The sequence below is a fragment of the Mesorhizobium sp. genome (genome assembly GCF_004962245.1).
Taxonomy (GTDB): Bacteria; Pseudomonadota; Alphaproteobacteria; order Rhizobiales; family Rhizobiaceae; genus Mesorhizobium.
Window position 1 is genome coordinate 1 of the sequence record NZ_SUHQ01000039.1, and the last position, 50,933, is coordinate 50,933.

General features: G+C 63.7%; 48 protein-coding genes and 3 pseudogenes. 31 read left to right on the forward strand and 20 right to left on the reverse strand.

The window, feature by feature from the left end; translation table 11 throughout:
* Positions 1-133: 133 nt before the first annotated feature.
* Both E5X88_RS29740 and E5X88_RS29745 read left to right on the forward strand, forming a co-directional pair.
* The gene (locus E5X88_RS29740) at positions 134-1,384 is read left to right on the forward strand and encodes an aconitase X (RefSeq protein WP_292167527.1); all 1,251 of its coding nucleotides are present in this window, start codon (positions 134-136) and stop codon (positions 1,382-1,384) included.
* On the forward strand, positions 1,381-1,803 hold the full coding sequence (locus tag E5X88_RS29745) for a DUF126 domain-containing protein (protein ID WP_292167529.1): 423 nt from the start codon (positions 1,381-1,383) through the stop codon (positions 1,801-1,803). The genes E5X88_RS29740 and E5X88_RS29745 overlap by 4 nt, the downstream gene beginning before the upstream one ends.
* Here the strand turns inward: E5X88_RS29745 and E5X88_RS29750 are convergent.
* Together E5X88_RS29750 and E5X88_RS29755 are read right to left on the reverse strand one after the other, a co-directional pair.
* On the reverse strand, positions 1,800-2,885 hold the full coding sequence (locus tag E5X88_RS29750; RefSeq protein WP_292167531.1) for a siderophore-interacting protein: 1,086 nt from the start codon (positions 2,883-2,885) through the stop codon (positions 1,800-1,802). The two genes, E5X88_RS29745 and E5X88_RS29750, sit on opposite strands and share 4 nt — an antisense overlap.
* A 2-nt stretch (positions 2,886-2,887) precedes the next feature.
* Positions 2,888-5,020 (reverse strand): TonB-dependent hemoglobin/transferrin/lactoferrin family receptor, encoded by a 2,133-nt coding sequence (locus tag E5X88_RS29755; RefSeq protein WP_292167533.1) that lies wholly within the window; start codon positions 5,018-5,020, stop codon positions 2,888-2,890.
* Between the two features lie 186 nt (positions 5,021-5,206).
* Between E5X88_RS29755 and E5X88_RS29760 the strand changes: the two genes are divergently transcribed.
* The 7 genes and pseudogenes from E5X88_RS29760 to E5X88_RS29795 all read left to right on the forward strand — a co-directional run bounded on the left by E5X88_RS29760 (position 5,207) and on the right by E5X88_RS29795 (position 11,997).
* On the forward strand, positions 5,207-6,157 hold the full coding sequence (locus E5X88_RS29760) for an ABC transporter substrate-binding protein (RefSeq protein ID WP_292167534.1): 951 nt from the start codon (positions 5,207-5,209) through the stop codon (positions 6,155-6,157).
* 400 nt (positions 6,158-6,557) lie between these two features.
* Positions 6,558-7,145, forward strand: a complete 588-nt coding sequence (locus E5X88_RS29765) for a thioredoxin family protein (protein ID WP_292167535.1) — start codon at positions 6,558-6,560, stop codon at positions 7,143-7,145.
* 43 nt (positions 7,146-7,188) lie between these two features.
* Complete coding sequence (locus tag E5X88_RS29770; protein WP_292167538.1) at positions 7,189-8,823, forward strand: FAD-binding protein; 1,635 nt, start codon at positions 7,189-7,191, stop codon at positions 8,821-8,823.
* Positions 8,820-9,146, forward strand: coding sequence for a ferredoxin family protein (locus tag E5X88_RS29775; RefSeq protein WP_292167541.1), 327 nt, complete (start codon positions 8,820-8,822; stop codon positions 9,144-9,146). The genes E5X88_RS29770 and E5X88_RS29775 overlap by 4 nt, the downstream gene beginning before the upstream one ends.
* A gap of 17 nt (positions 9,147-9,163) precedes the next feature.
* Positions 9,164-9,993 (forward strand): annotated as a pseudogene (locus E5X88_RS33770) (ABC transporter ATP-binding protein).
* Between the two features lie 11 nt (positions 9,994-10,004).
* A pseudogene (locus E5X88_RS29790) lies at positions 10,005-10,910 on the forward strand (ABC transporter permease).
* Positions 10,911-10,962: 52 nt separating this feature from the next.
* On the forward strand, positions 10,963-11,997 hold the full coding sequence (locus tag E5X88_RS29795) for an aliphatic sulfonate ABC transporter substrate-binding protein (protein WP_292167545.1): 1,035 nt from the start codon (positions 10,963-10,965) through the stop codon (positions 11,995-11,997).
* 62 nt (positions 11,998-12,059) lie between these two features.
* On the opposite strand, the gene E5X88_RS29800 is transcribed toward E5X88_RS29795, so the two are convergent.
* The gene (locus E5X88_RS29800; protein WP_292167547.1) at positions 12,060-13,091 is read right to left on the reverse strand and encodes a LacI family DNA-binding transcriptional regulator; all 1,032 of its coding nucleotides are present in this window, start codon (positions 13,089-13,091) and stop codon (positions 12,060-12,062) included.
* Between the two features lie 600 nt (positions 13,092-13,691).
* Here E5X88_RS29800 and E5X88_RS29805 point away from each other — a divergent pair.
* The 16 genes and pseudogenes from E5X88_RS29805 to purU all read left to right on the forward strand — a co-directional run.
* Positions 13,692-13,970, forward strand: a pseudogene (locus tag E5X88_RS29805) (sugar ABC transporter substrate-binding protein); the annotation flags it as partial.
* 110 nt (positions 13,971-14,080) lie between these two features.
* Positions 14,081-15,070 carry an extracellular solute-binding protein gene (locus E5X88_RS29810; protein WP_292167549.1) on the forward strand — a complete coding sequence of 330 codons (990 nt, stop codon included), beginning with the start codon at positions 14,081-14,083 and terminating at the stop codon, positions 15,068-15,070.
* 78 nt (positions 15,071-15,148) lie between these two features.
* A complete protein-coding gene (locus tag E5X88_RS29815; RefSeq protein WP_292167550.1) occupies positions 15,149-16,009 on the forward strand; it encodes a carbohydrate ABC transporter permease in 861 nt (286 codons plus the stop codon).
* Positions 16,006-16,965 (forward strand): carbohydrate ABC transporter permease, encoded by a 960-nt coding sequence (locus E5X88_RS29820; protein WP_292167551.1) that lies wholly within the window; start codon positions 16,006-16,008, stop codon positions 16,963-16,965. The genes E5X88_RS29815 and E5X88_RS29820 overlap by 4 nt, the downstream gene beginning before the upstream one ends.
* Positions 16,962-18,053: an ABC transporter ATP-binding protein gene (locus tag E5X88_RS29825; RefSeq protein WP_292167554.1), complete on the forward strand. Its 1,092-nt coding sequence runs from the start codon at positions 16,962-16,964 to the stop codon at positions 18,051-18,053. Before E5X88_RS29820 ends, E5X88_RS29825 begins: the two co-directional genes overlap by 4 nt.
* 3 nt (positions 18,054-18,056) lie before the next feature.
* Complete coding sequence (locus tag E5X88_RS29830) at positions 18,057-19,133, forward strand: ABC transporter ATP-binding protein (protein ID WP_292167557.1); 1,077 nt, start codon at positions 18,057-18,059, stop codon at positions 19,131-19,133.
* 35 nt (positions 19,134-19,168) lie between these two features.
* Positions 19,169-20,257, forward strand: coding sequence for a Gfo/Idh/MocA family oxidoreductase (locus E5X88_RS29835; protein ID WP_292167559.1), 1,089 nt, complete (start codon positions 19,169-19,171; stop codon positions 20,255-20,257).
* A 42-nt stretch (positions 20,258-20,299) separates the two neighbouring features.
* Positions 20,300-21,214, forward strand: coding sequence for a sugar phosphate isomerase/epimerase (locus E5X88_RS29840; protein ID WP_292167561.1), 915 nt, complete (start codon positions 20,300-20,302; stop codon positions 21,212-21,214).
* A 40-nt stretch (positions 21,215-21,254) separates the two neighbouring features.
* Positions 21,255-22,196 (forward strand): substrate-binding domain-containing protein, encoded by a 942-nt coding sequence (locus E5X88_RS29845; RefSeq protein ID WP_292167563.1) that lies wholly within the window; start codon positions 21,255-21,257, stop codon positions 22,194-22,196.
* Positions 22,197-22,281: 85 nt separating this feature from the next.
* Positions 22,282-23,262 (forward strand): ABC transporter permease, encoded by a 981-nt coding sequence (locus tag E5X88_RS29850; RefSeq protein WP_292167618.1) that lies wholly within the window; start codon positions 22,282-22,284, stop codon positions 23,260-23,262.
* Complete coding sequence (locus E5X88_RS29855; protein ID WP_292167620.1) at positions 23,259-24,041, forward strand: ATP-binding cassette domain-containing protein; 783 nt, start codon at positions 23,259-23,261, stop codon at positions 24,039-24,041. Before E5X88_RS29850 ends, E5X88_RS29855 begins: the two co-directional genes overlap by 4 nt.
* Before the next feature lie 16 nt (positions 24,042-24,057).
* Positions 24,058-25,239 carry an aldose 1-epimerase family protein gene (locus tag E5X88_RS29860; protein ID WP_292167565.1) on the forward strand — a complete coding sequence of 394 codons (1,182 nt, stop codon included), beginning with the start codon at positions 24,058-24,060 and terminating at the stop codon, positions 25,237-25,239.
* Positions 25,240-25,330: 91 nt separating this feature from the next.
* Entirely contained in the window at positions 25,331-26,419 is a 1,089-nt protein-coding gene (locus E5X88_RS29865) for a fatty acid desaturase family protein (protein ID WP_292167567.1), read from the forward strand.
* A gap of 53 nt (positions 26,420-26,472) precedes the next feature.
* Positions 26,473-26,787 carry a MocE family 2Fe-2S type ferredoxin gene (locus E5X88_RS29870; RefSeq protein WP_292167569.1) on the forward strand — a complete coding sequence of 105 codons (315 nt, stop codon included), beginning with the start codon at positions 26,473-26,475 and terminating at the stop codon, positions 26,785-26,787.
* Between the two features lie 37 nt (positions 26,788-26,824).
* Entirely contained in the window at positions 26,825-27,625 is an 801-nt protein-coding gene (locus tag E5X88_RS29875; protein WP_292167571.1) for a 3-methyl-2-oxobutanoate hydroxymethyltransferase, read from the forward strand.
* Entirely contained in the window at positions 27,622-28,503 is an 882-nt protein-coding gene (gene purU / locus E5X88_RS29880; RefSeq protein WP_292167573.1) for a formyltetrahydrofolate deformylase, read from the forward strand. Before E5X88_RS29875 ends, purU begins: the two co-directional genes overlap by 4 nt.
* Before the next feature lie 17 nt (positions 28,504-28,520).
* Here the strand turns inward: purU and hutH are convergent, their stop codons facing one another.
* A complete protein-coding gene (gene hutH, locus E5X88_RS29885) occupies positions 28,521-30,002 on the reverse strand; it encodes a histidine ammonia-lyase (RefSeq protein ID WP_292167575.1) in 1,482 nt (493 codons plus the stop codon).
* The gene (locus E5X88_RS29890; protein WP_292167577.1) at positions 29,999-31,000 is read right to left on the reverse strand and encodes an ornithine cyclodeaminase family protein; all 1,002 of its coding nucleotides are present in this window, start codon (positions 30,998-31,000) and stop codon (positions 29,999-30,001) included. Before E5X88_RS29890 ends, hutH begins: the two co-directional genes overlap by 4 nt.
* Positions 31,001-31,203: 203 nt before the next feature.
* Between E5X88_RS29890 and E5X88_RS29895 the strand changes: the two genes are divergently transcribed.
* Complete coding sequence (locus tag E5X88_RS29895) at positions 31,204-32,637, forward strand: DHA2 family efflux MFS transporter permease subunit (RefSeq protein WP_292167579.1); 1,434 nt, start codon at positions 31,204-31,206, stop codon at positions 32,635-32,637.
* A gap of 126 nt (positions 32,638-32,763) precedes the next feature.
* Entirely contained in the window at positions 32,764-33,171 is a 408-nt protein-coding gene (locus E5X88_RS29900) for a carboxymuconolactone decarboxylase family protein (RefSeq protein WP_292167581.1), read from the forward strand.
* A 32-nt stretch (positions 33,172-33,203) separates the two neighbouring features.
* On the opposite strand, the gene E5X88_RS29905 is transcribed toward E5X88_RS29900, so the two are convergent.
* The 14 genes from E5X88_RS29905 to E5X88_RS29970 form a co-directional block, all read right to left on the reverse strand.
* Complete coding sequence (locus tag E5X88_RS29905; protein ID WP_292167583.1) at positions 33,204-34,487, reverse strand: type II toxin-antitoxin system HipA family toxin; 1,284 nt, start codon at positions 34,485-34,487, stop codon at positions 33,204-33,206.
* A complete protein-coding gene (locus E5X88_RS29910) occupies positions 34,487-34,831 on the reverse strand; it encodes a helix-turn-helix transcriptional regulator (protein ID WP_292167587.1) in 345 nt (114 codons plus the stop codon). Before E5X88_RS29910 ends, E5X88_RS29905 begins: the two co-directional genes overlap by 1 nt.
* Before the next feature lie 177 nt (positions 34,832-35,008).
* Entirely contained in the window at positions 35,009-35,896 is an 888-nt protein-coding gene (locus E5X88_RS29915) for an amidohydrolase (RefSeq protein WP_292167623.1), read from the reverse strand.
* Complete coding sequence (locus tag E5X88_RS29920) at positions 35,896-36,972, reverse strand: VWA domain-containing protein (protein ID WP_366664785.1); 1,077 nt, start codon at positions 36,970-36,972, stop codon at positions 35,896-35,898. The genes E5X88_RS29915 and E5X88_RS29920 overlap by 1 nt, the downstream gene beginning before the upstream one ends.
* Before the next feature lie 53 nt (positions 36,973-37,025).
* Positions 37,026-37,907 (reverse strand): MoxR family ATPase, encoded by an 882-nt coding sequence (locus E5X88_RS29925; protein WP_292167591.1) that lies wholly within the window; start codon positions 37,905-37,907, stop codon positions 37,026-37,028.
* A 9-nt stretch (positions 37,908-37,916) separates the two neighbouring features.
* The gene (locus E5X88_RS29930) at positions 37,917-38,927 is read right to left on the reverse strand and encodes a molybdopterin cofactor-binding domain-containing protein (RefSeq protein WP_292167593.1); all 1,011 of its coding nucleotides are present in this window, start codon (positions 38,925-38,927) and stop codon (positions 37,917-37,919) included.
* A 1-nt stretch (position 38,928) separates the two neighbouring features.
* Complete coding sequence (locus E5X88_RS29935; RefSeq protein WP_292167594.1) at positions 38,929-40,296, reverse strand: xanthine dehydrogenase family protein molybdopterin-binding subunit; 1,368 nt, start codon at positions 40,294-40,296, stop codon at positions 38,929-38,931.
* Positions 40,297-40,309: 13 nt separating this feature from the next.
* On the reverse strand, positions 40,310-40,792 hold the full coding sequence (locus E5X88_RS29940; RefSeq protein WP_292167596.1) for a (2Fe-2S)-binding protein: 483 nt from the start codon (positions 40,790-40,792) through the stop codon (positions 40,310-40,312).
* Between the two features lie 54 nt (positions 40,793-40,846).
* On the reverse strand, positions 40,847-41,641 hold the full coding sequence (locus tag E5X88_RS29945) for an FAD binding domain-containing protein (protein WP_292167597.1): 795 nt from the start codon (positions 41,639-41,641) through the stop codon (positions 40,847-40,849).
* 16 nt (positions 41,642-41,657) lie between these two features.
* On the reverse strand, positions 41,658-42,101 hold the full coding sequence (locus E5X88_RS29950; RefSeq protein ID WP_292167599.1) for an SRPBCC family protein: 444 nt from the start codon (positions 42,099-42,101) through the stop codon (positions 41,658-41,660).
* Between the two features lie 143 nt (positions 42,102-42,244).
* Complete coding sequence (locus E5X88_RS29955) at positions 42,245-43,072, reverse strand: AraC family transcriptional regulator (RefSeq protein WP_292167602.1); 828 nt, start codon at positions 43,070-43,072, stop codon at positions 42,245-42,247.
* 173 nt (positions 43,073-43,245) lie between these two features.
* Positions 43,246-44,013: an SDR family oxidoreductase gene (locus tag E5X88_RS29960; RefSeq protein ID WP_292167604.1), complete on the reverse strand. Its 768-nt coding sequence runs from the start codon at positions 44,011-44,013 to the stop codon at positions 43,246-43,248.
* Positions 44,014-44,122: 109 nt separating this feature from the next.
* Positions 44,123-45,121 carry an ABC transporter permease gene (locus tag E5X88_RS29965; RefSeq protein WP_292167606.1) on the reverse strand — a complete coding sequence of 333 codons (999 nt, stop codon included), beginning with the start codon at positions 45,119-45,121 and terminating at the stop codon, positions 44,123-44,125.
* Between the two features lie 40 nt (positions 45,122-45,161).
* Positions 45,162-45,902, reverse strand: a complete 741-nt coding sequence (locus E5X88_RS29970) for an ATP-binding cassette domain-containing protein (RefSeq protein ID WP_145719553.1) — start codon at positions 45,900-45,902, stop codon at positions 45,162-45,164.
* Positions 45,903-46,333: 431 nt separating this feature from the next.
* Here E5X88_RS29970 and E5X88_RS29975 point away from each other — a divergent pair, with 431 nt between their 5' ends.
* Both E5X88_RS29975 and E5X88_RS29980 read left to right on the forward strand, forming a co-directional pair.
* Complete coding sequence (locus E5X88_RS29975) at positions 46,334-47,323, forward strand: sugar-binding protein (RefSeq protein ID WP_292167608.1); 990 nt, start codon at positions 46,334-46,336, stop codon at positions 47,321-47,323.
* A 135-nt stretch (positions 47,324-47,458) separates the two neighbouring features.
* Positions 47,459-48,238: a FadR/GntR family transcriptional regulator gene (locus E5X88_RS29980; protein WP_292167611.1), complete on the forward strand. Its 780-nt coding sequence runs from the start codon at positions 47,459-47,461 to the stop codon at positions 48,236-48,238.
* Positions 48,239-48,257: 19 nt separating this feature from the next.
* Here the strand turns inward: E5X88_RS29980 and E5X88_RS29985 are convergent, their stop codons facing one another.
* Complete coding sequence (locus E5X88_RS29985; RefSeq protein ID WP_292167613.1) at positions 48,258-49,184, reverse strand: NAD(P)-dependent oxidoreductase; 927 nt, start codon at positions 49,182-49,184, stop codon at positions 48,258-48,260.
* 153 nt (positions 49,185-49,337) lie between these two features.
* On the opposite strand from E5X88_RS29985, the gene E5X88_RS29990 reads away from it, so the two are divergent.
* Together E5X88_RS29990 and E5X88_RS29995 are read left to right on the forward strand one after the other, a co-directional pair.
* The gene (locus tag E5X88_RS29990; RefSeq protein WP_292167615.1) at positions 49,338-50,234 is read left to right on the forward strand and encodes an NAD(P)-dependent oxidoreductase; all 897 of its coding nucleotides are present in this window, start codon (positions 49,338-49,340) and stop codon (positions 50,232-50,234) included.
* 101 nt (positions 50,235-50,335) lie between these two features.
* On the forward strand, positions 50,336-50,933 hold a 598-nt coding region (locus E5X88_RS29995; RefSeq protein ID WP_292167617.1), incomplete at its 3' end, for a FadR/GntR family transcriptional regulator.

The window sequence follows — 50,933 nt, forward strand, 5'->3', positions numbered from 1 at the left end:
CCTCAGCTTTCTCGGTCGGGGCCGAATGGACAACCTCCTGAAGGCTCACAGCTAGATCAGGCCGTTGGACTTGCCAGCCGGCCCGCAATCGGGGAGAGCATGATCGGGCATAGTGCGGGAAGCGGAATACCCGATGACGCTTGAACTGAATGCGGGCGACCAATCGATGCTGCAAGGCGCGCACGGCCCGGCCGCTGCTGCCGCCATGAAGATTCTGGTCGCGTTTTCCAATGCGGTCGGGGCGCGCAAGCTGCTGGACATTGCCGGCGCCCATATCGATGGCTGCCTCTATCACGGCAAGGCCGGCCTCGATTTCGTCGAGAGGCTGGTCGGGGGCGGCGGTCGCGTCCTTGTGCCGACAACGCTGAACGTCGGCTCGTTCGATCTCATCCATCCCGGCATGGTGAAGATGCCGGCCGCGGAAGAAGTGCCGGCGCGGCGGTTGATGAAGGCGCATATCGAGCTCGGCTGCCAGGCGACCTTCACCTGCGCACCCTATCAGACGCGGTTCCGGCCGGCTTTCGGCGAGCAGATTGCCTGGGGCGAGTCCAACGCCATAGTCTTTGCCAATTCGGTGATCGGGGCGCGGACCAACCGCTATGGTGATTTCATCGACCTGTGCTGCGCCATGACCGGGCGCGCGCCGGCCTGGGGGTTGCATCTGAGCGAGAACCGGCGTGGCCGGATCCTGTTCGAGCTGACTGACGCTGCTTTCGAGCCGACCGACGCCCTATTCGTCGGCGTCGGACTGATCGTCGGGCAGGCGAGTGGCGACTGCGTTCCGGTGATATCAGGCCTGCCGCAGCCGCGCGACGAGGACCAGTTGAAGGCGCTGGGCGCGGCGGCGGCAACGACGGGCGCCGTGGCGCTGTTCCATGCGGTCGGCATCACGCCGGAAGCAAAGACGCTCGACGAGGCGTTTCACGGCATGGCGCCGGACGAGACGATCCGGATCTCTCGCGCCGACATCAACCATGCACTGGCCAAGCTGTCGAGTGTCCCCGATGGCGCGCCGCTTGTAGCCGTCTCGCTGGGCACACCGCATTTTTCTCACGACGAGTGGATGCGCCTGCTGCCGATGCTGCGCCATATCGCGCCGGGCAGGGGCGTCCCCATCTACGTCAATACCGGACGTGCCACGCTGACACGATTGCAGGACGAGGGCGCACTGGCCGGCATGGAGGCGTTCGGCCTGATTCCGGTCGCCGACACCTGCACCTATGTCACCGCCATCCTCGAGCGCCTCGACGGCGTGGTGATGACCAATTCCGGCAAATGGGCGCATTACGCGCCTGGCAACATCGGCGTGTCCGTCGCCTTCGCCGACATGAGGGATTGCATCCGTTCGGCGGCCGTGGGCCATGTCGTGCGGAGCGTGTCATGACGACGCCTATCGAACGCACCGGCATTTTCCAGCTGGCCGGCTCGGCACAAGGCTCGGCACTGGTGTTTTTGCAAGCGCTCAGCTTCTGGGGCGGCATCGACTCCGAAACGGGCGATATCATCGACCATTCGCATCCTGGCTTTGGCGAAAACGTCGCCGGCAAGATCTTGGTGATGCCGAGCGGGCGAGGCTCGTCGTCCTCGTCCTCGGTTCTGGCCGAGGCGATCCGCAGGGGCACCGCGCCGGCCGGTATCCTCCTGGAGCGGCCGGATCCGATCCTTGCTGTCGGCGCGATCGTCGCAGAGTTCCTCTACGATATCAGCATGCCGCTGGTTGTCTGCGATATATCCGGCATTGTCTCCGGCGACAGGGTCGCGATCGGCCTCGGAGAGGATGCCCGGGCGATCATCAGGATCTAACCCGCCATCAGTCCTGCTACGTCACGCCGCCAATAGGCCGCAGCCAGCGTATGGTCGCGGCCGAGCCCCAGCGTGCCGCGCCAGTGCTCGCGAACGATTTTCGCCGCGGCCGCTTCGGCGGCGAACCAGCCGAAGGCCGAATCGTTTTGTGGCCACGCCACCGCGCGGACGGCATCGGCGAGCCGCTGGTCTTCGCCCGCCGGCACGCCGTTTCTCAAAAACCAGTGCATCTCGATGCCGGTGGCGTTGTCTATGGGTTGCCTTTCAGCCTCGTCGGCGACCTCGATGAAAGCCATGCCGCTTGTCTCGGCGGGCAAAGTCTCCAGCATCCGCGCCAGCGCCGGCAGGCCGGTTTCGTCGGCACCCATCAGATACCATGATGCCTGCCGCACCGGGCGGCCGACCGGACCGATGATGCCGACCTTCATGCCGGATGCCGCTTGTATGGCCCAGGCGGCGCCGACGCTCTCGCCGGGATGGACAAGGAAGTCCACGTCGATGACGCCGTTCGCCACGTCGAGCGCGCGGATGGTGTAGACGCGCGCCACCGGACGCCTGTCATCCGAAGGCCAGGCCGGCAGGCCATTGCTGCCGAGCACAGGCCAAAGCGGATTGGGGGCCTCCCTGGTCGGAAACAACATGCGGATGTGCATGCCGCCGAATTTGACGAAGCGAGAGAGATCCTCGCCGGCGAAGCGGATGCGGCGCATATGCGGTGTGAGATCGCCGACATGGGTGACGGTCATCTCGCGAAACTGGGCGAGGCGGGTTTCCCCGGCGAGATCGCCGGTCCAGACGATCTCGGGGTTTTCTTCCCTGGCATAGACCTCGACTGCAGTGGCCAGCAGGTCCTTGATGCGGGCGAGACCGTCGCGATCGGCGGCATTGGCCCGCATCACCAGCCGCTCCATGTCGAAGGAGGCGCCGCCGAAGGCGAAGCGGAAATCGAGCCGCTGCCCCTCTTGCGTGGCATCGGCCTCGAAGCTTTGCAGCCTATCGCTGATACGGTCGATGTAAAGCGGCAGGTTGCGCAGGTTCAAACGCGCTTCGCAGGCCAGTCCGCTCACTGAAGCTTCCGTCACGCTCACCCTCCGATCCTGCCTGTGAGCGCCACCTTGAAGGTGCGGCCCTTGCCCTGTTCCGTTGCCGCCGATGTCGACCAGGCGCTTTGCGGGTCGGTGTAGGCGGTGTTGAAGATGTTATCGACGCCGAAATCGAGCTTGGCGTGGTCGTTGACGCGCCAGTTGGCGAAGACATTGACCAGCTCGAAGCCGTCATTGACGACCGGCGTGGCATTCGGATTGGTACGGCTGGTGCGCGTGATCTCGCCGACGCTGATATATTGCGCGCCGACGGTGAGCTGGTCTTCCAGCATGCGGAAGCCGATGGTGGCAGCGAACCGGTCGAGCGGCGTGTTGTTCAGCGCCTGGCCGGAGTAGACGCCGCTGACGATCTTGGCGTCGATCAGCGCACCGGCAAGGTTCACGAAGCCCCAGTCATAGTCGTAGACGATCTCGGCTTCGATGCCCTTGAGCCGCGCATCGCCGATGTTGATCGCCGTGCGTGGCAGGACGGTCAGGTCGACGTCGATATAGTCCTCGATATCGGTGTGGAAGACATTGACCTTGGCGCGCACCCGGTCGCCAGCAGTCAGCACATCGTCATACTTCAGATTGACGCCGGTTTCCCAGTTCTTCGCCGTTTCGGGCTGGAGAAGCAGGTTGGGCACGTAGCTGTCGCCACCGCCATGCGCGCCGCCGCCGCGATAGACGTCCTGTAGGCCCGGCGCCCGGTAGCCTTCGGAATAGGTGCCGTAAAGCTGGAGGCCTTCGAGCGGGGTCACGCCGACGGTGAGGCGCGGCGACCAGCGGTCGCCCGACATCGAGGCTTCCTCCGGCGGCAGGGTTTTTGTTTCACCGTCGAGCTGGTAGCCGTCATAGCGGATGGCGGCGATCATCTGCAGCCAGTCGCTGTAGTCGCCCTGCCATTGCAGGAAGCCGCCATAACCCTGCTGTTCGCCGGCGCCGAAATGCGCGGCTTCCGACGAGGCCTCAAGATAGTAATAATCGAGCCCGTAGGTGAGGGTGTGGGCCATCTCCCTCGCGTCGAAGCGCGAGGAGTTCTTCACGTTGAAGCCTGACGTGGCGACGTCGTAGTAGCGGAAATTGCCGATCGCCGACACCGGCCAGACCTGCGTCTGCTCAGCGCGCGTGCGGTTGTGGTAGGCATTGGCGCTGAAGTCGATCAGCTCGTTGTCGTCAGGCTTCCAGGTATAGGCGGCCGTGTAGGTCTGGTTGGTCGTGTTGGTGTCGTAACGGCTCAGCGTCGGCGAGGTCGAACCGCTCGATCCCGTGATCTGGTCGTTGAAGCGCTGCAGGATCGCGCCGAGCTTGAGTTCGTGGCCGTCGGCGGGGCGCAGCGTCGCCTTCATATAGCCGCTGGTAATGCTTTCGCCGGTCCACGGCACCGTGTCGCCATTGCCGTCAGTATAGCTGTCGCGGTCGCGGTAGATGAGGTTGCCGATGATGTCGGCATCGTCGCTGAAGCGGTAGGCGCCGGTGGTGCTGGTGGTGAAGCCGTCGCCATTGTCCTCATAGCCGAGCTTTTCGCTCAGCGCCCAGCGCTCCTCCTGCTTGAGGAAGTCGCCGGCGTCCTTGGTCTCGAAGGAGACGACGCCGCCAATGCCGCCCGAACCATAGGCGTTGGACACCGGGCCGCGAATGACGGTGGCTTCCTTGACCAGGTCGGGCTCGACATAGAACGAGCCGGAACCGTGGCCGACACGCCAGTAATCCTGGCGGGCGCCGTCGAGCGTCACCACCACGCGGCCATACTGCTCCAATCCGCGAATGTTGATGGCGGTCGCCGGATCGTCGCCATTCATCGAGGCGGCGACACCGGGCGTGGTGCGGAAGATGTCGGCGGCGGTGTCAGGCTGGATGCGGTCGAGATCTTCCTGATCGATGGCACTGATGGCGGCCATCGATTCGATGACCGCCGTCTTGATCATCGTCGCCGATATTGTGATCAGGTCGAGCACGGTCGGCTCGTTCTGGCCGGTTTTAGCCTGCTGGGAGGCCTTGGCCGGCCGGTCGGCCTTGGCGGCGGCGCCTCGCTTCTGCTCCTGCTGCGCGGCGGCGGGCGGCGCGGCACAGAGGCCAAACGCGAAGGCGAGCGCTGTGCTGGCCATCAAGGTCTTGTTGCTTGTCAGTCTCATGCGATGCCGCCCCGTGAAAAAGCAAAGATTGCTGGCGGCGGCCGTCGGCCCTGGCTGGCATGATGGAGAAGCCTCGACCGGCGGGTCGGGCAGGGGCTACTTATTAAAACATGATGACATTAGTCAACTTTAATTTTATAGGCCACGACCATCATCGATGACTCTCAAGCGCAGGAGCGAAACGGCATGGTCGGCAGTCATAGCGGGCGCAGGCAGATGCGCCGGTTTCAACCGGGCAGGGTGGTCGCCGTCCTCCTGCTGGCGCTGTCTGTTCTTGCGCCGTCTTGTGGGTTCAAGGCGCTGGCCGCCGAGATGGTGGTCGACGCGCTGGGGCGGACGATCGCGACCGGTCCGGGAACCAGAATCCTGACGCTCGGTTCCGACGTTACCGAGATCGTCCACGCGCTGGGCGCCGGCGAGCGGATCATCGCCGTCGATCGCGGCAGCAAGTATCCCGCCTCCGTCGCGCAAAAGCCCAATGTCGGCTACAGACGCCAGCTCTCGGTGGAAGGGTTGGTCGCGCTTCGCCCCGATCTGATCCTGGCGGCCGAGGACAGCGGGCCCCCGGAGGCCATCGAGGTGCTGAAGTCGTTGGCGATACCAGTCGTCTTCGTGCCGGAAGACAACAGCCCGCAAGGGATCGAGCGGAAGATCACGCTGATCGCCGCCGCGCTTCGCCTCGAGGACAAGGGCAGGGAGGTTTCAAGGAATGTGCTCGACGCCTTCCGGTCAGCCACCGATCTCGCCGCGAAAATTGCACCCGAGCGCCGCAAGAAGGTGGTGTTCTTCCACGGTCTCGTGCGGCTAAGTGCTGCCGGCGCAGGCACCGCGGCCGACGCGATCATCCACTACGCGGGCGGCATCAATCCGATGGCCGTGGTGCAGGGCTACAGGGCAGCGTCGGAGGAAAAGCTGATCGAAATGGCGCCCGATGTGATCCTGATGATGAGCGACGGCAAGGGCGGGCCTACCGCCGAGCAGGTGTTCGGAACGCGCGCACTGAGCGCCACGCCAGCGGCGGAGACGAAGGCGCTGATCGTACTGGACGGCGCCTATATGATCGGTTTCGGCCCGCGCACCGCCGATACGATCCGCGACCTGGCGCAGGCACTTTATCCGGAGGCGGGCGCGGACTAGCGTGTTGATGTTCAGCCGTCTGGCCTGAATCTCAGCACACCCCAATGTCAGCACACCCCGATCTCAGCACACCAGGGTGCTGAAGCCAATCGGCTCATGGGCGTCGTCGCCCAAGGTTGACCGCTGCGATCGTCGGGTCGTTGCCAGGCAGTCACCATTGCCTCTTGCGCGCTCCATCGCGCCGTTTTTCTCCGGAGCGCTTGTCGGCCGAACAAAGTTGCCGGGTGGGGCCCAAACATTGGCACGATATTCTCTCCCCCGCGCTTGACGATAAACGCGCTTAGCAGCCTATAATTCTACTAAGTTCATAGACTAAATGTATTTGGATGACCGGGCGTTCGCCTTCACGGCTGACTGAGCGAGGATGCCGCAATGCTGAACGCCCAAAGGGAGAACCTCGATGCCGAAAACCGAATCCAACCCTATCGATCTCGGCACCAAAGCCGCGGATTTCATTCTACCGGATGCCGATGGCGTGCTGCACCGACTGGCCGACTTCGATGCCAAGCCGGCGCTGCTCGTCGCCTTCATCTCCAACCGTTGCCCGTTCGTCGTGCTGATCCGCGAGGCGCTCGCCGCCTTCGCCAGGGACTACGCAGACCAGGGCCTTCAGGTGGTGGCGATCAACGCCAACGATCATAAGGCGCATCCCGAGGAGACGCTGGCCAGGATTGGCGAGGAGGCGCAAAAGTTCGGCTATGACTTCCTCTATCTCAAGGACGCGTCACAGCAGACGGCGAAAGCCTATGGCGCAGCCTGCACGCCTGATTTCTTCTTATTCGGTGCCGACCGGCGGCTCGCCTACCATGGTCAGTTCGACGATGCGCGGCCGGGCAACGGCAGGCCGGTGACGGGTGCTGATCTGCGCGCCGCTGTCGACACTGTGCTGGAAGGCGGAACGCCTGCCGCCGAGCAGGTGCCGTCGATCGGTTGCAACATCAAGTGGAGCACCGGCAACGAACCGGTGTGGTTCTCCAAGGCGGCCTGATAGCTGCTCCTGCCCTCCGCCAATTGCCTTTTCGTGAGTGATCATGCCGAAGACTGCCACAGCCGCCAGATCCGCTCCCGAAAGGCTGCATCTCACCGCCGACGTGCTGGTGCTGGGCGGTGGCCCGTCAGCCGCCTGGGCGGCGGTGGCCGCAGCCGAAAGCGGCGCCACCGTGGTGCTGGCCGACAAGGGTTATCTCGGCACCAGCGGCGCCACCGCGCCGTCGAACACCGGCACCTGGTGCGTTCCGCCGGGCGACAACAGGCACGCGGTGGTCGAGCGGCGCTGGCAGCGCACCGGCGAACTCGCCGACCAGCGCTGGATGCTGCGCTGCGTCGACACCGCGTACCGCAATCTCCTGCAACTTTCCGAATGGGGCTATCCGTTTCCGAGCGAGGATGACGGACGGCTCTACATCGCCAATCTGCGCGGGCCGGATTACATGCGCTTCATGCGTCGCAGGGTGCTGCTGGCTGGCGTCACCGTGCTGGACCATCACCCGGCGCTCGAACTCCTGTCGGACGGCGACGCGATCGTGGGTGCAGCCGGGATCGGTCGCCAGATCGAGCGCGACTGGCGTGTCGACGCCAAGGCCGTTGTGCTGGCGACCGGTGGCTGCGCTTTTCGTGAGCGCATTCTCGGCTCGACTGGTCTCACCGGCGATGGCTATCTGATGGCGGCAGAAGCCGGCGCCAGCCTGTCGGGCATGGAGTTCACCGGCAAGTACACACTGGCACCCCATGGCTCCTCGCTAAACAAGGGCCTGCCGTTCCGCTGGGCGTCATTCCACCGTGAGGATGGATCCGCGATCCTCGGCCCGACCGGTGAGCCATTGCGCAACGGCATTGGCGAGCGCGAGGAGGAAGTGGCGCGCGCGCTGATCGAGGGGCCGGTCTATGCGCGGCTCGACCAGGCCGAACCCGCGCTGCAGGGCTGGCTGCGCCAAGGACAACCAAATTGCTTCGTGCCCTATGACCGCGCCGGCATCGATCCCTTCGCCGATCTGTTCCGCGTCTCACTGCGTGCCGAAGGCACGGTGCGCGGCACTGGCGGCATTGACATCGTCTCCGACGACTGCGGCACCGGCGTGCCCGGCCTCTACGTCGCCGGCGACGCCGCCAGCCGCGAGATCATGACCGGTGCAGTTTCGGGCGGTGGCGCCGTCAATTCGTCCTGGGCGCTGGCCAGCGGCTGGTGGGCGGGCAAGGGCGCCTCGACCCATGCCAGGCGCCGCGGCGGCAAGGCGTTCCGCAATGAAGTGCGGCCGCTCGGTCAGGCCGGCCTGCGCCCGGCGGCATCGCCGCGTGCCGACATCGCGGCACGCGAGATCATCGAGACTGTGCGCGCAGAAGTCGTGCCATTGGACAAGAATTTCTTCCGCAGCGGCGCTGGCTTGGAAAAAAGCGGAGAGCGGCTGGAGAGCGTCTGGCGCGATGTACGCGACCATCTGCAAGGCGAGGGGGTGGAACGGATCCGTACACGCGAGGCCGCGTCGATTGCTGCTGCCGGTCGCTGGTCGGTCGCTGCCGCGCTTCATCGCAGTGAGAGCCGCGGCATGCATCGCCGCACCGATCTGCCGGGCAAGAGCCCGACCCTGGCGCATCGGCTGGTGCTCACTGGCGTCGATGACTTTCGCATTTCCGGAGCGCCCGAACGGCTGGCGGAGCTAGCGTCATGATCGAGATCGTTTCGGCCACGCGCTGCGTCGAATGCGACATCTGCGTCAAGGTGTGCCCGGCCAACGTCTTCGACGCGACCAAGGACGGCGCGCCGGTGATCGCCCGCCAGGAGGACTGCCAGACCTGCTTCCTCTGCGAGATCTACTGCCCGACCGACGCGCTCTATGTGGCCGAGACCGCCGAAGGGCCGACCGGCATCAGTGAGGCGGAAGTCGAGGCGCGTCATCTGTTCGGCGGCTATGCCCGCGCGCTCGGCTGGAAGCGCGGCAAGGCCGGCGGCTCACAATTCGACCCGACGCACCGCATCCGCGTGGCGCAATAAAGCGATCGGAGACAGGCATGGACCGCATCGTCGTTAGCGACATCAAGAAGACCTTCCAGCTCAAACCGGGACAGTTCATCACCGTCGGCGGCGAGGCGACCGATCGCGTCACCGTGCTCGACGGCGTCGACCTCGCCATCCGCAAGGGCGAGTTCATCACGCTGGTTGGGCCGAGCGGGTCGGGTAAGTCGGTGTTGCTCGACATCATCGGCGGGTTGACGCAGGCGACCAGCGGCGCCGTCCAGCTCGATGGCAGGCGGATCACCAGGCCCGACCCCAAGACCGGATATGTCTTCCAGCAATACGCGCTGTTTCCCTGGCGCACGGCGCTGGCCAATATCGAATATGCGCTGGAAGTGCGCGGTGTCGCCAAATCCGAGCGCACCGCCACGGCCCGCCATCTTCTGTCGCTGTTCGGCCTCGCCGGTTTCGAGGACCGAACCAGCTTTCCGGCGGCATGCAGCAGCGTGTGGCGATCGCGCGCGCACTGGCCAGCAACCCGGAAGTGCTGTTGATGGACGAGCCCTTCGCCGCGCTCGACCAGCAGACGCGCGAAATCCTGCAAGGCGAGCTGCTGAGGATCTGGGGCAAGATCAAGACGACGGTGATCTTCGTCACCCATTCGATCGACGAGGCGATTTTCCTTGCTGACCGGGTGGTGGTGATGACCGCGCGTCCGGGCACGGTGAAGGAGATCATCGACATCGACCTGCCGCGACCGCGCGACGGCGACATCCGCGCCAGCGCAGCCTTCAACAATCACCGCGCTTGCGTCTGGGACGTACTGCGCGACGAAGTCAACAAGGCGCAGAAAGACTGGACGCTGTCGCCGGCGTTCAGCCACTGAGGAGTTTTGGCATGGCCTATCTGACCGAAAAGTTTGGCCCCGCTGGCGGCTTTCATCCGTTTGCCGGAGCCGGTGAGGCGGTGGCCGCCGCCAGGGGTCCCGGCAATCAAGGCCCGTGCTGCCGCGCCGCGCGCAAAGCGCAGCAGGCGAGGAGCCAGCTTCGGCACCTTCATCTACGGTCTGCCGCTGCTCGGCCTGTTCTTCCTCACCTCGCGCCGCGGCTTGACTGGCTGAACCGCATCTTCTTCCCGCCGCTGAGCGAGGTGCTGGTCGCATGGTGGGAGTTGCTCGCCTCCGGCGTGCTGGTCGAGCATATCGGTATCAGCCTGCAGCGCGCGGCCATCGGCTTTGCGCTGGGCGTGATCGTGGCCATCCCGCTCGGCCTGCTGATGGGGCGCTACTCGCTGTTCGAGAAGGTCTCCGACCTTTTGGTGCAGACGCTGCGCAACACCTCGCAATTCGCTCTGCTGCCGGTGTTCATCCTGCTGCTCGGCATCGGCGAGGAATCGAAAGTGGCGATCACCTTCTACTCCTCGGTGTTCTTCCTCCTCGTCAACACGATCAGCGGCGTCAAATCTGTCGATCCGTTGCTGATCAAGGCGGCGCACTCCATGGGGACATCCGACTTCGATCTGTTCCGCAAAATCATCCTGCCCGCCAGCATCCCGTCGATCGTCGCCGGCGCGCGGCTCGGCGTGAAATCCTCGCTGTTCGCGGTAATCGGCGCCGAGATGCTGGCCGCCAAATCCGGCGTTGGCTTCCTCATCCAGAACTCGCAACTGATGATGGAAACGGCCGACATGTATGCCGGCATCCTGACGCTCACCGTGATCGGCCTTGTCGTCAACTACCTGCTCGTCTGGTTCGAGCGCTGGGCAACCGCGTGGAAGGGCCAGTCCGAGACCTCTCTCATTTAAGCCAGCCTTCATCCCAATCAGGCCATTCATCCCAATCAGGAAGGGGTTTCAGATGTCCAGCATACCGTTCGACGCAGTTCGCAGGTTGCTCTTGCAAGGCACCATTGCCGTGGTCGTCGGGCTCGGCGGCGTCCCTGTCTTTGTCGCCCCTGGCTTTGCGCAGGACAAGCCCGATGTCATCCGTGTCGGCAGCACCGCGCCGGGGCACCTCAAATTCATCCTCGCGCAGCAGGACGGCTGGTGGGAGAAGGAATTCGCCAAGGACGGCATCAAGGTCGAACTGGTGACCTTCAACGGCGGTTCCGAGGCAACGACCGCGCTGGCGACCGGGGCGATCGAGTTCACCTATACCGGCAACAACCCGGCACTGCGCGTCGCGGCCTCCGGCGCCGACGTCAAGCTGATCGGCCTGTCGAGCTATGTGAAGTCCGGTGGTTCCTACATCGTCGTCAAGACCGACTCGCCGCTGAAGACGCTGCAGGACCTGAAAGGCAAGAAGGTCGCCTATCTTACCGGCACGGTGCGGCATTCGAATTTCAGCAAGGCGCTGAACAGCGTCGGCCTGACGACGGCCGATGTCGAGGGACTGAACCTGCCCTTCGAGGCATCCGGCCCGGCATTGCTGCGCGGCGACATCGACGCCATCGTCGAGACCGATTCGACGGCTGCCAAGCTGGTCGACACCGGCGAGGCCCGCGTGCTCTACGACACCAGCACGCATCCGGAATGGAACGTGCCGAACGTTATCTCCGTCAACGGCACCTTCGCTGCGAAATATCCCGATCTCGTGAAGCGGCTGCTGAAGGTCGACATCGAGATTTCGCGCTGGGCCGACGCCCATCCCGACGAAACGATCAAGACCTTCGTCGAAGCGACCAAGTCGTCGGAGATATCCGTGCGCAAGACCTACGCCGATGGTGTGTTCCACCAGGATCCCAGGCTGACCGACGATGCGATCGCGGCGCTCAAGGGCGAGGAAAAGTTCATGGCCGGCGCGGGGCTTTTGAAGGGATCGGTCGACTACGGCAAATGGGTCGACAAGAGCTTTGTCGACGGCGCCTATACCGAAGTCGTCGCCGTCCAGTAGGACGCTCGTAGCGTTCGGGGCTTGCACGCCGACCGGCGCAGCCGGACATCCCGGAGCTCCGTTCAGATCTCCGGGATGCTCTCCCTGAAAATCACCTGCAGCCTCGGCTGATGCAACTCGTAAGGCAAGCCCCTGACCGCATGGGTCAACGCGTTGAGCGCTTCGCGCGCCTCGACGCGGGGATTCTGGTCGATGACCGCATCGAGCGTGCCGTCGAGCAAAAGGTCCTTCGTGCCTTCCGTCACCTCATGGCCAAGGAACACCGTAGACAGCGCGCGCCCTCGCTCCTTAAGCGCGCGGGCGATGCCGGTGTTGCCGGCGCCGACATTGTAGATCGCCGCCAGATCCGGATGTCGATCGAGCAAAGCGGAGGCCTCGGAATAGGCCTTTTCCCGATCGTCGAGCATCTCGCGCATCTCGACGATCTGCAGATTGGGCGATTCCTCCGTCAGGATGTGGCGGAATCCCATCTCGCGTTCCTCATGGCCGCGATAGGAGAGCGATCCGGCGAACAGCGCAACCTTGCCCGGATGCCCGGCGCCCATGAAGCGGTTGAGCAGATAGCCGGCGAGCCGGCCCGCGGCGCGATTGTCGATGCCGATATAGGCAACCCTGGGCACATGCAGGATGTCGGACGCGATGGTGACGACCTTGACGCCGCTGGCCGACAGCGAGCGGATCGCCTCGCGCACCGTCGGATGGTCGAGCGCGATGACGCCGACGCCTTGCGTTTGGCCGTGCAATTCCTGCAGCAGGCGAGCAAGCCTGTCCGGATTGAAGCCTTCAATGGTGGCGACACGCACGTCGAGATCAGGCCGCGACTGTGCCTGCGCCTCGATATGCCGGTGCAGCATCTTGATAAAGGAATTGGTGCCGGCGGGCAGCGCGAAGTCGAGCCTTATGACATCGCCGGGCAGTGCGTTGCGCGGGGGCGAGCTGTTCGAATTCTCTGCGATGTAGCCAAGCCGCTGCGCCGTTTCGAGCACGACCTCGCGGGTGCGCGCCCTGACCCCGGCGCGGTTGTTGAGCACACGGTCGACCGTGGCGGCTGAAACGCCGGCTTCCCGGGCTACGTCTGTCAGGGTGGACCGCACAGTCGATCACCTCACTGCTAGTGCACTAGGAACGCATCAAATGCGCTTTACGGATGGATGCCGGACGATGGCTTCATCGCCATCCGCGATTCTGATGGGAAATGATGTATCCGGCCTTGGCCGATGCGCAAGCCGGCGCGCTACACCAAATCACTGAACCGGGCCGAAAAGGGTTGCCCCGGCGCGTGGTCCCCTCAGATTCAAGCAGCGGGTGCCGTGTGATGACCTCGTTGGACTGCATTTTCTCCCTCGATTGCGATGTTATGACGTGTTTTGATTATTTATGATGTTGACAGCGTTCCCGCGGTGCCGTCAATATCCATCATGAGGGCCGTGGAGGAACAAGGCCCCGAGGGAGGATTTCCAATGTCTGATATGATCCGCATGTCGCGGCGCCGCTTGCTGGCGTCCGGTGGAAAGGCGGCTGTGCTTGGTGCCGCAGCAGGTATCGCGCCGAAATTCATTCGTCCCAGCCGCGCCTATGCGGCCGATGCGCTCGCGCCGGGCATGATCGGCGGCCCGACGGGCTTCGATGGTTCTGAGCGTTATCAATATGGTCCCGATACGCCGGAAGGCCGCGCCATCGAGGCGGCCAAGGCGATGAAGGGCGCCGGCAAGGCGCCGGCCAAGATCGTGCTCGGCCTGTCCGACGGTTCGATCGGCCAGTTGACGCAGCCATTTCCCGCCGGCGCGCCTTCGATCAAGGACCTGTGGGAAAAGGAAACCGGCATTCCGCTCGAGATCGTCGGCGTTCCGAACGGCCAGGAATTCACCAAGACGATGCAGGACATTTCCACCAAGGGTGGGGCCTATGACATCTACGCGGTCGAATGGAACCGCCTAGGCGACCTCGCCGAAACCGGCGGCATCCTGAAGCTCGACGACTTCGTCGCCCAGTACAAGCCGGAATGGGACGATCCCGAACGCGGCTACGTCAACGGCGCCAAGGGCGTCTCGCTGCTCAACCAGTATCGCGGCTCGACTATGGCGTGTCACTGGACGGCGATTTCCAGACCTGGGTTTACCGCACCGATCTGTTCGGCGACGCAACCGAGAAGAAAGCCTTCTCCGACAAGCACGGCTACGAGCTGGCGCCGCCGAAGACCTGGAAACAGCATGACGAGATCGCGGCCTTCTTCCAGCGCCCGGACAAGGGCCTGTTCGGGTCAACCGATCTGCGCAACCAGGGCTGGGGCTACACCAACTGGTATCAGCGCTATGTCTCGATGGCTTCGCCCAACCAGTTCCTGTTCGACGATACCGGCAAGCCGCTGATCAACTCGGAGCAAGGTATTGCGGCGACCAACGAGTATATCGCATCGCTGGCCCATCATTCGCCGGATGCGATCTCCTGGGGCTGGCCGGAGCAGTATGGCAATTTCGCCAAGGGCGGCGCCGCCATGACCTGCGCCTTCTCCAACCTGCCGAAATTCCTCGACAATGCCGGCAACAAGGATTCAGCTGTCACCGGCAAGATCGGCTCGATGCTGCCACCCGGCCGCGAGATCGATGGCAAGCTGATCAGCCGCTCGGTGCTGTGGCTCAACCTGTCGGCCTCGGTCTCCTCGCAGGCCAAGAACCCGGAGGCCTGTTATCTCTTCCTGCAGTGGCTGGGATCGAGCCGCATCTATGCCTGGATGACCGCCAATCCGGGCGGCTATTTCGATCCGTTCCGGCTGTCGGATTTCTCCGATCCGCTGGTCCGCCAGACCTACCACGCCTACCACATGGACGTGGTGCGCGAGACGGTCGCCCGCACCGTGCCGACCATCAACTATCCCGGCGCCACCGCCTTCCACAATGCGCTGGACGAGAACCTCGTCGCAGCGCTTACCAAGGCCAAGACCGCCGAGCAGGCGATGGCCGATACCGAAGCGGAATGGAAGAAGATCGCCCGGCGCACCGGCGAGGAGAAGCTCCTCGAAGCCATCAAGACCAACAAGGAGGCCTGGCCCACCGTTCTCGATCCGATCAGCTGATCCTCCTCCCAGGATCTCATGGAGGGGAGGAGTGATTGCTCTTCCCCTCCGCAACGATGGTACCAGCAAAGCTGCAAGATGAAGCGTTCCGTTCCCTTCGAGATGTTCCGTTATGCCGCGATCTTCGCGGCCATGGCGGTGACGCTGGTGCCGATCCTGTGGATGGTGTCGATGGCCTTCAAGCCGATCGCGGAATGGTCGGCGACCGGCGCCGATCTGACCTGGTGGCCGAAGAACCCGACGCTCAGCAATTTTCAGTTCGTCTTCGGTGAATCGACCAACAATCTCATCGTCGCACTCGACCGCACTGCGCTGAAGCCGATCCTGTCGTCGCTGCTGTCGGCCACGTTCGGCACGGTGATCGCCATGTCGGCCGGCACGGCGGCCGCTTACGGACTGTCACGCTTCGGTTCTGGCCAGAACCTGCCGCTGGCGCTGATCCAGTTGCGCCTGTTTCCGCCGATGGCGGTCATGACGCCCGTGATGATCATGTGGGCCTTCCTCAACTTCACCGACAGCTGGTGGGGGCTGTCGCTGATCTATGGCATCGTCACGCTGCCTTTCGCCTTCTGGCTGATGAAGACCTTCTTCGACGACATGCCCCGCGAGATCGAGGAGGCGGCACTGGTCGAGGGCTGTTCGCGGTGGCGCGTCTTCACCCGCATCACGCTGCCGATGATGCGCGCGCCGCTGGCAAGCGCGGCACTTTTCGTCTTCATCCTCAACTGGTCGGATTATCTGATCGCGCTGCTTCTGACGACGCGCGAATGGGTGACGATCCCGGTCTATATGGCCTCGCTGTCCTCCTCGATGACCGGTCAGCTCTATGGCGCCAAGGCAGCACTCGGCCTCATCGCCGCGGTGCCGCCGGTCATCATGGGCATCGCCATCCAGCGCCATCTGGTGCGCGGGCTGACCTTCGGGGCGCTCAAGCAATGAGCGCGGTGACCGCGACGATTTCGGAGGACGTGATGAAGACCGTCCAGGCAAAGCCTGCATTGCGGCACGAAGGCGCAAAGCTTGGCTTCCGGCTGACGCTGCCGGCGCAGATCCTGGTGCTGTTCATTGCCGTCTTCCCGCTGCTCATGCAGCTTTACATCAGCCTGACCGACTGGTCGCCGCTTTCGGGCCTCGGCTGGTGGAACGCCTGGTCGCTGTGGAACAATTTCGCCAACTACACCGACCTTGCCGTGGACGCGCGCTTCTGGAGCGCGTTGAAGCGCACGGCCATCGTCATGATCGTCTGCGTGCCCGTCGAGTTCTTGCTCGGGCTGGCGCTAGCGACGCTGTTCGCCGACGAGTTTCCCGGCAAGCGGATCTTCTATTCGATCCTGCTGATGCCGATGATGGTGGTGCCGGCGGTGGCCGGCTACATGTTCTTCATGCTGTTCCAGTCGGGCGGCCCGTTGAATGACCTGCTGTCGGCGATATCGGGCATGCCGGTCACCATCGCCTGGCTGTCGGATCCGACGCTGGCGCTCATCGCGGTCATGGTCGCCGACATCTGGCAGTGGACGCCATTGATGTTCCTCATCCTGCTTGCCGGCCTGGTCGGCGTGCCCGAGGACCAGATCAAGGCGGCGACGCTGCTCGGTGCCAATCCCTGGCAGCGCTTCGTCACCATCGTGCTGCCGAAGATGAGGACGATCATCATCATCGCGCTGGCGATCCGCGTGATCGAGAACTTCAAGATCTTCGACACGCTCTACATCATGACCGGCGGCGGTCCCGGCGTCGCCACCGAGACGATCTCCGTCTACATCTACAAGCTCACCACGCAGGACCTGATCTGGGGCTATGTGGCGGCGATCGCGCTGGCCATCTTGATCGTGCTCTCCATCGCCGCGGTCTTCGCGATGAAGCGCATGGCCCGGGCTCGCGAGGTGACGGCATGAGCGCGATCCATTTGCAGAACCTGGTCAAGAAGTTCGGCGACTTCACCGCCTTGAAGACGATGGATCTTGCCATTGCCGACGGCGAGTTCATGGCGCTGCTCGGGCCATCGGGCTGCGGCAAGTCGACGACGATGAACATGATCGCCGGCATGGAGGAGCCGACCAGCGGCAAGATCCTGTTTGCCGAGCGCGACATGGCCGGCGTGCCGATGGGCCGTCGCGGGGTAGGCTTCGTCTTCCAGAACTATGCGATTTTCACGCATATGACCGTGCGGCAGAACCTCGCCTATGGGCCGAAAATGCGTGGCGCGCCAAAGGCCGAGATCGATCGCCGCGTCGGCGCCATTGCCGAGATGCTGCAACTGACGCCGCTGCTCGACCGCAAGGCCGACAGGCTGTCGGTCAACATTTTGCAGCGCGTGGCGATCGGCCGTTCGGCGATCATGGAGCCGGCGATCTTCCTGCTGGACGAGCCGCTGTCCAATGTCGACGCAGCCTTCCGGGCGGTGATGCGGACCGAACTGAAGCAGTTGCAGCGGCAGTTCCGGCAGACCATGGTCTATGTCACCCACGACCAGCTCGAAGCGATGACCATGGCCGATCGCATCGCGGTGATGGACCATGGCGTTTTACAGCAGGTCGGCACGCCGCTCGAGGTCTACAACAATCCAGCCAATGTCTTCGTCGCCCGCTTTATCGGAGCGCCGGGCATGAACCTGCTCAAGGGCAAGCCGGCGGAAAGCGACCGTGGCCTGGTCATCGACCTCGGCACGCTCGGTGTTACGCCACCGCTGCCGGCGGAAATCGCTGCCGCGGTGCGGGGCACGCAAGGCGATGTGCTCTACGGCTTCCGCCCGGAACAGGCGGCGCTGGTCAAACGCGGCCAGGGTCTTTCCTTGCCGGTGACTTTCGTCGAGCGCATCGGCGCACGCACCATCGTCCATCTCGGCCAGGGCGAGGGCGCGGTGAAGGCGGTGTTCGGCAACGATGTCGGGCTGGCGATCGGACAGACAGCGGTCGTCGCGCCGGCCGCGCAGTCGGTGCGCGTTTTCGACGCCGCCACCGGCCTTGCCGTGAGAGCAGGTTGAGACATGGCCAACATCGTCTTCAGCAATGTGACGAAACGCTACGGCAATACGCTCGCCGTCGACGATGCCTCGTTCACGGTCAACGACAATGAGTTCTTCTGTTTCTTCGGGCCGCCGCTTTCAGGCAAGTCGACGATCCTGCGCTTGGTGCTCGGACTGGAAACGCCTGACACCGGCGAGATCCTGATCGGCGGCAGGCCGGTGAACGCGGTGTCGCCGGCCGAGCGCAACGTCGCCATGGTGTTTCAGAACCTGGCGTTGTTTCCGCATATGAGCGCGCGCGACAATGTCCGCTTTCCCCTCGTCGAACGCAGGGTCGCCGAGGCCGAGATCGAAAAGCGCGTCGCCGACGTCGCCGCCAAGCTGCATATCGGCCACATCCTGCACAAGCCGCCGGCACAGCTTTCGGGCGGCGAGCGGCAGCGTGTGGCGATTGCGCGTGCGCTGGTGCGCGATCCCGCCGCCTATCTGATGGACGACCCGATCTCGGCGCTCGATGCGCGGCTGCGCGAGGAGACGCGCGTCGAGCTCAAACGCATCCAGCGCGAGCTCGGCAAGACGCTGATCTACGTCACGCACGACCAGGAAGAGGCGATGTCGGTCGCCGACCGCATCGCCATCCTGGAGAATGGCAAGATCAGGCAAATCGGCGCGCCGGCCGAGATTTATGACCGGCCGGCGAGCACCTATGTAGCGCGGCTGCTCGGCTCTCCGATGATGAACATCTTGCAGTCGGTGCGCGGCGAGGGCGGTGTCGAGGCGGCCGAAGGCACGATCCGTATCTTGGATAAGGCGGCTCCAGCCGATGCCGTCGAGATCGGGCTCAGGCCGGAAGACATCAAGGTCAGGCCCTGGTCGGGTGGGGAAATATCGGACGGGGGTGCGGGCCGCCCGGCGCGCGTCTTCGAGGTCGAGCCGCTCGGCGGCTATACCGTGGTGACGCTCGCCGCTGGGCAGGCGCGCCTCAGGGCGCTGCTGCGCGGCCAGCCGGACATCAGGCCGGACGCGATGGTGGCGATATCCTGTGAGCCTAGCCGTGTGCATTATTTCGGGCAGGGCGGGGGAGCGCTGGCACGATGACAGCGGCCGCAAGAAACGAACTTCGGGAGGAAGAGATGGCGAGCAAAGGCTTCGAGCCGGACGTGACGGTTCGCACCAAGGAATACAAGATTGGCTGCGTCGGCGCCGGCATGATCATGGCCGAATGCCATCTCGCCGCCTATCACGAAGCGGGTTTTCCGGTGGTGGCGATCGCCTCGCGGACCAGGGCCAGCGCCGAGAAGGTTGCCAGGCGCTGGGATATCCCGACGGTGCACGACACGCCGGAACAGCTCATCGAGGACGAAAATGTCGAGATCATCGACCTTGCCTTTCCGCCGGACCAGCAGCCGGCGCTGATCCGCCATGCGCTAAAGCAGAAGCACATCAAGGCGATCCTGGCGCAGAAGCCGTTGGCGCTGTCGCTTAAGGACGCGATCGAACTGCGGGACGAAGCTGCCAGGGCCGGCAAGATCCTCTCGGTCAACCAGAACATGCGCTACGACCAGTCGATGCGCGTGCTGAAGCAGATCATGGACAGCGGCGCGCTCGGCGACATCGTCTTCGCGCAAATCGACATGCATGCGATCCCGCACTGGCAGACGTTTCTCGAGGACTACGACAGGCTGACGCTCGCCAATATGAGCGTCCACCATCTCGATGTGCTGCGTTTCCTGTTCGGCGATCCGGACGAAATCACGACACTGACCCGCAAGGATCCGCGCACCCGGTTCGACCATTCCGATGGCATCACCGTGTCGACGCTGCGGTTTCCGTCCGGCGTGCTTGCCGTGTCGCTGGAGGATGTCTGGTCGGGTCCGCGCCAGGACGGCTACAGGGACGACCAGCACATCAACTGGCGTGTCGATGGCACGAAGGGCGTCGCCAAGGGCACGATCGGCTGGCCGACAGGCTCCGCCTCGACGCTGACCTATGCCTCGACCGAGACGACGGACGGCAAGTGGGTGACGCCGAGCTGGGACACGATGTGGTTCCCGCATGCCTTCATCGGCGTGATGGAGCAGCTCCAGCACGCGGTGAAGACGGGTGAGCCGCCCGCGTTGTCCGTCGCCGACAACGTCAAGACCATGGCGCTGATCGAAGCCGGCTACCGCTCGATCGACAAGGGCCGCACGGTCAAGCTTTCCGAAATCTCGATCAACTGAATCACCAGCAACTCGAATCGCTTACAGGGAGGAATTCACACCATGATGCAGGCAGGTATCTTCACGGGCTATTTCCCGTACGGCCTCAAGGAAACCGCGGAAAAGATCCGCGCGCTCGATTTCAACACGGTGCAGCTCGACCTGCATTTTAGGGATCTCGACCTGTCCGCCGGGCAGATCACCAAGGACAAGGCCAGGACCGTTCGCGACACCTTCCGCGACCACAATCTGCCGGTGTGCTGCGTGTCGGGCTACACCAACATCATCCATCCCGACAAGGGCGAGCGCGAGAAGCGTGTCGGCTACCTCAAGGAGATCATCCGCAACGCCCGCCATTTCGGCTCGCCTTACGTGATTTCGGAAACCGGTACCTACAACACCGAGTCCGACTGGGTGCATCATCCCAAGAACAAGACCGAGGAGGGGTTCGAGGAGTGCCGCAAGGTCATCGCCGACCTTGCCCAGACGGCCTATGACCACGGCGCGGTCTTCCTGCTCGAAACCTATGTCAACAACGTCGTCGGCTCGGTCGAGGAGACGGTGAAGATGTTCGCGCAGGTCGACCATCCGGGCCTCGGCCTTTTGATGGACCCGACCAACTATTTCGAGACGCACAACATCGACATGATGGACCAGATCCTGAACCAGGTGTTCGACACGCTGACCGACAAGATCAAAATAGCTCATGCCAAGGACGTCAAGCGCTCGGGCGGCGACAAGTCGGAGAAGCACGCCGACATCGGCGACGAGGACGCGCTGGAGAGCCATACTTTCCGCGGCGTCGGCGAGATCGAGCTGCCGGCGCCCGGCCTCGGTTCGCTGAACTACGACCTCTATCTGCAGCGGCTCGCCGAAAAGCACCCGAACATCCCCGTCATCATCGAGCATCTCTCGGAGGATGACGTGCCGCGCGCCAAGAAATTCCTCGACGGCAAGTTCCGCGCCAACGGCCTTTGATCAGGCTGTGCGCCCGGAGAAACACAATGGAGGAAGCGAAATGTTGAAATTCGGATTGAAAGGGGCGGTAGCCGCAACGATGCTCGCCGGCCTCGCATTCAGTGCGCCGGCGCTGGCGCAGGACGGCCAGAAGACGTTCTATCTCCTGTCGCATGGCGGCCCGTCGGATGCGTTCTGGCTCGACTGGAATGCCGGCGCCACCAAGGCCTGCGACCAGCTCAAGGTGACCTGCAAGATCTCCTTCAGCGGCGGCGACATGGCGGCGCAGAAGGAAGCCTTCAACTCGGCTCTTGCCGCCAAACCCGACGGCATCGGCACCACCTCGGCCCAGCCCGGGCTGTGGACGGAAGAGGTGAAGGCGGCCAAGGCTGCCGGCATTCCGATCGTGTTCTTCAACACAGATGATCCGGCGACCGGCCGCCAGGCCTATGTCGGCGCCGATCTCAAGGAGGCCGGCGCCATCTGGGCCAGGTACCTCGTCGACAACAAGATGGTGAAGGAGGGCGACAAGGTGTTCCTGCCGGTGGAAGTGCCGGGCGCCAGCTACCAGCAGCTCGAGACCGAAGGCATCGCCAGCGTCTTCGATCCGCTCGGCATCAAATATGACGTGGTCGATTGCGGCACCGATCCGGCCGGCATCATCGCCAAGATGACCGACTACATGGTCGCCAACAATCCGCCGGCCATCATTGCGCTCGGCGATTCCGTCGCGGCCAGCGCCAAGCGGGTATTCGACGGCGCCGGCGTGCCGGCTGGCAAAATCCCGGTCGTCGGCTGGGGCAACTCCAGGGAAACCGCGGAAGCCGTCAAGGCCGGCTTCGTCAACGCGGCGGCCTGGCAGTTCCCGTCGGCGCAGGGCTTCATGCCGGTCGCGCTGCTCGGTCTCGCCGCGTCCGGTGAACCGATCGGCTACGACATCCACACCTTCAGCCTGTATGACGCCACAAGCGTCGAACCGATCCTGAAACTCTACAACAAGTGATTGAAATTGACGCCCGCCGCGCAGGCGGCGGGCGTCGCTCCCAGCTATGGTTCAAGCAGTCATGACAATTGCCGCGGAAGAGGAAATGCCGGTGGGGAAACGCAGGTCGAGCCTGATCCGCTCGCCGCAATTCTCATCGCTCATTATGTTCATCGTGCTGCTGGCGGTGTTCGCCATCGCCGATGCCAACTTCCTGTCGCCGCTCAACATCTCCAACATGATGGCGTTCCTGCCGGAGCTCGGCATTATCGCGCTCGGCATGACGCTGCTTCTGACGGCAGGCGAGTTCGACCTTTCGGTCGGCGCGGTGTTCGGGCTGGCGCCGGTCGTGGTCATGCTGCTGGTGCAGAACGGCCAGGTTGATATCGGCGTGGCGCTGCTTGCCGGGCTCCTGCTGTGCGTGGCGATCGGTGCGATCAACGGGCTGATCGTCACCAAGATCGGCATCTCGTCCTTCCTGGTCACGCTGTCGATGTTGCTAGTGGTGCGCGGGGCGGCGCTCTACATCACGCAGGGCTTTCCGCTGAAGTCCTGGGACCAGCCCGGCTTTTTCGTGACGCTGCTGGCCGGCAGTTTCAACATCGGGTCGTTCCGGTTCTACACCTCGCTGTGGTGGTTCGTCGGCCTGTCGCTGCTGGCGATCTACGTGCTGCGCTATGCCAAGCTCGGCAACTGGATCAGCGCCATCGGCTCCAACCGCAATGCGGCGGTGGCGCGCGGCGTGCCGGCCGATGCGGTCAAGATCTGGCTGTTCATCCTGACCTCCGTGCTGGCGGGTCTGGCCGGCATGATCAGCGCCTTCCGCATCTCGGCCGCGTCGCCGGTGGCTGGTACCGGCTACGAGCTCGAAGTCATCGCCATGGTGGTGGTCGGCGGCACGGCGCTGACCGGCGGGCGTGGCACGATACTGGGCACGATCGTCGGCGCACTGATGCTGCGCAGCATCCGCAACGGTATCGTGCTGATCGGTGTACCCGGGCTCGCCTACAATATCTTCGTCGGCGTCATCATCCTCGCCATGCTCATCCTGCACGCTTTGCTGCAGAAGAACGCCGCCAGGAGCTGACCATGGAAGTGCTTCGGCTGCAGAATCTGCAAAAATCCTTCGGTAGCGTCCGCGCGCTGAAGAGCGCCTCCTTCACCCTCGATGAAGGCGAGGTGGTGGCCCTGCTCGGCGACAATGGCGCCGGCAAATCCACGCTCATCAAGGCGATCTCAGGCGTGTTTTCCATCGATCGGGGCGAGATCTATGTCCGTGGCCAGAAAGTCTCCATCCGCTCGACGCGCGATGCGATGGATCTGGGCATCGAGACCATCCACCAGGACACCTCGCTGGCGCCGGACCTCAGCATCGCGCGCAATCTGTTTCTCGGTCGCGAGCCGGTCAACCTGAAATGGCTGGGCGTGTTCGCGCCGCTCGATCTCGCCAAGCTGCGCGATGCGGCTTCCGCCCTTTTGAAGCGTGTCGGCATCTCGAAAAAGCTCGACGCCGATGCGCTGGTCAGCACGCTTTCGGGCGGTGAGCGCCAGTCGATCGCCATTTCGCGGGCCATGCAGTTCGCGGCCAAGGTCATCATCCTCGACGAGCCGACCAACAATCTCGGCGTCGAGGAAACACACGGCGTGCTGCGCTTCGTCAAGGAGGTGCGCGCGGCCGGTCATTCGGTGCTTTTGATCACCCACAACATCCACCATGTCTTCCAGGTCGCCGACCGCATCATCGTCATGCGCCGCGGCGAGATCGTCGCCGAGCAGACGGTCGCCGATACCGACCTGTTGACCGTGGAGAGCATTATCACCGGCGCCGACATGTCGGCCCTGCTCAAGGAGACGAGAGCAAAGTGAAGGAACTGGCCGTCACATGGTAGAGCTTTACGGCAAGACGCTGTCGCGCCGGCAGGTTTCGGAGCGCTCCGGCATGCTGTCGCAATTCGCCGGCGTGCGGCTGATGACGCTTGGCGACGGCGTCGAGCGCGGCATCCGCATGCTCGAATTCCGCACCGGCTCCGGCTTGCGCTTCACCGCGCTCATCGACCGGGCGCTTGATATCGCCGATTGCGACTTCAAGGGCCAGGCGATCGGCTGGCATTCGCCGAGCGGCTTTCGCCATCCCGGCCTGCACGAGTATGAAGGCGAGGAGGGGCTGGCTTGGGCGCGGTCGTTCTCAGGCCTGCTGCTGACCTGCGGTCTCGACCACATCCTGTTCATGAATGAAGTGCCGGCCGACAGCTATAACTATCCGCCGAAGAGGACGGTGCGCCATTCCCTGCACGGCCGCATCAGCACCATCCCGGCGCGATTGACGGGCTATGGCGAGGCCTGGGACGGCGACCGCTGCGTGCTGTGGGCCGAGGCGATTGTCCAGCAATCGACGGTGTTCGGGGAGGATCTGCATCTGTTGCGGCGGATCGAGGCCGATGTCGGCGGCAACGAGATCCGGCTTTCGGACCGCGTCGTCAATCACGGCTTCAATCGGACGCCGCATATGTATTTCTACCACATCAATGTCAGCCATCCCGTGCTCGACGAAGGTTCGCGCTATCTGGCGCCGATCAGGGATGTCGTTTGGGCCGGGCATGCCGGCGACCGCTATGAGGCGCAGAAAGTCGGCTACCGCACCGTGCCGGCGCCGCAACTGGGTTTCAAGGAACAGGTCTGGCAGCACGAGCTCGGCGCCGACGCCAAGGGCGAGGTGCCGGTGGCAGTGGTCAACGACCGACTTGGCCTCGGCCTCGAAGTCATCACGCGCAAGGACCAGTTGCCTTGTGCCTATGAGTGGCAGAATTTCCAGGCTGGACAGTATGCGCTGGGCATAGAGCCGTCGACGCATCACGTGCTCGGCAATCTGGCCGCGCGCGAACGCGGCGAGATGATCTGGCTGGAGCATGGCGAAAGCCGCTCCTATAATGCGGTGTTCCGGGTTCTCGATGGCGCCGGCGATATCGCGACCGCCGAAAGCCGGATCGCGGCGATCGCCAGGCAGCCGCAGCAGGATTATCCGCAGCCGTCAGGCAATTTTCCGGTTCTCGGCGGCAGGTCGTGACGATGGCGAGGACGATGCAAAGCACCAGTTCTAAGGTTGGTTCCGGCCGGAGCGGGGAGGGCTCGCGGCCCATCGGGATTTGGAGGTCACAATGGCTGGCACAATGAAGCGCGACTACAGCCTGGTCGGCGAAAGCACGCGCAGGGCGATCGAGACGGGGCTGGCGTCGGCCGAATGGTACCACACGGACGTCTCCCGAAAGGCGATGAAGGCGTTGATGCAGCGTTCCGACAGCCCGGCGATCCGCGATACGATCATCTGGATCGGCGCCATCCTGGGTTCCGCTGCAGGCGGTATCTATTTCTGGGGCACCTGGTGGTGCGTGCCATTCTTCTTCGTCTATGGGGTGCTCTACGCCTCCGCCAGCGACTCGCGCTGGCACGAATGCGGCCATGGCACGGCCTTCCGGACGCGCTGGATGAACGATGTGGTCTATCAGATCGCCAGTTTCATGCTGATGCGCAATCCGGTGACCTGGCGCTGGAGCCACGCCCGCCATCACACCGATACGATCATCGTCGGACGCGACGCCGAGATCGCGGTGATGCGCCCGCCGGACCTTTTGCGCGCAGTGCTTGCCTTCACCGGTATTCTCGATTTCCGCTATTCGCTGCCGACGCTGGTGCGCAACGCGTTTGGCAACATCTCGCCTGATGAGAGGAGCTTTATTCCGGAGATGGAGCTGCCGAAGGTCGTCACCGCCGCGCGCTGGCATGTCGCCATCTACGTCGCGACCATCGCGGTCGCTCTTTACATGTGGTCTTGGCTGCCGTTGGTGCTGATCGGCCTGCCGCGCCTCTACGGCACCTGGCACATGGTGCTGACCGGCCTGCTGCAGCATATCGGCCTGGCCGACAATGTGATCGACCACAGGCTCAACAGCCGGACCGTCTACATGAACCCGATCAGCCGGTTCATTTACTGGAACATGAACTACCACGTCGAGCACCACATGTTCCCGATGGTGCCCTACCATGCGCTGCCCCGGCTGCATGAGCTGATCAAACACGATTTGCCGGAGCCGAACCCGTCGATGTGGCATGCCTATCGCGAGGTCTGGCCGGTCCTGCTCAAGCAGCTCAAATATGAGGACTACTTCCTCAAGCGCGAGCTGCCGCCGACGGCGCAGCCTTATCGTGGCGAGTTCCATGACGTGAACATCTCGGCGGCGGCGGAATAGGCTTTTCGCCTGCGGCTGCCTGTTGCGCGGACCAGAGATTTCAGGAGACAGAGATGGCCGATTGGGTTGAGGCGTGCGCCGTGGACGATGTCGAGGAAGAGGACGTGATCCGCTTCGATCATGGCGGCCGCACCTTCGCGATCTACCGTTCCCCGGACGACGAATTCTTCGCCACTGACGGGTTTTGCACCCATGAGAAGGCCCATCTGGCCGACGGGCTGGTGATGGACGACATTATCGAATGCCCCAAGCACAATGGCCGCTTCAATTACAAGACCGGCCAGGCCAAGGGGGCTCCAGTCTGCGTCAATTTGCAGACCTATCCGGTCAAGGTCGAAGCGGGCAAGGTGATGATCCAGATCGCCTGACCCGCCTTCCACACACGCAATAAGGGGACCAACATCGATGAGCCGGAAAAGACCCACGATCGCAGATCTGCGTGCCATGAAGGGCAAGCGGCAGCTGACCATGCTGCGCGTCTTGACGATGGACGAGGCCGAGGCCGCCGAAAGGGCCGGGGTCGACATCGTCTCGGTGCCGCCGGAGCTGGTGCTCAACCCGCAATACCGCGATGCGGCACCCAGCCTGTTCACCATGCCGGGCGACAATTTCTACGAGATCGGCACCGCCGACGATTTCGTGCGCTGGGCGTTCCGGCTCTACAAGGCCAGCGCCGACGCGGTCTACTGCAGCGCCGGCTTCGCCACCGTCAAGCGGCTGGCCGATGACAATATCCCGGTGATCGGCCATGTCGGCTTGATCCCGTCGCGCGCCACCTGGACCGGCGGCTTCAAGGCCGTCGGCAAGACGGCCGACAGCGCCATGCAGATTTACGACGCGGTCAAGCAGTATGAAGCCGCCGGCGCGGTCGGAGCCGAGATCGAAGTGGTGCCGGTCGAGGTGGCCAAGGCGATTTCGGAACGGACCTCGCTGATCATGCTGTCGATGGGGGCGGGCACCGGCTGCGACGCGCAATATCTGTTCGCCGACGACATCCTTGGCCAGAACCGAGGCCATATGCCCCGCCATTCCAAGGTCTATCGCAATTTCGCCGCTGAATATGACCGCCTGCAGGCGGAACGCATCGCCGCTTTTTCCGAATATGTCGCCGATGTGAACAGCCTGGCCTATCCCGAAGACAAGCATGTGGTGCATATGGACCCGGACCAACTCGGTCTGTTCATGAAAAGGGTCGACGGCGCGTGAAACCTGACGGCAATGCTGCAACTGGCGATGTGAGGCCGATTCATATTCTCAATCTTTCGTGTGAGGACCGGCCAGGGGTCGTTGCCGCGGTCACCACGGAGCTTGCTGCGAACGGCGCCAACATCGCCGAAAGCAGCCAGTTCTGGGACCGGCAGACCAATCGCTTTTTCATGCGGATCGCGTTCACAAGCCCGGCAGGCTCGACGAAGGACGATCTGGAGCGAGCCCTGAAATCCTCCGTCGACCGGTTCGGGATGAAAACCGCGCTGGTCGATCAGACCCGCCGCCCAAAGATCATCGTCATGGTCTCGAAGTTCGACCATGCGCTTCTCCATCTGCTTTACCAGATCAGGGTCGGCTGGCTGAATGCCGAGGTCGCCGGCGTCGTCTCCAATCATGAAGACGCCCGACGCTTCGCCGAGATGGAGGGAATTCCCTACCACCATTGGCCAACGACCAAGGAAAACAAGGCCGAACAGGAGCAGAAGCTGCTGGGTCTCGTGCAGGAGACGGGATCCGAGCTCGTCGTCCTGGCGCGCTACATGCAGGTCTTTTCAAAAGGCCTGTCGGACCGGCTTTACGGGCGGGCGATCAACATCCACCATTCCTTCCTGCCGAGCTTCAAGGGCGCAAAGCCCTACCACCAGGCCTTCGACCGCGGCGTCAAGCTGATCGGCGCGACAGCGCATTACGTGACATCGGATCTCGACGAAGGGCCGATCATCGAACAGGAAACAGAGCGCGTCACCCATGCGATGAGCGCGGACGATTTCGTGGCCGTCGGTCGCGACATCGAAAGCCGCGTGCTGGCGCGGGCCGTCAAGCTGCATCTTGAAGCCCGCGTCATGCTCAACGGCCACAAGACAATCGTCTTCTGACGAGCGGTCGTTCGGCCCTACGCCTGCCACGATCCACTGGCGAGCGCCGCGTAAATGGCCTCGGCATGGATGCCTTGGGGTCTGTCCTCCTTGAGCGGCAGGACAAGCGCGCGCACCGCCGCATGGATCGCGGCGGTCGCCGGCGCCAGCGTCAGGCCGTCGCGCAGGTCGACTGCCTGCGCAGCCGCCATCAGCTCGAAGGCGATCAGCCGCTGCCACAGCACGATCATGTCGGCGCATTTCGAAACGGCCAGCGGTGCTTGCGTCGCATGGTCCTCGACGCCTTCCGAGACCGGCAGGAAGTCGAGCATCACCGGATTAGCCTTGTGGCGGATGGCGGCGAGGATAGCGGTCACCGTCTTTTGCAGCGGCACGAAGCCGGCCGAAGCGCCGCCAACCGGCGACAGATATCTGGGCAGGCCGTTGCGGCCCGAGCCGGTGAGTTGGATGAAGCGGGCGGCGCAGGCGGCCGCACATTGAGCGATGGCAAGGCCAAGCGTCTCGAAGGCAAGCGACAGCGACGGGGTGTGGAAATTGCCGGTCGACAGCACCATGTCGTCGTCGCCCAGCACCAGCGGGTTGTCGGCGGCGGCGTTGAGCTCGATCTCGACGGCTTGCCTGGCCTGATCGATTGCCTCCAACAGCGCGCCATGGATTGACGGCATGCAGCGGATCGACAGCGGGTCCTGCAAGGTCGTCGGCATCGGCGCCTTGTCGCGTGCCAGAAGATCGCGCAAGCCTTTTGCCGCCTGCTGCTGGCCGGCGGCCGGTCGCGCCGCATGCAGGCGCGGGTCGAGGATCGTCTGGTTGGCGCCGATGCCTTCCATGGTCAGCGCGCCCGCCTGCTGTTGTTGTGCGAAGGCGGACAGTGCGTCGGCCAGCGCCAGCGCGCCGCCGCCGGCCGACACCGCCGAAGCGCTTATCAGCGATAGTCCGTCCTTGGGGGCGAGGCTGACGGGGGCGAGGCGGGCCATCGCCAGCGCCTTGGCCGCCGGCATGCGCCTGCCTTGAAAGTCGGCTTCGCCGTCGCCGGTCAGCATGCGGCCGAGCGTTGCCATCAGCACCAGGTCGCTGTCGCCGATCGAGCCCAGCGACGGCATCACCGGGTGCACGCCGGCGTTGAGCGCGTCGACGAGTGCGACGAAAACCTCCAATGAAATGCCCGAACCGCCGGCCGAAAACATCGCCGCCCGGGCAAGCATCGTCGCCCGCACGATGTCCTGCGGCAGCACGTCACCCACCGCGCCGCTGCGCCCTTCCAGCAACTGGCGCTGGAAAGCGCCGGCGTCGCCGCTGACCGATGTGCCGAGATTGGCGCCGAGACCGGTGTTGAGCCCATAGATCGGCTGACCGGAAGCGGCAGCGCGGTCGAGCACTTTTCGCGCTCTGTCCAACCTTTCCATGACGGTGGGTGCTATTTCCACCTTGCGCCTGTCACGGGCAACCGCCGCGACGTCCTCGACACGGATGCCGGCTCCGGAGAGGATGAGCGCACTCATGCGAAGCGCAGCCGCTGGCCGATGCCTTGCGCTTGCGCCTTGGCCAGCATCGCCTTGCCCAGCGCGATGTCGGAGAGCGACAGGCCGCGATGCCAGAACAGGATCGTCTCGTCGTCGCTCTGTCGCCCGGCCTTGCGGCCGGCGGCGATCTGGCCAAGTTCGGCGTGCAGGGTTTGTTCGCTCAGCCGTCCGGTCTCGACATGGGCGCGCAGCGAGCCGAATTTGCCGCCCTTGCACTGACCCCAGTCGTCGACGACGATCTTGGCCATGATGTCGGTCAGCGACAGCTCCACCGCGCTCATCGTGCCGTAGGGCATCACCAGCGCACCGGGCTTGATCCATTCGGTTTTCAGCAGCGGCTGTGGTTCCGGCAGCCGCGAGGCTTCGACGACGATATCGGCGCCTTCGACGCAGGAGTGCCAGTCGGCGACCGCTGTGACCTTCTTGCCGAGATCGGCGGACAGCTTGGCGGCAAAGCCGTCGCGGCTCTCCGGCCGACGGGAATGCACGCGGATCTCGTCGAAGTCGAAGAGATGATCGAGCAGGCGCACATTCCAGTAGGCGGTGCCGCGCGCGCCTATATGACCGAGAACCTTCGATGTCTTTTTCGCCAGGTGTTTGGCGCCGATGGCGGTCACGGCGCCGGTGCGCATGTCGGTGATGACCGTGGCGTCGAGGATGGCACGCGGCGTGCCGGTGCGCGGGTCGAACAGGTTGAGGATGCCGAATTCCGACGGCAGGCCGTGCAGGTAATTGTCGACATAGTCGCCGACGATCTTGACGCCGGCCGCATCGAGCGGCGCGACGTAGCCGCGCAGGACGTTGAAATGGCCGTTGAAGGATGGGTCAGGCTCGAGATGGACGCGCGGCTCGATCACCGTCTGGCCGTTGCCCTGCGCCACCAGCCCGGCCTCGACCGCTTCGATGATTTCCGCATCGGTCATCGCGAGTGCTTCGATGTCGAGAGCGTTGAGATAATCGATGTAGATTGGTTTCATGCACACAGTTCCCGGTCAGAAAGGCGAAGTGTCAAGGGCTGGTTCGGTGGCGAGGTTCAGTCATCGCATAACAGCTCGCGATACGACACGAAAGTTTGTTGGTCCATGTCTGGACGGCGCCGCCCAAATGCTGTTCAAACCGGTGCGTCATCGATTTGCCGGACAAGTGTGCGGTGCCGATGGAGTTTCGGACAGTTCTGCGCATGACCGCCATTCCCGAAAACAAAGCCTTGCCCGAAACCGCGACAGCGGCGCGGCGTGTGGCGCTGATCGTCGCCATCGCCTTCTTCATGCAGCTTCTGGATTCGACGATCATCTCGACATCGCTGCCGCAGATGGGAGAATCCTTCGGCGTACCGGCGGTGGCGATGAGCATCGGCATCACCGTCTACATGCTGACCATGGCGGTATTCGTGCCGTTGTCCGGTTGGCTCGCAGACCGCGTTGGCGCGCGCAACGTCTTCCTCATCGCGATCGCGCTGTTCACGCTGGCTTCGATCGCCTGCGGCATCTCGCAGAACCTGACCGAATTCGTCGCCGCGCGCGCGGTCCAGGGGCTGGGCAGTGCGCTGATGACGCCGGTCGGCCGCATCCTGGTGCTGCGCAACGCCCCCAAATCCGAGCTTCTCAACGCCACCGCGCTGATCACCTGGCCGGCGCTGTTCGCGCCGGTGATCGGACCGGTGCTGGGCGGCTTCATCACCACCTATCTCTCCTGGCACTGGAATTTCTTCATCAACATTCCACTCGGCGTGGCCGGTCTGGCGCTGGTCGCCCGCTTCATTCCCGGCGACCGCGATTCCGCAGCCAGGCCGTTCGACTGGCCGGGTTTCTTTCTGACCTCGGCCGGGCTCGCCTCAATGCTCTACGGCCTCGAGCGCGTCGCCCATCCGGAAGACGGCGCCTTGCCGACCGTGGCGCTGGTTGCCACCGGCATCCTCGTCGGCTGGCTGGCGGTGCGGCATCTGGCGCGTGCAAAGAATCCGCTGCTCGACCTCACAGCGTTCAAGGTGCGGACTTTTGCCATATCGACGCTGTCGGCCGGCACCATTTTACGGGTTGCCATCAACGCCACGCCGTTCCTGCTGCCGCTGCTGTTCCAGGTCGGATTCGGCCTGAGACCCGTCGATGCCGGTATGCTGATCTTGGCCTATTTCCTCGGCAATCTCGGCATGAAGACGGTAACGACACCGACGCTGAGGTACTTCGGTTTTCGTTCAGTGCTGGTCGTCAACGGCGTGATCGCATCGCTGTCGATTATGGCCTGCGCGGCGATATCGCCGCAGACCTCGCAAGCGCTGGTGGTGGCGCTGATGCTGATCGCCGGATTGACGCGTTCGATGCAGTTCACTGCGCTCAACACGCTGGCCTTCGCCGACGTGGCCTCATCGCAGCGCAGTTCGGCGTCGACCTTGGCCAGCATGCTGCAGCAAGTGGCGATGCTGTTCGGCGTGGCGGTCGCGGCGGCGCTGCTCAACCTGTCGCAGATCGTGAGGGGCGGGCTGGCGCTTGACCTGGTAGACTTCCGCGTCGCCTTTCTGACGATCGGCGCTATCGGGCTCGCGGCCTCGTTCCGTTTCCTGACGCTGCCACCAGCCGCGGGGGCCGAGGTTTCGGGCCATTTTCAACGGAACTGATACCTGCGGCAGTCGTCGCCTATCGCGTCTGTCCTGTGTCGGCGGAAGTGACAGAGGAAGAATCATGCACGCGGCCGTGCATAGCCGCGTTTCCTCACACGCAGATCAAAACGAAAGGAGCCCGCCATGGCCACTGCCAGACTTCTCAGCGATATCGAGGTGGAAAAGATTCCCGCCGTGAAGGCCGTGTTCGATGATATCCGGGCGACGCGCAAATCCGATTTCGTCAACAATTTCTGGCGCGGGCTGGCCAACGATCCGGTCTCGTTGAGGCGGGTCTGGGAACAGCTCAAGGCGGTAATGGTCCCCGAGAGCGCCATCGACCCGCTGACCAAGGAGATGATCTACATCGCCGTCTCGACCGCCAATGGCTGCTCCTATTGCGTCCATTCGCACACGGCTGCGGCGCGGGCCAAGGGCATGACCGACGCGCAGCATGGCGAACTGGTCTCGATCATCGGGCTGGCCGGGCAGACCAACCATCTGGTGACCGCGATGCAGATCCCGCTCGATCCGCAGTTCGAGGTGACATGAGGTAGTCTGCGATTTTAGATCGCTGTTCGTATTCACCCTCTCGTCTCCTGCACCACGGCAAGTGTGTCTAAGCGCTTCAAGAGCAGCGTGGCCCGCGCTTCATCCAGAAGGTCGAAAGATGCTCTTGGCCATTGGTCGAGCGCTGTTTCGACAACTGCCTTCATTTCCCGTTCGATCCAGTCTGGGTCGAGCTTGAGGAAATCAGCGACACGACGGAATCGTTTGAAGGTGACGTTTGCGAAGGTGTGCGTGCCGGCAAATCTCAGGGCCAGATTGTCATTCGGAGCAAAAAAGATGGTTGGAACAATGTCGTAAGCTGGCGAAAGCCGAATTTCGCGATTGTGGGGAAACCAGAATGACCAGTTCTTCAGGTGATTGTCTCCATTTCCGATCAGGATGTCGGCGACGATCCGGCGCAGGCCTTCAAAAACGTCAGCGCGCCAGTCCGTACTGAAACGACGGATCATGTTGAGAACGGTCTCGTATGTGGCCATCGTATATTTGCGTTCACCGGTGGCTCCGACGATCTGGGCGGCATCTTCCATATGTATCCGTTTGTTGCCACCCGGACGATCGAAGCGGTCGGCGACAAACGCCTGCTTTCCCTCCTTGAGAAACGCTTTGGGGATTGCTTCGACCGCATCGGTCGAGATCAGCCGGCAATCCGCCGTATTGACACCGATCATTCGGCACAGGGTCATGGCCGCAAATTCCGCCTCAGGCAAACCGGGATATCGGGCGGTCGGTACCTTCAGGATGCAGCGACTTTCGCCGGCCCTCGCCGGCACGGTGAGCCGGTTGCCTATGGCGACGGCAGCGAATTTGAGCTGCACGCCTGCGAGCGAAAATTTTACCATGCCCTCTGGTCGTACAAGGTCGAGGCCTTGAACGCTTTCGAGACGGAGCGGTCCGGCTGAAGCTGGTGTGTCTGTTTCCGGCGCGATCAGAATAGCGCCAGGCAAATCCGCGCCCAGTCTTGTCAGCAGGTCGAATTGGTCGTGATTGCCCGGCCCCATCTCTGTTATGACAAGGTCGCGCAACGCGCCTTCGGGAAGCAGTCCTGAGAACCATGGGGGCAGATGCCCGTGAAGGCCAATCTTGTCTCCGCGCGCCGCAAGTCGTGCGCGTGTCGTGGCTTCGTCGCCCGGCACCAGCCAGCTTAGGCTAAGGGTAGGTCGCTCCGGATTTCGCAAATAGACTTCGTCCACCACAAAGGCAGTTGCTCGGTCGCGGTCCCGCGTCAGGACACCAACACGGTTTCTGTTGCCTTCCGGATCGAAAAGATACACGCCTAGAACTGCTGCCACGCCTGTCATCACTTGTCCTCGTCATCGGACAGATCGACGAAGAGATCGTCAAAGGCGGTGGATTGTGCGGGTGTCGCTTCACGCGGGGCTTTTTCCGGCGAAATCAATTCGCGGACGGCAGAGAGTCTGGAGTTCGGCACAAGCAACGGCGTCAGATCAAGCGCATCGCAAATCTCGACCAAAAGGGAAAGCCTGTCGCGTCCGATGCGCTCGTTAGCAAGATCGCGTTCCAGTTCGGAAATGCGCGCGCGATCCCTGCCCAGTCGCTGGGCAAGCGCGGGTTGCGTCAATCGGCGGTTCACTCTGGCTTCCCTGATTTGAGTTCCCAGAGACTGGAAGATAGACGGTTTCATGCGTTTTTCCGCATTTTTAGATGAATAAAAGCGGAATTCCGCATACATTGATTGGCGGGCAAAGTCAAGCGGAATTCCGCTCAATCATGCCATGACAAGCGCTATTCCGCACTTAAATGTACTGCAAGATCGCTAGCGAGAGGATCGAAAGCGCGCTCTGGCCCTTAGCGCCGCGCCTCACACCGGCCGGTAAACTCGCTCGGCGGTATTCCAGAAAACAGCCGCCTCGGCCGCCGCTCCGTGCTTAGCCACCGCCTGGCGGTGCGCCTTGATCAGCTCGGCATGGCTGGTCCACAGTTTCTCGATCGGGAAGTTCGAGCCGAACATCAGGTGGTCGCTGCCGAGGACGTCGATCGCATTGTCGACGATATAGGCGATCAGCGCAGGGTCGTTGCGGTGGACGAAGGTGCCGAGGCCGGAGAGCTTGGCATAGAGGTTGGGCGCCGCCGAAAGCGTGTGCAGACCGGCCTTCCAGGCTTCCGTGGTTTCCTCCGACATGTCGGTGAGCATGCCGGCATGGGTGAGGATGAAATTGGTCTCAGAATTCTCGCCGACAAGCGTCAGCCCGTCCTTCATCTGGGCCGGGAAAAGCTGCAGGTCGAAGGACAGGCCATAGTCCTTCAGCCGCGCCACATTGGCTCGCACCTTTGGATCGATGACCTGGTCTGCCGAAGCGGCGAAGCGGAAGGCCGGCGTCTCGTGCCAGTGCAGCTGCATGCGCACGCCGCGCAGCAGGGGGTATTTGATCAACCTGTCGATCTGGGGCCGGACATCATCGACCGTCATGTCGGCATAGCCGACGATGGCATGCGGCCAGCCGGTCCCGTCGGCCGTCTTCTGCAGAAAGGCGACCTCGGTCTCGAAATCCTCTTTCGCCCAGTTGGTCTGGACATAGACCGCTTTCTCGACGCCGGAGCCTTTCTGGTCGGCGAGAAATTCCTCGATCGGATAGTCGCGGCGGATCGGCTCGTAGGGCCCGAAGATGCGCGGCACCATCGGCCCGCGCAGCCATGGCTGGTCCTTTTGGCGCCAGATGTGGAAATGCGCGTCGATCGCCTTTTGCATCATGAGACCCTTTTCCAGATTGCCGCGGCCGCCGGAGCAGGGCGGGCGAGCGACAGGATGAAATCGGTGAGGCCCGAGATCGACGAGCCATCGACCAGATCGTCGAGCACCGGCAGGATGGCGCGAAGCGCTGCCGTCGCCGGCTGGAAGCGCGGATCGCCGGCCAGCGGCGTCGCCAGCGAAAGCCGGAAGGCGCGTGCGCTCAGCCGGCGCATCGCCATTTCCAGCTCGGCATGATCGCCGCGCTCCAGAGCGTCCGACAGGATGACGACCGCCGCTCCACGCGCAAGTGAGGAAAAGCGCGGCACCGACAGGAAGGCGAGCAGCGTCGGCCCCATGCGGGTGCCGCCATCCCAGTCGTCGACCAGTGTGGCCACGCGGGCCAGCGCCTGGTCGCGGTCGCGAATGCGCAGCGCCGAAGTGATGCGGGTCAGCCTTGTGCCGAAGGTGAAGATCTCGGCCCGGTCTGCGCCTTGCACCGCCGCATGTGCCAGTTTGAGGTAGTCGGCGGTATGCAGCCTCATCGAGCCGGAGACGTCGATCAGGATCAGCAGCTTGCGCGGCACGGTCTGCCTGCGGCGCAGCAGCGGCGACGGGACATCGCCATCGGCGCTGACGATTTCGCGGAGCGAACGGCGCAGATCGAGCTTGCCGCGCGCGTGCGTGCGCACGGTGCGGAACGAGCGGCGGGCGGGCAGGGCAGACGCCAGCCTGCGGCGGAAGGCGGTCAACCCGTCGCCGTCGCGCTGGAAGTCGCGGGTGCTCAACTGTTCGGCGCCGGACGCCTGCTCGCCGCCTTCCTCTTGGCGCGCCACCTGGATTTCTTCTTCGCTCGCGCCGCCGTCGTCCTTGATGCGGGTTTCCTCGTCGGCTTCGCCTTCGATCACGGCCGTGGTGTTGCCGTAGAAATGGCTCTGGAAATGCGCCTCGAATTCGTCGCGGCGGTCGGGCGGCGGCGCCAGCGTGGCGAGGGCAGCCTCGTGGATGTCATTCATCGAGCGGGGGCCAAGCAGCGTCACCGCTTGCATGAAGCCCGACACCTGTTCGGATGCCACCGGAAAGCCGTAACGGCGCAGCAGCCGGCCGAAGCCGAGCAAGGGCGCCGCTGCCCGGGGCAAGGCTGCGGCGCTCACGCCAGTGCCTCCTCAACGATCCGGCCAAGCTCGGGCGCGATATAGGACAGGTCCTCCTCGTCCTTGATCAGCACGCCGATGGCGCGGCGAAAGGCTTCCGGCCACGGGCTGCCGCCTTTTTCGAGGATCGTCGCGGCATTCGCCCATTCGACCGCCTCGGCGATGCCCGGCGGCTTGGCCAGTGGGCGGGCGCGGATGTCGCGCACGGCAGAAGCCACGGCGCGCGCAGTGGCTTGCGCCACGTCGCCGGCGCGCAGCATGATGATGGCGGCCTCGCGCTCGGCGTCGGGGTAGGTGATCCAGTGGTAGACGCAGCGACGCCGCAGCGCTTCCGCCAGTTCGCGGGTGCGGTTCGAGGTCAGGATGACGATCGGCTGCGCCGTCGCGCGAATGGTGCCTCGCTCGGGAATGCTGATCTGGAAATCGGAAAGGAATTCCAGGAGCAGCGCTTCGAACTCATGATCCGAACGGTCGATCTCGTCGACCAGCAGCACGCGTTTTTCCGGCGCCTTCAGCACCTGCAGCAGCGGCCGCGCGATCAGAAAACGGTCGTCATAGATGTCGATCTCGTGCTCCCCGGCATGGCGGATGGCAAGCAACTGGCGCTGGTAGTTCCATTCGTAGAGCGCATGCGCGGCGTCGATGCCTTCGTAGCATTGCAGCCGCACGAGGTCGCGCCCGAGCACTTCGGCGATCGCTTTTGCGGCCTCCGTCTTGCCGACGCCCGGCGCGCCTTCGAGCAGCAGCGGCTTGCCCAGCCTTATCGCCAGGAAGATGGCGGTCGCCAAGCTTTCATCGGCTAGATAGCTTGAGGCGGCGAGGCGGGTCGCCACCGCCTCCGGCGAGATCGCGACAGTCTCGGCGCTTGCCTTTGGCATTTCCAGCACTCAGTTCGGCGCGCCGGCTTGCGCCTTCAGCGCGCGCAGGATGCGCTCCGGCGTGATCGGCAGCGTGTCTATGCGCACGCCGACTGCGTCGAAGACGGCGTTGGCGACCGCGGGAATCTGCGGGTTGGCGCACATTTCGCCCGGCCCCTTGGCGCCATAGGGTCCGTCGGCCGAAGGCCGTTCCAGCACGATGATCTCGGTTTGCGCAAGATCGCCCGGCCCCGGCATCAGATATTGGTTGAAGTCGGTGCCGCCATGGTCGCGGTTGGGGTAATAGGGTTCTGTCGTCTCGTAGAGCGCATGGCTGATGCCCATCCACGAACCGCCAACGAGCTGCTGCTCGACCATTTTCGGGTTCAGCGCCCGGCCGATCTCGAAGACGTTCTTCATCGTCAGCACGGTGACTTCGCCGGTCTCGTCGTCGACCTCGACCTCGGCCACCGTGCAGGCATGGGCATAGCAGGTCGACGGCTTCATCGCGCCGGTCTCTTTCTCGGGATAAGAGCGCGGGATCAAAAACATGCCGCGGCCGGAAATCGAGCGGCCGCGCTTGAAATGCGCCGACAGCGCGACGTCGAAGATCGAGATCGACTTCTGCGGCGCGCCCTTGACCAGGATGTTGCCCTGGCCGTCGGTCTCGAGGTCCGAGGCGTTCACCTCCAGCTCCTCGGCCGCCACTTCCAGCATCACCTGGCGGGCTTCCCTGGCCGCCTGGATGACAGCGTTGCCGGCGCGGTGCGTGCCGCGCGAGGCGAAGGTGCCCATGCAGTGCGGGCCGGTGTCGGTGTCGGCGGTGTCGACGACGACGCGGTCGGTCGGCACGCCGATCGTCTCGGCGCAGATCTGCGCCATGATCTGCTTCATGCCCTGGCCGAGATCGACTGACGACAGCGTCACCATGAAATTGCCGGTCGGCGTCGAATGCACCAGCGCCTGGGTCGGGTCGCCGCCGAGGTTCATGCCGGTCGGATAGTTGATGGCGGCCACGCCGCGTCCGCGCCTGATCGCCATCTCAAGCTCCCTTCGTGTAGGACGACATGGAGAGGTACTTCTCCGCCACCGGCCAGTTGGCGGCGCGCGATGCTTCCTGCATGCATTCGATCAGCGCCGCGCCCTCGGTCGGCTGGCGATGCGCCTTCATGTCACCGTCGCGATAAGCGTTGATGAAGCGGAATTCGAGCGGATCCATGCCGATCAGCCGGGCAAGCTTGTCCATCTGCACCTCCAGCGCGAAGTCGCCGATGGTGACGCCAAAGCCGCGCATGGCGGAGGAGGGGGTGCGGTTGGTGTAGACGCAATAGGTGTCGATCCAGACATTCGGGATCGTGTAGGGGCCGGGATAGTGGCCCGCGCCCTTCTGCGCGCCATAGGGTGAATGGCGCGAATAGGCGCCGGCATCGGTGTAGCCGGTGACCTTGCGGGCGACGATGCGGCCATCCTTCATGAAGCCGTCCTTGATGACGACCTTTTCGGCCGCGCGGGGTGACGAAATCTGCATCTCCTCCTCGCGGCTGTAGATGAAGGAGACCGGCCGGCCGGTCAGCTTGGCGCCGAGGATGGCGATCGGCTCGACGATGACGTCGACCTTGCCACCGAAGCCGCCGCCGACGGTGCCGCCGACGAAATGCAGCTTGCTGCCGGGCATCTGCAGGATGATCGAGGCATTGTCGAGGGTGAAGAACATCGCCTGCGTGTTGGTGTAGCAGGTGAAGCGGTCATTGCCCTCGGGCGCGACGACGCAGCCGGTCGTCTCGGCCGGCGCGTGCTCGATCGGCGAAGACTGGTAGGTCTGTTCCAGGATGTGATCGGCGCCGGCGAAGCCCGCCTCGACATCGCCGAAGCGCACCTTGCGGCATTCACCGCTGTCATAGAGATAGTAGTTCTGGCCGTGATATTCGTTGACCAGAGGTGCGCCGGGCTTCAGCGCTTCCTCCATGTCGAAGACGGCCGGCAGCACTTCGTAGTCGACCTTGACCTTGGCTGCTGCTTCCTGCGCGGCACGCTCGGTCTCGGCCAGCACCGCCACCACGGCCTCGCCCTTCCAGCGCACCTTGCCGTCGGCCAGCACCGTCTCGTCCTCCGGCCCGATCTGGATCAGGATCAGGATGGTGTAGACATTGTGCGGCACGTCCTTGGCTGTCAGCACCTTGACGACGCCCGGGTGCTTTTCCGCCTCGGAAGTGTCGATGCTGCGAATGCGCGCGTGATGGTGCGGGCTGCGCACCATCTTCAGATGCAGCATGCCGGGAAAATTGCGGTCGGCGAAATAGGCGGTCTTGCCGGTGACATGGCCGGGCGAATCCGAACGCGGCCGCGGCTGGCCGATCTCGTGCAGATCGTCCTTGCGCTGGTCGGCGAAGTAGTTCTTGCGGAGCTCCATTTTCCCGACCTCCTCAAGCCGCATTCTGCGAATTGGATCGCGCGGCGGTCAGCACCGCCTGGATGATCGGCTCGTAGCCGGTGCAGCGGCAGATATTGCCCGACAGCGCCTCGACAACATCCTCGCGGCTGGGGTTCGGCGTCTGGTCGAGCAGCACCTTGGCCGCCATGATCATGCCCGGGGTGCAGAAGCCGCATTGTGTGGCGAAGGCATCGAGAAAGGCGCGCTGCAGCGGATGCAGCACGCCGCCTTCCGAAAGCCCCGACGTCGTGGTGATGGCAGCGCCGTTGCAGGTCTCGGCCAGCGTCAGGCAGGAGAGCCGGAGCTCGCCGTTGATGATGACCGAGCAGGCGCCGCATGTGCCCTGATGGCAGCCGCCCTTTGGCGAGGTATCGCCGATCTTGTCGCGCAGTGTGTTGAGCAGCGTCGTGCCGCTGTCGATGAATTCGGCCTTCTCCGCGCCGTTGAGCGTGAATTGAACCGGGACCTTTGCCATGTTTCCTCCTTGCGCGCTTGCCGTTGGGCAAGCACGCTCCCCCGATTTGTATTTTCAGGCGAGCAGCAGCCGGCCGAGATGGACCGGCAGGACTTCATTGCGATACCAGGCACTGGCGATCGGATCGGTGACGGGCGAAGTGCCCTCGCTCGCCACAGCCAGCGCCGGCGCGATGCCGTCGCTGGTGAGTTTCCTGCCAAGCAGCGCGTTCTCCGCCGCCTTCGCGCGCATCGGACGATCGGCCATGCAGCCGAGCGCGATCCGCGCCGAAGACACGGTGCCATCCGGCGCCTGTTCCAGCACGGTGGCGATGCTCAGCACCGAGACGCCTTTCGGCTTGACCCTCGACACTTTCAGGAAGCGAAAACCACCTTCCAATGGCAAGCTGAAGCCGACCGCGGTGATGATGGCGTGATGGCTTTCGCGTGTTGCCAGGAAGGTTTCGATCGGCAGGTCACCGCCATTGGTGCTGACGGAGGCATCCAATGCCAGCAGCGCGACGGTGAAATCACCATAGGGCGCCGGGGCGAAGAGATTGCCGCCGACGGTCGCCATGTTGCGTATCGCCGGGCCGCCGACGGCGCGCGCGGCGCGGGCGAGGGGTGCGAGATCGCGATGACGGGCAATCGCCGCCATGGTCACCGAGGCGCCGATGCTTACCTTGCCGCCGGAAACGGTGATGGCAGACAGCGAAGGCTCGGTCGACCTGACGAAGCCGGAGACCGAAACATCGCCTTCATTGGCGGCGCGCACGACCAGCGTGCCGCCGCCGAGATAGCGGGTGCCGGCGGCTTTCAGCGCCGCATTCGCGTCCTTCACCGTCGAAAAAGTCTGCAGTGCAAGCGCCATTGAACGCTCCCTTTGCTCAGCTTTGGCCGGCGAAATGACTTTTCAAAGCGTTGAAACCGCCCTGGAAGACGTTAACGCCCATGCCTTCGGCCAGCTTGTCGGCTTCTGCCGGGGGCGCGTCGAAGCTGGCGGTCCATTCGGCATAGGTGCGGTCGCCATCGGTCACCCGACGCAACTGCAGCGTCGCCTTGTGATTGGTGAGCGGCTGCGGGGTCTCCAGGATGGAGTAGCTGACAAGAAAGTTCTCGTCGGAGAAGTCGAGCAGTTTTTCACGGAGGCGAGCGCCGCTGGCGAGCTGGAAATTGCGCACGCAGCCGATCGTGCCGGCGTCCTTTCCGTCCTCGATATGGCTTTCGACCATGCGCGGATGCCAGCTCGGCAGACCGTTGAAGTCGCGTATGCGCGCCCAGACCTTTTCGACCGGTGCGTCGATGACGCTGGAGATGGTGACTTTCGCCATGTGATCGTTTCCCTTGCGAGTTGGCTGCTCAGAAGGCTAGGGCGGCAAGGTCGGCGGCGCTTATCAATGCGTCTTGAACGCCTATCAATGAGTCTGAAAAAGAGCAGTCTGAAAACAGGCAGGCTGAAAAGGCAGGCGGCGGCTCAGGAAATGGCCCGCGCCGCCTCGCGGTAAAGTGTCGGCGGAACGCCGACATGGTCGCGGAAGAAGCGCGAGAAATTGCCCTGCGTGGTGAAGCCGAGATTGCAGGCGACCGAGATCAGCGGCTCCTGCGACCATTGCAACTGCCGCACCGCCTCCTCCATGCGCAGCGTGTTCCAGTAGACGTTGGGCGTCAGATTGGTCTGCTCCTTGAACAGCGCGAAGAAATGCGGCCGCGACAGGCCGACGCTGCGCGCCACATCGTCGAAGCAGATGCGTTCGCAGACATTGGCCTTCATCAGCTGGATCGCCTTGCGGACGCGGAAGTCCTGCATGGTGTGGGTGCGGGCGCGCGCCACGTGCGGCGCCGAGGCGTCGGCGGCGTCGAGCACGCTGTCGATGAAGCGCTCGATCTCGTAATTGGCGATGTCGTCGATGCTCTCATTGTCGCTGAGATGGTCGAGAAGGTTGGCTGCCGCCTTGTGTAGCCACGGCTCCAGCGTGATCGCCGGGCTTGAAAATAGCGGCGCGGACGAAGGCAGGTCGCGGCGCCGGCGGGCCCAGTCCGGATCGATGTAGAAGGCAAGGAACAGGCCGGGCGTGCCGTCGCGGGACAAAGCGTGGCTGTGCGGCTGGAAGGAATTGATGCCGGCGGCGGTGCCGGGTCCAAGCCGCACCGTCTCGCGGCCGATGGTCATCTCGCCGGCCGTGCCTTCCAGCCAGATGATGATATGCGCCTCGACATGGGCATGGGTGACGAAGTCGCTGGCGACGTTCAGGACAGAAACATGTCCGAACCGGCCCCAGTAGAGCCTGATCGCTTCCGTCATGGGTATATCCTCCCGCAGGCGACTGGCCTCCCTTCGCCTGCAATGGGGATAGTGCGGCTCAGTCCGGGCCTGCGTCAAGGCGCATGCGCACGCCTGGTGCCCGCCATGGGTCGTGCCGGCTGATTTTCAGACTGAGGGATAGGAAGAAGGTGAATATTTCCAGGCCGGTATGGCTACACCGAAGCGGTCAGACCGCCGTCGACATAGAGCGTGTGGCCATTGACGAAGGACGACGCGTCCGAGGCCAGGAAGACTGCCGCGCCGATCAGTTCGTCGACATTGCCCCAGCGCCCGGCCGGCGTCCGCTTCTCCAGCCAGGCCGAAAATTCGGGATTGTCGACCAGCGCCTGATTCATCTCGGTGCGGAAATAGCCGGGCGCGATGGCATTGATCTGCAGGCCGTGTTTCGCCCAGTCGGCGCACATGCCCCTGGTCAGGTTCCTGATCGCGCCCTTCGTCGCGGTATAGGGGGCGATGCCGGTCCTCGCCAGTTCGCTCTGCACCGAACCGATGTTGATGATCTTGCCCTTGCCGCGCGGGATCATGTAGCGCGCCACCGCCTTGCCGGCGTGGAAGGCGCCCGAGACATTCGTCTTGAACAGGCGCTCCCACTGCTCCTCGGGAAAATCCTCGAGCGGGGCACGGAATTGCACGCCGGCATTGTTGACGAGCACGTCGATGGCGCCGATCTCCGCCTCGATCCGGGCAACGTCCCGGTCGACCGCATGAAAGTCGGTCACGTCGAAGATCGATGCATGCGCCTCGAAGCCGGCGTCGCGCAGCCTTGCCACAGCGCCACCGACCTTGCCCGGGTCGCGGCCGTTCAGCACCACGCTCGCGCCATGCTCGGCGAGGCCCCGCGCCAGGGCAAAGCCGATGCCCTGGCCGGATCCGGTGATCAGCACCAGCCGCCCGTCGAGGCTGAATAGCGATTTCGTCACCAGGCTCTCTTTTGTTTGATCATGGTCTTATCCGAACCGAAAGGTCAGCGCAGCAAAAGCCGGCTTCCACTTTTCGCTGACGCGGACCTTCGGTTCGGGATCATGGTTCCTAGTCGTTGCGCCTGAAATTGCGTATCCGATCGAACAGGACCGCCAGCAGAATGGCGCCGCCAATGAAGGTGCCTTGCCAGAAGGCATTGATGCCGAGCAGGCCGAGACTGTTGCGGATCACCTCGATCAGCGCCGCGCCGACGACAGCGCCAAAGGCTGTACCCATGCCGCCGGCCAGGTTGGCGCCGCCGATAACGGTGGCGGCGATCACCTGAAGCTCCATGCCGGCGCCGAGATTGGTGGTGACGGCGCCCAGCCAGCCGGTCTGGATGATGCCGGCAATGCCCGCTGCCAGCGCCGAGATCATGTAGACCGCGACCTTGATCTGACGCACCGGAACGCCGGTCAGCGTCGCCGCATGCTCGTTGCCGCCAATGGCGAAGATGTGCCGGCCGAACTTCGTCCAGCGCAGCGTGAAGCCGGTGATCAGCGCCAGCAGGATCGTATAGAGCACCGGATTGGCGATGCCGAATACCCAGGCGCCGCCGCCCAGTGCGAGAAGCTTGTCGTGGTCCGGTCCGAACTGGAAGACCACAGTGTTGTTGGAGGCGACCATGGCGAGGCTGCGCGCTATCGACAGCATGCCGAGCGTCACCACGAAGGGCGGAAACCCGAGATAGGCGATCAAGACACCGTTGAAGGCGCCAATGGTCAGTGCTGTCGCGATCGAAGCGGCAATGCCGATCTCGATGCCGTAGCCGGCATGCATGGTGACGGCCAGCACCATAGAGGACAGACAAAGCACCGAGCCGACCGACAGGTCGATGCCGCCGGTGATGATGACGAAGGTCATGCCCAGCGCGACGATGGCGACGAAGGTGACGTTGCGGGTGATGTTGTAGAGGTTCTTGGTCGTGGCGAAGGAATCCGTGGCCACGGACAGGAACAGGCAGGCGAGGATGACCGCGATCACCACCCAGAAGGTCTGGCTGGCAAACACCCTGGACAGCAAAGTGTGCTGTTTCTGCGCGATCGTCTGGTCAAGTGTGACTGCCATTATCGACCTTTATCTGCTTGCGTGGTGAAACCCGCTGACATCAAACCTGTTCTATGGCGCCGGTGATGAGCCCGGTGACTTCCTCGGGCGAACTCGATGCGATCGTCTTATCGGCGACCTTGCGGCCGCGCCGCATGACGATGACGCGGTCGGCAACGTCAAAGACGTCGGGCATGCGGTGACTGATCAGCACGACCGCAATACCCTGGTCGCGCAGATGGCGGATCAGGTTCAGCACCTCGGCGACCTGCCGGACCGAGATCGCCGCCGTCGGCTCGTCCATCAGCACGATCTTGGCCTGTGAAAGCATGGTGCGTGCAATCGCCACCGCTTGCCGCTGGCCGCCCGACATCTGCTTGACCAGGTCGCGCGGGCGGGTCTCGGATTTCAGCTCGGCGAAGATCTGGCCGGCGCGCTTGTACATGGCGGCGTAGTCGAGGATGCGAAACGGCCCGACGCCGCGGCGCAGCTCGCGGCCGAGATAGACGTTCGCGGCGGCCGTCAGATTGTTGCACAGCGCCAGGTCCTGATGGACGATCTCGATGCCGTGCTGGCGCGCCTCCACAGGCTTGTGCAGGACCAGATCCTTGCCGTCCATCTGCATCGTGCCATGGCTCGGGGGGAAATTGCCGGCGATCATCTTGACCAGCGTCGACTTGCCGGCGCCGTTGTCGCCCATCAGGCCGACCACCTGTCCGGCTTCGATCGACAGCGACACGTCGTTGACCGCCTGGATGGCGCCGAAATGTTTCGAGATGTTGGTGAGTTCGAGAACCGCCACCAGCCTTCTTGCCTCCCGTGCTTTCCGGCCTGCGGTTCTGCCGCGGCCTCGCGCTCCCCAGCTCCTCCCGGAAACAGCGCTTTCGCCCATTTACGCACATGCCCCCTTGGCGTCAACAGCGGCTCCTTTCGAAAAATCTGTTTTGTAGGACAAATAGCAATTGACGTTGGTTGCAAGCCGATATTAGCTAAGTGCCGGAGGAGATTATGCCGATCTGCTGTTCCGGTTCGCCGGGCGGGGGCGGCGGAGGTTTATCGGTCGAGGATCGGCAGCGTCCGTGTTTATCGCGCTGGTCTGCGACCGCATCTGGAAATGCTTATCGGCCTGGGTTGGCGACACGAGCGCTCGCGAAACGAACCTCTGTCATCGCGCATCCGGGTTGATCTGTATGGCGGGCACGCCGTGTCCGTCTGTTTCAAGGGAGGACTGACATGAGGAAATCACTATTGCTCGCCGCCGTCGCCGTCATGGCGTTGAGCGCCGGGCCGGCTTTGGCCAAGAAACAGCTCGTCATCGTGGTGAAGGGTCTCGACAATCCATTCTTCGAGGCCATCCACCAGGGGTGCGAGAAATGGAACTCGGAAAACGCCAGTTCGGAATATGAGTGCTTCTACACCGGTCCGGCGTCGACCTCGGACGAGGCCGGCGAAGCCCAGATCGTCCAGGACATGCTGAGCAAGCCGGATACCGTGGCGATGGCCATTTCGCCGTCCAACGCGCCGCTGATCGCGCAGACGATCAAAAGCGCCAATCCGTCGATCCCGATCATGACGCTCGACGCCGACCTCAGCAAGGAAGATGCGGCGCTGCGCAAGACCTATCTCGGCACCGACAACTACCTGATGGGCTACAAGATCGGCGAGTACATCAAGAAGGGCAAGCCGGACGGCGGCAAGATCTGCACCATCGAAGGCAATCCGGCGGCCGACAACATCCTGCGCCGCGCCCAGGGCATGCGCGACGCGCTTTCAGGCCAGAAGGATCTCCCGGCGCTCGCCGGCGAGGGCGGCTGGACCGAGGTCGCCGGCTGTCCGGTGTTCACCAATGACGACGGCGCCAAGGGCGTTCAGGCGATGACCGATATCCTCGCCGCCAATCCCGATCTCGACGCCTTCGGCATCATGGGCGGCTGGCCGCTGTTCGGCGCGCCGCAGCCCTATCGCGACCTGTTCAAGCCGATGGCCGAGAAGATCGCCAGCAACGAGTTCGTCATCGGCGCCGCCGATACGATCGGTGACGAAGTGGCGATTGCCAAGGAAGGGCTGGTGACCGCACTGGTCGGCCAGCGGCCGTTCGAGATGGGCTACAAGGCACCCTCGGTGATGATCGACCTGATCGAAGGCAAGCCGGTCGAGGATCCGGTCTTCACCGGTCTCGACGAGTGCACCAAGGATACGGTCGACACCTGCATCCAGAAGTAGGTTCGCAGTTTTCGGGGCGCCCGATCGACGGGCGCCCCGTCACACCGGTTCACGAAAACGCACGAGGTGACAGTGCCGGGGCGATACGCTCCTGCTTTGCCGTGCCTTGAGTTCAGCCTGTGCCGGGGAACATGGATGTCGGACGCAAGATCAAAAAAGCGACCTACCAAGATCAAGACACAGGCCGCCCGTCCGGCCGGCGCTCGCCATGCCGACGCGGCGCTGATCCCCGGATCGAGCGTGCATGCGTCGCTGGCCAACGAGATTGGCCTCAGGATCGTGCGCGGCGACTATCCGCCGGGAACCATCCTGCCCAACGAGGCCAAATGGTCCGAGACTTTCAACGTCAGCCGCTCGGCGGTGCGCGAGGCGATCAAGATGCTGATGGCCAAGAGCCTGCTGGCCTCACGCCCCAAGATCGGCAGCTGGGTCGAGCCGAAAGAGCGCTGGAACCTGCTCGACCGCGACGTGCTCGCCTGGTATGCGACATCGCCTGATCGCGAATTGTTCCTCAGAACCGTGCAGGAATTCCGTCACATCATCGAGCCGGAAGCCAGCGCCTTTGCCGCGATCCGGCACAGCGACGAGCAGATGGCCGAGATCAGCCAGGCCTGCCGGGAGATGGGCGCGGCGGCGACGCTGCCGGAGCGCACCCGCGCCGACACGCGTTTTCATCTCGCCATCCTGCGCGCCTCGGGCAACGATCTCCTTGTGCCGCTCGGCGTGCTGATCGAATCCGCGCTCGACCATCTGTTCGTCTTCGTCACACTCCAGACCAGCGACCAGCGGCGGGCACAGGCCCTGCACGAGGCGATCGAGAAGAACATTCGTCTCAGGCGCCCGGCGGCTGCAAGGAACGCCGTGCACAGGCTGCTTGCCAACACCGACGACGTCATCGGGCGGTCGCGGCGCTAGCGTGCCGTCCTCAAACCTTCTAGCGCTTCCCATCCTTCGTCGGCGTCAGGTCGACGCCGTTGACCTTGCCGATATGCGTCGCCAGCATCGGCACATATTGATCGGGCCCAGCGACGAAGGCGCCGGCGAAAGCGTTTTTCGTGGCATTGCCGAGCGGGTTGGCGATGCCGGCGGAACCCGCCATCGATTCGAGATAGGTGAGGTCCTTGAAGGCGTTGGCGATGGTGAATTTGTGCGCGTCGCGGTCGCCTTCAAGCGTCCAGCGCATGAAGGTCTGGTAGAAGCCGCAATCCATGCGGCCGTTGCGGATGACGCTGTCGAAGCGCGGCGGCGAGATGCCGACCTTCTCGGCCAACGCCAGCGCCTCGGAATAGATAGCCGCGTAGCCCAGCGAAATGAAATTGTTGAGCAGCTTCATGCGGTGGCCGTCGCCGGTGTCGCCGATATGGACGATGCGCCCGGCCCAGGTGTCGAGCACCGGCTTCAGCCGGGCAAAGACTGCGTCGGACGCGCCGACCATGGCGTCGAGCGTGCCTTCCCAAGCCTCCTTCGGCGTGCGGCTGAGCGGGGCATCGACATAGTCGACGCCGAGCGCCTTGAGTTCGGCGGCAAGCGCCACCGTCGAGGTCGGATCCGAGGTCGAGCAGTCGACGACCACCGAGCCCTTTTTCAGGCCCTCCTTGAGGCCGCCGGGGCCGCGGATGATGGATTCGACCTCACGCGAGCCGGTGACGCAGATGAAGACGATATCGGATGCGACTGCCACGTCGCGCGAGGTCGCCGCTTCCTTCGCGCCCCGGCCGAGCAGGTCTTCGGCCGGCGCGCGATTCTTGCGGCCGAGAAAGGTCAGCGCGTAGCCCTTGTCGACGATGTTCTTCGCGATTCCGTGCCCCATCAGGCCAAGGCCGATGAAGCCGATCTTTTCGCTCGCGGCAGTCGTGGTCATGTCGGTTCGTCCTGTTTGCGGGTGGTCGATAGCATCGCTGCCGTTGGCAGGCGAATTGTTGAAGCGGGTTTTTGCCGCAGGCGGTGGCAGGCGATTGCGGAATGCCATATTGTCTGACAATACACATGAATCCTAGGGAATGTGGAGAGCAAAATGACGAAGCGGATCATGTTCACTGGCGGCAGCGGCAAGGCCGGACGTCACGTCGTGCAGTATCTGGTCGAGCAGGGCTGCCAGGTGCTCAACATCGACACCAAGCCGCTCGACAACCCCAAGGTGCGCACGCTGATCACCGACATCACCGACAGCGGGCAGGTGTTCAACGCCCTGTCGAGCTATATGGGCCTGCATGAGTTCGACCCATCGCTGCGCGCGCAGCCGGTCGATGCCGTGGTGCATTTCGCAGCCATCCCGCGCATCATGATCACGCCCGACAACGAGGTGTTCCGCATCAACGCGCTCGGCACCTACAATGTCATCGAGGCGGCGGTGAAGCTCGGCATCCGCAAGGTGGTGATCGCCTCCAGCGAGACGACCTACGGGCTGGTCTTCGCCAACGAACCGCGCAACCCGACGCATTTCCCGCTCGACGAGGAGTATGACGTCGATCCGATGGACAGCTATGCGCTGTCCAAGATCGTCAACGAGAAGACGGCGCGCGCCTTCGCGCTGCGCAGCGGCATCGACATCTATGCCTTGCGCATCGGCAACGTCATCGAGCCGCATGAATATTCGCTGTTTCCGAAATGGTTCGCCGATCCGGGTTTCCGCAAGCGGATCGCCTGGAGCTACATCGACGCGCGCGACCTCGGCCAGATCACGCTGCGCGCCATCGAGAAGGACGGGCTCGGCTATCAGGTGTTCAACGCCGCCAATGACGACACCTCATCCGATCTGCCGACGGCTGAACTCTTGAAGCGGTTTTATCCCGATGTGCCGGTCAAGGGCGAGCTCGGCGAATACGAGACGCTGCTTTCGAACCGCAAGGCGAAGGATGTGCTCGGTTTTCGTCCCGAGCATAGTTGGCGGAAATACGTCAAGACGGCCTGACGGGGCGATGAATCCGGCCTGATCTGTGCATAGAAGCGGGCTTTGCGGCCCGAGGCTTTTCCCGTGCTTGACAGCTTTCGGAATCCAGACTTTGTGAACGCATGCGGGACGGGAAGCCGAACAAGGGAAAAACACCGGCCAAGGCGGCGTCCGCCGAGCGACCCGCCGCCTCTCGCCGTGCCTCGGCCGGCGTTCGCCGTGCCGACGCTGCGCGTATGCCTGGATCGAGCGTGCATGCGTCGCTGGCCAACGAGATCGGCCTCAGGATCGTGCGCGGCGACTATCCGCCGGGAACCATCCTGCCCAACGAGGCAAAATGGTCCGAGACTTTCAACGTCAGCCGCTCGGCGGTGCGCGAGGCGATCAAGATGCTGATGGCCAAGAGCCTGCTGGCCTCGCGCCCGAAGATCGGCAGCTGGGTCGAGCCGAAAGAGCGCTGGAACCTGCTCGATCGCGACGTGCTCGCCTGGTATGCGACATCGCCTGATCGCGAATTGTTCCTCAGAACCGTGCAGGAATTCCGTCACATCATCGAGCCGGAAGCCAGCGCCTTTGCCGCGATCCGGCACAGCGACGAGCAGATGGCCGAGATCAGCCAGGCCTGCCGGGAGATGGGCGCGGCGGCGACGCTGCCGGAGCGCACCCGCGCCGACACGCGTTTTCATCTCGCCATCCTGCGCGCCTCGGGCAACGATCTCC

Coding starts and splice junctions, on each gene's coding strand:
- E5X88_RS29815 (WP_292167550.1), top strand. CDS start 15,149: ATGAAGCGTTCCGTTCCCTTCGAGATGTTCCGTTATGCCGCGATCTTC.
- E5X88_RS29950 (WP_292167599.1), bottom strand. CDS start 42,101: ATGGCGAAAGTCACCATCTCCAGCGTCATCGACGCACCGGTCGAAAAG.
- E5X88_RS29895 (WP_292167579.1), top strand. CDS start 31,204: ATGACCGCCATTCCCGAAAACAAAGCCTTGCCCGAAACCGCGACAGCG.
- E5X88_RS29845 (WP_292167563.1), top strand. CDS start 21,255: ATGTTGAAATTCGGATTGAAAGGGGCGGTAGCCGCAACGATGCTCGCC.
- E5X88_RS29980 (WP_292167611.1), top strand. CDS start 47,459: ATGTCGGACGCAAGATCAAAAAAGCGACCTACCAAGATCAAGACACAG.
- E5X88_RS29900 (WP_292167581.1), top strand. CDS start 32,764: ATGGCCACTGCCAGACTTCTCAGCGATATCGAGGTGGAAAAGATTCCC.
- E5X88_RS29890 (WP_292167577.1), bottom strand. CDS start 31,000: ATGAAACCAATCTACATCGATTATCTCAACGCTCTCGACATCGAAGCA.
- E5X88_RS29985 (WP_292167613.1), bottom strand. CDS start 49,184: ATGACCACGACTGCCGCGAGCGAAAAGATCGGCTTCATCGGCCTTGGC.
- E5X88_RS29905 (WP_292167583.1), bottom strand. CDS start 34,487: ATGACAGGCGTGGCAGCAGTTCTAGGCGTGTATCTTTTCGATCCGGAA.
- E5X88_RS29945 (WP_292167597.1), bottom strand. CDS start 41,641: ATGGCGCTTGCACTGCAGACTTTTTCGACGGTGAAGGACGCGAATGCG.
- E5X88_RS29870 (WP_292167569.1), top strand. CDS start 26,473: ATGGCCGATTGGGTTGAGGCGTGCGCCGTGGACGATGTCGAGGAAGAG.
- E5X88_RS29820 (WP_292167551.1), top strand. CDS start 16,006: ATGAGCGCGGTGACCGCGACGATTTCGGAGGACGTGATGAAGACCGTC.
- hutH (WP_292167575.1), bottom strand. CDS start 30,002: ATGAGTGCGCTCATCCTCTCCGGAGCCGGCATCCGTGTCGAGGACGTC.
- E5X88_RS29850 (WP_292167618.1), top strand. CDS start 22,282: ATGCCGGTGGGGAAACGCAGGTCGAGCCTGATCCGCTCGCCGCAATTC.
- E5X88_RS29840 (WP_292167561.1), top strand. CDS start 20,300: ATGATGCAGGCAGGTATCTTCACGGGCTATTTCCCGTACGGCCTCAAG.
- E5X88_RS29915 (WP_292167623.1), bottom strand. CDS start 35,896: ATGCAAAAGGCGATCGACGCGCATTTCCACATCTGGCGCCAAAAGGAC.
- E5X88_RS29865 (WP_292167567.1), top strand. CDS start 25,331: ATGGCTGGCACAATGAAGCGCGACTACAGCCTGGTCGGCGAAAGCACG.
- E5X88_RS29930 (WP_292167593.1), bottom strand. CDS start 38,927: ATGGCGATCAGGCGCGGACGCGGCGTGGCCGCCATCAACTATCCGACC.
- E5X88_RS29765 (WP_292167535.1), top strand. CDS start 6,558: ATGCCGAAAACCGAATCCAACCCTATCGATCTCGGCACCAAAGCCGCG.
- E5X88_RS29955 (WP_292167602.1), bottom strand. CDS start 43,072: ATGACGGAAGCGATCAGGCTCTACTGGGGCCGGTTCGGACATGTTTCT.
- E5X88_RS29775 (WP_292167541.1), top strand. CDS start 8,820: ATGATCGAGATCGTTTCGGCCACGCGCTGCGTCGAATGCGACATCTGC.
- E5X88_RS29940 (WP_292167596.1), bottom strand. CDS start 40,792: ATGGCAAAGGTCCCGGTTCAATTCACGCTCAACGGCGCGGAGAAGGCC.
- E5X88_RS29990 (WP_292167615.1), top strand. CDS start 49,338: ATGACGAAGCGGATCATGTTCACTGGCGGCAGCGGCAAGGCCGGACGT.
- E5X88_RS29910 (WP_292167587.1), bottom strand. CDS start 34,831: ATGAAACCGTCTATCTTCCAGTCTCTGGGAACTCAAATCAGGGAAGCC.
- E5X88_RS29770 (WP_292167538.1), top strand. CDS start 7,189: ATGCCGAAGACTGCCACAGCCGCCAGATCCGCTCCCGAAAGGCTGCAT.
- E5X88_RS29975 (WP_292167608.1), top strand. CDS start 46,334: ATGAGGAAATCACTATTGCTCGCCGCCGTCGCCGTCATGGCGTTGAGC.
- E5X88_RS29825 (WP_292167554.1), top strand. CDS start 16,962: ATGAGCGCGATCCATTTGCAGAACCTGGTCAAGAAGTTCGGCGACTTC.
- E5X88_RS29745 (WP_292167529.1), top strand. CDS start 1,381: ATGACGACGCCTATCGAACGCACCGGCATTTTCCAGCTGGCCGGCTCG.
- E5X88_RS29925 (WP_292167591.1), bottom strand. CDS start 37,907: ATGCCAAAGGCAAGCGCCGAGACTGTCGCGATCTCGCCGGAGGCGGTG.
- E5X88_RS29760 (WP_292167534.1), top strand. CDS start 5,207: ATGGTCGGCAGTCATAGCGGGCGCAGGCAGATGCGCCGGTTTCAACCG.
- E5X88_RS29830 (WP_292167557.1), top strand. CDS start 18,057: ATGGCCAACATCGTCTTCAGCAATGTGACGAAACGCTACGGCAATACG.
- E5X88_RS29755 (WP_292167533.1), bottom strand. CDS start 5,020: ATGAGACTGACAAGCAACAAGACCTTGATGGCCAGCACAGCGCTCGCC.
- E5X88_RS29965 (WP_292167606.1), bottom strand. CDS start 45,121: ATGGCAGTCACACTTGACCAGACGATCGCGCAGAAACAGCACACTTTG.
- E5X88_RS29935 (WP_292167594.1), bottom strand. CDS start 40,296: ATGGAGCTCCGCAAGAACTACTTCGCCGACCAGCGCAAGGACGATCTG.
- E5X88_RS29835 (WP_292167559.1), top strand. CDS start 19,169: ATGGCGAGCAAAGGCTTCGAGCCGGACGTGACGGTTCGCACCAAGGAA.
- E5X88_RS29860 (WP_292167565.1), top strand. CDS start 24,058: ATGGTAGAGCTTTACGGCAAGACGCTGTCGCGCCGGCAGGTTTCGGAG.
- E5X88_RS29740 (WP_292167527.1), top strand. CDS start 134: ATGACGCTTGAACTGAATGCGGGCGACCAATCGATGCTGCAAGGCGCG.
- E5X88_RS29795 (WP_292167545.1), top strand. CDS start 10,963: ATGTCCAGCATACCGTTCGACGCAGTTCGCAGGTTGCTCTTGCAAGGC.
- E5X88_RS29875 (WP_292167571.1), top strand. CDS start 26,825: ATGAGCCGGAAAAGACCCACGATCGCAGATCTGCGTGCCATGAAGGGC.